Annotated in this window: 48 protein-coding genes and 2 pseudogenes; 20 read left to right on the plus strand and 30 right to left on the minus strand. The window is 58.4% G+C overall.

The features are described 5' to 3' along the window. Positions 1–64 precede the first annotated feature (64 nt). The 3 genes from ACI2JR_RS13060 (at position 65) to ACI2JR_RS13070 (ending at position 1,565) form a co-directional block, all read left to right on the plus strand. Positions 65–346 carry a YcgL domain-containing protein gene (locus ACI2JR_RS13060; protein WP_132726210.1) on the plus strand — a complete coding sequence of 94 codons (282 nt, stop codon included), beginning with the start codon at positions 65–67 and terminating at the stop codon, positions 344–346. Between the two features lie 17 nt (positions 347–363). Continuing rightward, entirely contained in the window at positions 364–1,023 is a 660-nt protein-coding gene (locus tag ACI2JR_RS13065) for a fumarylacetoacetate hydrolase family protein (protein WP_132724637.1), read from the plus strand. Between the two features lie 95 nt (positions 1,024–1,118). Further along, positions 1,119–1,565, plus strand: a complete 447-nt coding sequence (locus ACI2JR_RS13070) for a YcgN family cysteine cluster protein (protein ID WP_100682353.1) — start codon at positions 1,119–1,121, stop codon at positions 1,563–1,565. A 129-nt stretch (positions 1,566–1,694) separates the two neighbouring features. Here ACI2JR_RS13070 and ACI2JR_RS13075 read toward each other — a convergent pair whose 3' ends face one another. The 3 genes from ACI2JR_RS13075 to nhaB all read right to left on the minus strand — a co-directional run bounded on the left by ACI2JR_RS13075 (position 1,695) and on the right by nhaB (position 4,369). Further along, the gene (locus ACI2JR_RS13075; RefSeq protein WP_132724635.1) at positions 1,695–2,039 is read right to left on the minus strand and encodes a TehB-like domain-containing protein; all 345 of its coding nucleotides are present in this window, start codon (positions 2,037–2,039) and stop codon (positions 1,695–1,697) included. Positions 2,040–2,153: 114 nt separating this feature from the next. Further along, positions 2,154–2,684, minus strand: coding sequence for a disulfide bond formation protein DsbB (gene dsbB / locus ACI2JR_RS13080; protein ID WP_132724633.1), 531 nt, complete (start codon positions 2,682–2,684; stop codon positions 2,154–2,156). Between the two features lie 134 nt (positions 2,685–2,818). Then, positions 2,819–4,369, minus strand: a complete 1,551-nt coding sequence (gene nhaB / locus ACI2JR_RS13085) for a sodium/proton antiporter NhaB (RefSeq protein ID WP_132724631.1) — start codon at positions 4,367–4,369, stop codon at positions 2,819–2,821. A 241-nt stretch (positions 4,370–4,610) separates the two neighbouring features. Between nhaB and fadR the strand changes: the two genes are divergently transcribed. Beyond that, the gene (gene fadR / locus ACI2JR_RS13090; protein WP_132724629.1) at positions 4,611–5,330 is read left to right on the plus strand and encodes a fatty acid metabolism transcriptional regulator FadR; all 720 of its coding nucleotides are present in this window, start codon (positions 4,611–4,613) and stop codon (positions 5,328–5,330) included. A 58-nt stretch (positions 5,331–5,388) separates the two neighbouring features. Here fadR and ACI2JR_RS13095 read toward each other — a convergent pair whose 3' ends face one another. After that, positions 5,389–6,921, minus strand: coding sequence for a SpoVR family protein (locus ACI2JR_RS13095; RefSeq protein WP_132724627.1), 1,533 nt, complete (start codon positions 6,919–6,921; stop codon positions 5,389–5,391). Between the two features lie 321 nt (positions 6,922–7,242). On the opposite strand from ACI2JR_RS13095, the gene ACI2JR_RS13100 reads away from it, so the two are divergent. From ACI2JR_RS13100 to pagP, 4 genes and pseudogenes are all read left to right on the plus strand, one after another. Continuing rightward, positions 7,243–8,541, plus strand: coding sequence for a D-amino acid dehydrogenase (locus ACI2JR_RS13100; protein WP_132724625.1), 1,299 nt, complete (start codon positions 7,243–7,245; stop codon positions 8,539–8,541). A 9-nt stretch (positions 8,542–8,550) separates the two neighbouring features. Next, entirely contained in the window at positions 8,551–9,621 is a 1,071-nt protein-coding gene (gene dadX, locus ACI2JR_RS13105) for a catabolic alanine racemase DadX (RefSeq protein WP_462478722.1), read from the plus strand. A gap of 28 nt (positions 9,622–9,649) precedes the next feature. Next, positions 9,650–10,667: pseudogene (locus ACI2JR_RS13110) on the plus strand (alpha/beta hydrolase); the annotation flags it as partial. Positions 10,668–10,860: 193 nt separating this feature from the next. Then, positions 10,861–11,436, plus strand: a complete 576-nt coding sequence (gene pagP, locus ACI2JR_RS13115; RefSeq protein ID WP_462478723.1) for a lipid IV(A) palmitoyltransferase PagP — start codon at positions 10,861–10,863, stop codon at positions 11,434–11,436. 28 nt (positions 11,437–11,464) lie between these two features. Here pagP and ACI2JR_RS13120 read toward each other — a convergent pair whose 3' ends face one another. From ACI2JR_RS13120 to ACI2JR_RS13130, 3 genes and pseudogenes are all read right to left on the minus strand, one after another. Continuing rightward, positions 11,465–12,388 (minus strand): acyltransferase, encoded by a 924-nt coding sequence (locus ACI2JR_RS13120; protein WP_462478775.1) that lies wholly within the window; start codon positions 12,386–12,388, stop codon positions 11,465–11,467. A 38-nt stretch (positions 12,389–12,426) separates the two neighbouring features. Continuing rightward, positions 12,427–15,489: pseudogene (locus ACI2JR_RS13125) on the minus strand (efflux RND transporter permease subunit). After that, complete coding sequence (locus ACI2JR_RS13130) at positions 15,489–16,574, minus strand: efflux RND transporter periplasmic adaptor subunit (RefSeq protein ID WP_462478724.1); 1,086 nt, start codon at positions 16,572–16,574, stop codon at positions 15,489–15,491. The pseudogene ACI2JR_RS13125 and the gene ACI2JR_RS13130 overlap by 1 nt, the downstream one beginning before the upstream one ends. Positions 16,575–17,106: 532 nt before the next feature. On the opposite strand from ACI2JR_RS13130, the gene ACI2JR_RS13135 reads away from it, so the two are divergent. Then, positions 17,107–17,538, plus strand: a complete 432-nt coding sequence (locus ACI2JR_RS13135; protein WP_462478725.1) for a universal stress protein — start codon at positions 17,107–17,109, stop codon at positions 17,536–17,538. 50 nt (positions 17,539–17,588) lie between these two features. Beyond that, positions 17,589–20,276 carry a cation-transporting P-type ATPase gene (locus ACI2JR_RS13140; protein WP_462478726.1) on the plus strand — a complete coding sequence of 896 codons (2,688 nt, stop codon included), beginning with the start codon at positions 17,589–17,591 and terminating at the stop codon, positions 20,274–20,276. 201 nt (positions 20,277–20,477) lie between these two features. Here the strand turns inward: ACI2JR_RS13140 and ACI2JR_RS13145 are convergent, their stop codons facing one another. Then, positions 20,478–22,211, minus strand: coding sequence for a potassium/proton antiporter (locus tag ACI2JR_RS13145; RefSeq protein ID WP_462478727.1), 1,734 nt, complete (start codon positions 22,209–22,211; stop codon positions 20,478–20,480). A gap of 93 nt (positions 22,212–22,304) precedes the next feature. Continuing rightward, positions 22,305–23,219 carry a muramoyltetrapeptide carboxypeptidase gene (gene ldcA / locus ACI2JR_RS13150; protein ID WP_132724619.1) on the minus strand — a complete coding sequence of 305 codons (915 nt, stop codon included), beginning with the start codon at positions 23,217–23,219 and terminating at the stop codon, positions 22,305–22,307. 95 nt (positions 23,220–23,314) lie between these two features. On the opposite strand from ldcA, the gene emtA reads away from it, so the two are divergent. After that, complete coding sequence (emtA, locus tag ACI2JR_RS13155; protein ID WP_132724617.1) at positions 23,315–23,926, plus strand: membrane-bound lytic murein transglycosylase EmtA; 612 nt, start codon at positions 23,315–23,317, stop codon at positions 23,924–23,926. A gap of 92 nt (positions 23,927–24,018) precedes the next feature. Here the strand turns inward: emtA and ACI2JR_RS13160 are convergent, their stop codons facing one another. From ACI2JR_RS13160 to ACI2JR_RS13200, 9 genes are all read right to left on the minus strand, one after another. After that, on the minus strand, positions 24,019–26,139 hold the full coding sequence (locus tag ACI2JR_RS13160) for a TonB-dependent siderophore receptor (protein WP_132724615.1): 2,121 nt from the start codon (positions 26,137–26,139) through the stop codon (positions 24,019–24,021). Positions 26,140–26,404: 265 nt separating this feature from the next. Then, entirely contained in the window at positions 26,405–27,049 is a 645-nt protein-coding gene (locus tag ACI2JR_RS13165) for an MOSC domain-containing protein (protein ID WP_462478728.1), read from the minus strand. Positions 27,050–27,086: 37 nt separating this feature from the next. Beyond that, complete coding sequence (locus ACI2JR_RS13170; RefSeq protein ID WP_132724611.1) at positions 27,087–29,057, minus strand: TonB-dependent receptor plug domain-containing protein; 1,971 nt, start codon at positions 29,055–29,057, stop codon at positions 27,087–27,089. Between the two features lie 26 nt (positions 29,058–29,083). Next, positions 29,084–29,938, minus strand: coding sequence for a ModD protein (gene modD, locus ACI2JR_RS13175; RefSeq protein WP_462478729.1), 855 nt, complete (start codon positions 29,936–29,938; stop codon positions 29,084–29,086). Next, complete coding sequence (locus ACI2JR_RS13180; RefSeq protein WP_462478730.1) at positions 29,935–30,738, minus strand: class I SAM-dependent methyltransferase; 804 nt, start codon at positions 30,736–30,738, stop codon at positions 29,935–29,937. The genes modD and ACI2JR_RS13180 overlap by 4 nt, the downstream gene beginning before the upstream one ends. 2 nt (positions 30,739–30,740) lie before the next feature. After that, positions 30,741–31,505 (minus strand): ABC transporter ATP-binding protein, encoded by a 765-nt coding sequence (locus tag ACI2JR_RS13185; protein ID WP_462478731.1) that lies wholly within the window; start codon positions 31,503–31,505, stop codon positions 30,741–30,743. Beyond that, on the minus strand, positions 31,502–32,494 hold the full coding sequence (locus ACI2JR_RS13190) for a FecCD family ABC transporter permease (protein WP_132724603.1): 993 nt from the start codon (positions 32,492–32,494) through the stop codon (positions 31,502–31,504). Before ACI2JR_RS13190 ends, ACI2JR_RS13185 begins: the two co-directional genes overlap by 4 nt. Continuing rightward, on the minus strand, positions 32,491–33,516 hold the full coding sequence (locus tag ACI2JR_RS13195; RefSeq protein ID WP_462478732.1) for an ABC transporter substrate-binding protein: 1,026 nt from the start codon (positions 33,514–33,516) through the stop codon (positions 32,491–32,493). Before ACI2JR_RS13195 ends, ACI2JR_RS13190 begins: the two co-directional genes overlap by 4 nt. Positions 33,517–33,698: 182 nt before the next feature. Continuing rightward, positions 33,699–35,444 carry an alpha,alpha-trehalase gene (locus tag ACI2JR_RS13200; RefSeq protein ID WP_462478733.1) on the minus strand — a complete coding sequence of 582 codons (1,746 nt, stop codon included), beginning with the start codon at positions 35,442–35,444 and terminating at the stop codon, positions 33,699–33,701. A gap of 230 nt (positions 35,445–35,674) precedes the next feature. Between ACI2JR_RS13200 and ACI2JR_RS13205 the strand changes: the two genes are divergently transcribed. The 5 genes from ACI2JR_RS13205 (at position 35,675) to ACI2JR_RS13225 (ending at position 40,707) form a co-directional block, all read left to right on the plus strand. Beyond that, complete coding sequence (locus ACI2JR_RS13205) at positions 35,675–36,568, plus strand: alpha/beta hydrolase (protein ID WP_462478734.1); 894 nt, start codon at positions 35,675–35,677, stop codon at positions 36,566–36,568. 205 nt (positions 36,569–36,773) lie between these two features. Further along, positions 36,774–38,213, plus strand: coding sequence for a circularly permuted type 2 ATP-grasp protein (locus ACI2JR_RS13210; protein ID WP_462478735.1), 1,440 nt, complete (start codon positions 36,774–36,776; stop codon positions 38,211–38,213). Continuing rightward, complete coding sequence (locus tag ACI2JR_RS13215) at positions 38,207–39,136, plus strand: alpha-E domain-containing protein (RefSeq protein ID WP_132724593.1); 930 nt, start codon at positions 38,207–38,209, stop codon at positions 39,134–39,136. Before ACI2JR_RS13210 ends, ACI2JR_RS13215 begins: the two co-directional genes overlap by 7 nt. Beyond that, positions 39,133–39,948 carry a transglutaminase domain-containing protein gene (locus ACI2JR_RS13220; protein WP_462478736.1) on the plus strand — a complete coding sequence of 272 codons (816 nt, stop codon included), beginning with the start codon at positions 39,133–39,135 and terminating at the stop codon, positions 39,946–39,948. The genes ACI2JR_RS13215 and ACI2JR_RS13220 overlap by 4 nt, the downstream gene beginning before the upstream one ends. Before the next feature lie 18 nt (positions 39,949–39,966). Further along, on the plus strand, positions 39,967–40,707 hold the full coding sequence (locus ACI2JR_RS13225; RefSeq protein WP_132724589.1) for a proteasome-type protease: 741 nt from the start codon (positions 39,967–39,969) through the stop codon (positions 40,705–40,707). Here ACI2JR_RS13225 and ACI2JR_RS13230 read toward each other — a convergent pair. Beyond that, the gene (locus ACI2JR_RS13230) at positions 40,704–41,483 is read right to left on the minus strand and encodes an AraC family transcriptional regulator (protein WP_462478737.1); all 780 of its coding nucleotides are present in this window, start codon (positions 41,481–41,483) and stop codon (positions 40,704–40,706) included. The two genes, ACI2JR_RS13225 and ACI2JR_RS13230, sit on opposite strands and share 4 nt — an antisense overlap. A 94-nt stretch (positions 41,484–41,577) precedes the next feature. Here ACI2JR_RS13230 and ACI2JR_RS13235 point away from each other — a divergent pair, with 94 nt between their 5' ends. Then, on the plus strand, positions 41,578–42,732 hold the full coding sequence (locus tag ACI2JR_RS13235) for an MFS transporter (RefSeq protein WP_462478738.1): 1,155 nt from the start codon (positions 41,578–41,580) through the stop codon (positions 42,730–42,732). A 14-nt stretch (positions 42,733–42,746) separates the two neighbouring features. Here ACI2JR_RS13235 and ACI2JR_RS13240 read toward each other — a convergent pair whose 3' ends face one another. From ACI2JR_RS13240 to ACI2JR_RS13260, 5 genes are read right to left on the minus strand one after another with little or no spacing between them, the layout of a single operon-like run. Then, positions 42,747–43,832 carry an ABC transporter ATP-binding protein gene (locus ACI2JR_RS13240; RefSeq protein ID WP_132724583.1) on the minus strand — a complete coding sequence of 362 codons (1,086 nt, stop codon included), beginning with the start codon at positions 43,830–43,832 and terminating at the stop codon, positions 42,747–42,749. Further along, positions 43,819–44,781: a carbohydrate kinase family protein gene (locus ACI2JR_RS13245; RefSeq protein ID WP_132724581.1), complete on the minus strand. Its 963-nt coding sequence runs from the start codon at positions 44,779–44,781 to the stop codon at positions 43,819–43,821. Before ACI2JR_RS13245 ends, ACI2JR_RS13240 begins: the two co-directional genes overlap by 14 nt. Before the next feature lie 2 nt (positions 44,782–44,783). Continuing rightward, complete coding sequence (locus ACI2JR_RS13250) at positions 44,784–45,623, minus strand: carbohydrate ABC transporter permease (protein ID WP_132724579.1); 840 nt, start codon at positions 45,621–45,623, stop codon at positions 44,784–44,786. Continuing rightward, positions 45,613–46,521, minus strand: coding sequence for a carbohydrate ABC transporter permease (locus ACI2JR_RS13255; protein ID WP_132724577.1), 909 nt, complete (start codon positions 46,519–46,521; stop codon positions 45,613–45,615). Before ACI2JR_RS13255 ends, ACI2JR_RS13250 begins: the two co-directional genes overlap by 11 nt. A 9-nt stretch (positions 46,522–46,530) precedes the next feature. Then, positions 46,531–47,778, minus strand: coding sequence for an extracellular solute-binding protein (locus tag ACI2JR_RS13260; protein WP_132724575.1), 1,248 nt, complete (start codon positions 47,776–47,778; stop codon positions 46,531–46,533). A gap of 211 nt (positions 47,779–47,989) precedes the next feature. Here ACI2JR_RS13260 and ACI2JR_RS13265 point away from each other — a divergent pair, with 211 nt between their 5' ends. Next, on the plus strand, positions 47,990–49,162 hold the full coding sequence (locus ACI2JR_RS13265) for an ROK family protein (protein ID WP_462478739.1): 1,173 nt from the start codon (positions 47,990–47,992) through the stop codon (positions 49,160–49,162). A gap of 134 nt (positions 49,163–49,296) precedes the next feature. Here ACI2JR_RS13265 and ACI2JR_RS13270 read toward each other — a convergent pair whose 3' ends face one another. Next, the gene (locus tag ACI2JR_RS13270; RefSeq protein ID WP_132724571.1) at positions 49,297–49,740 is read right to left on the minus strand and encodes a 6,7-dimethyl-8-ribityllumazine synthase; all 444 of its coding nucleotides are present in this window, start codon (positions 49,738–49,740) and stop codon (positions 49,297–49,299) included. A 297-nt stretch (positions 49,741–50,037) separates the two neighbouring features. On the opposite strand from ACI2JR_RS13270, the gene ACI2JR_RS13275 reads away from it, so the two are divergent. Further along, positions 50,038–51,018, plus strand: coding sequence for a fatty acid desaturase (locus ACI2JR_RS13275; protein WP_462478740.1), 981 nt, complete (start codon positions 50,038–50,040; stop codon positions 51,016–51,018). Beyond that, positions 51,011–51,811, plus strand: coding sequence for a phosphate/phosphite/phosphonate ABC transporter substrate-binding protein (locus ACI2JR_RS13280; RefSeq protein WP_462478741.1), 801 nt, complete (start codon positions 51,011–51,013; stop codon positions 51,809–51,811). Before ACI2JR_RS13275 ends, ACI2JR_RS13280 begins: the two co-directional genes overlap by 8 nt. A gap of 36 nt (positions 51,812–51,847) precedes the next feature. On the opposite strand, the gene ACI2JR_RS13285 is transcribed toward ACI2JR_RS13280, so the two are convergent. From ACI2JR_RS13285 to ACI2JR_RS13305, 5 genes are read right to left on the minus strand one after another with little or no spacing between them, the layout of a single operon-like run. Next, entirely contained in the window at positions 51,848–53,266 is a 1,419-nt protein-coding gene (locus tag ACI2JR_RS13285; protein WP_462478742.1) for an LLM class flavin-dependent oxidoreductase, read from the minus strand. Then, complete coding sequence (locus tag ACI2JR_RS13290; protein WP_462478743.1) at positions 53,244–54,143, minus strand: ABC transporter substrate-binding protein; 900 nt, start codon at positions 54,141–54,143, stop codon at positions 53,244–53,246. The genes ACI2JR_RS13285 and ACI2JR_RS13290 overlap by 23 nt, the downstream gene beginning before the upstream one ends. Positions 54,144–54,188: 45 nt before the next feature. Continuing rightward, on the minus strand, positions 54,189–54,857 hold the full coding sequence (locus ACI2JR_RS13295) for an ABC transporter permease (RefSeq protein WP_132724561.1): 669 nt from the start codon (positions 54,855–54,857) through the stop codon (positions 54,189–54,191). Beyond that, a complete protein-coding gene (locus tag ACI2JR_RS13300) occupies positions 54,857–55,486 on the minus strand; it encodes an ABC transporter permease (protein WP_132724559.1) in 630 nt (209 codons plus the stop codon). The genes ACI2JR_RS13295 and ACI2JR_RS13300 overlap by 1 nt, the downstream gene beginning before the upstream one ends. Continuing rightward, on the minus strand, positions 55,479–56,567 hold the full coding sequence (locus tag ACI2JR_RS13305) for an ABC transporter ATP-binding protein (RefSeq protein ID WP_462478744.1): 1,089 nt from the start codon (positions 56,565–56,567) through the stop codon (positions 55,479–55,481). The genes ACI2JR_RS13300 and ACI2JR_RS13305 overlap by 8 nt, the downstream gene beginning before the upstream one ends. Between the last annotated feature and the right edge of the window lie 314 nt (positions 56,568–56,881).

Raw genomic sequence — 56,881 nt, forward strand, 5'->3', positions numbered from 1 at the left:
AAGGCATGTTATAGTCACTCATATATTGAGGCAAGTGACCACGGGTCTAATTCCGAGTAAAACTATGTTTTGTGTGATTTATCGAAGTACTAAACGTGAGCAAACCTATTTGTATGTCGAAAAAAGGGACGATTTCTCACGCGTTCCCGCCGAATTGATGGACAGCTTCGGCACGCCGCAAATGACGATGCTTTTGCCGCTCGACGGACGTAAAAAGCTCGCGGGTGCCGATCTGGAAAAAGTAAAACAGGCGCTGATCGATCAGGGCTATTACCTGCAACTTCCTCCTCCGACTGAGAATCTACTGAAGAAACACCTGGCGGAACAGGGGAATAAATCTGATTAAACCACCGAGGGGAAATAATGTACCAACATCACAACTGGCAGGGAGCATTACTGGATTACCCGGTAAGTAAAGTCGTTTGCGTAGGCAGCAATTATGCAAATCACATCAAGGAAATGGGCAGTGCGCTACCGGAAGAGCCGGTGCTGTTTATTAAACCTGAGACGGCGCTATGCGATATTCGCCAGCCGTTGGTGTTCCCTGAAGGTCTGGGTTCGGTGCACCACGAGGTGGAGCTGGCGGTGCTGATCGGCAGCACGCTGCGCCAGGCGACGGAAGAGCATGTGCTGAAAGCGATAGCGGGCTACGGCGTGGCGCTCGACCTGACCCTGAGGGATTTGCAGGCGAAGATGAAAAAGGCCGGTCAGCCGTGGGAAAAAGCCAAGGGCTTCGATAATTCCTGTCCGGTCTCCGGTTTTATTCCTGCCGCAGAATTCCACGGCGATCCGCAAAATACGCCGTTGAGTCTGCAGGTGAATGGCGAGGTTCGTCAGCAGGGGACGACCGCCGATATGATCCATAAAATCGTGCCGCTGATTGCCTACATGTCGCGCTTCTTTACCCTTAAAGCTGGCGACGTGGTGCTCACCGGGACGCCGGAAGGCGTCGGGCCGCTGCACAGCGGTGACGATCTGGAAGTGGGTTTTAACGGTTTTTCGTTGACCACCCGGGTGCTGTAACGTCCGCTTGCCGCCTCTCGCAGGCGGCAAAACTTGCATCGGTGTGCCAGACTGGTTATAAGGTGCACCCTGAATTGCAATCACGGATATCCCCTATGAGCGAACAACCTTTCTGGCAACACAAAACACTGGATGAAATGACCGATGCAGAGTGGGAATCACTGTGCGACGGCTGTGGACAGTGCTGCCTGCATAAGCTGATGGATGAGGATACCGATGAAATCTATTTCACCAACGTCGCCTGCCGTCAGTTAAATATCAAAACCTGTCAGTGCCGCAACTATGAGCGACGTTTCGAATACGAACCGGACTGCATTAAACTAACGCGTGACAACCTGCCGACGTTTGAGTGGCTACCGCCAACCTGCGCCTATCGCCTGCTGGCGGAAGGCCAGCCTTTACCGCACTGGCACCCGCTGTTGAGCGGCTCGAAAGCGGCGATGCACGGCGAACGCATCTCCGTGCGCCATATTGCGGTGAAGGAGGAGACGGTACGCGACTGGCAGGACCATATTTTGAATAAGCCTGACTGGGCGCAGTAAGGCGTTCACGTCAGCTGCTAGCTATTGCGCAAACCCGCCGTCCGGCGGGTTTTGTGTTTTGTTGCTCAGATTTACCATTGATGAAGTCTGGCTTTCTTGACCGATGTCATCCGTCAAACGACAAATGACTCAGGCTTTCTTCGCGTGGAACAGCCCGTTTTCACCGTGCGCGTCGTCTTCCACCCAGAAGTGGATATTGAACTGCGCATCCTCGCTGAGCTCAACGCGATGCCAGTACTGCGGCGGACTGGTGGCAAACTGGCCGGCGTTAATCACCACCTTCACTTCCGGTTCAGTGGCCCGCTCATCAGCGAAGCCATAATAGGTCACCGTGCCTTCCATCACGCACAGCTGGCCGAAAACCCCGGCGGCGGTATTGTGGTGGCTGAGCAGAGCGGCGGGGACATTCTCTTTGGTGAAGAACGGGGTGGAACGTTTAACTTTCCAGTTAGCTGGAATACGCAAGTGAGACATCGTCAGCTCCTTAGCAGGACTCTATAAGATGTATTTAATATGCATCTTTATGGGTGGCGGCGTCAACGTACAGATAAAAAAAACGCTCCCGAAGGAGCGTTTTCTCTACTGGGCCTAGCGCCCGAACAGATCGCGTTTTTTGGGTTTGAAGGGCTGAGCAATCAGCACCAGTAATCCAACGATCAGATAGGCGGCGAAGATCCCGACCAGCCACTGCGGCATCTCCAGCGTCAGAAACTCCCACTGGCGCACGGAGCAGTCGCCGCTGGCAACAAACATCTGCGGCAGCCATTTGTCCAGCGGTAGCCACGTCGGGAAGCGGGCGGCGAAATCGCAGGTCTGAAACGGGGAAGGATGCAGCTGAATCATCGTGTGTTCCCACGCCAGCTGCAGGCCCCGCAGGGCGCTATACAGCCAGATCACCAGCGCCACGTAGCGTAACGGCGTTTTCGGCGCGATGGCGCCGACGATACCGGCAGCCATAATGCCTAATAACGCACAACGTTCATAAATACACATCACGCAGGGTTGTAGCAGCATCACGTGCTGAAACCACAGCGCGACTAACTCAAGGATAAAAGCGGTTAACGCCATCAGGAGCCAGGCTCCGCGTCCCCGCGAGCACTGGTTTAAATATCGCAACATAGTCATTTCCCTGAAACATGCTAAATCATGGCAGTGTAAACGAAAACCGTACCGACGCCAGCAGCTTGTCGGAAAATATTACATAAAAGAAGTGCGCTTATCCGCCTGAAGAAGGCGGATAAGCGCAGCTTGATTTAAGGAAGTGACGGCGTAACGAGCCAGTGGTTATCGAGCATCCATTGGGTGGCGGGCATTAAGGTGAACTCAACGCACAGTAAACCGACCAGGGTCATCACAAGGGTATAAGGCAGCGCCATCCACACCATGCGCCCGTAGGAAAGGCGAATCAGCGGCGCCAGCGTGGAGGTCAGCAGGAACAAAAAGGCCGCCTGGCCGTTCGGCGTGGCGACGGAAGGCAGGTTGGTACCGGTGTTAATGGCCACGGCCAACAGCTCAAACTGCGGCAGGCTGATAACGCCGTGCTGTAGCGCGGTTTTCGCTTCGTTGATGTACACCGTGCCGACAAAGACGTTATCGGAGATCGACGACAGCAAACCGTTAAACAGATAGAACAATGACAGTTGAGCGTGCGGTGAGGCCTGCAGGACAAACTGAATCACCGGCGTAAACAGGTGCTGGTCGATGATCACGGCAACGACGGCGAAAAAGACGGTCAGCAGGGCGGTGAACGGTAGCGCCTCGGTAAAGGCTTTGCCGATGGCATGCTCATCGGTGACACCGGAGAAAGTCGTCGCCAGAATAATCACCGATAAACCGATCAGGCCCACCTCCGCGAGATGCATCGCCAGCGCAATCACCAGCCAGATGCCGATAATCCCCTGGGCAATGAGCCGCAGGCGGTCCTGGCGGCTACGCTGCTGGCGGCTGCGATCGTCATAGTCCTGTAAAACCTTACGCACCGCTGGCGGTAACGGCTCACCGTAGCCGAATAGCTTGAATTTCTCCAGCAGCAGGCAGGTCAGCAGGCCGCAGACGACGACCGGCAAGGTCACCGGCGCCATGCGTAAAAAGAACTCGCCGAAGTGCCAGCCGGCCGCTTTTGAGATAATCAGGTTTTGCGGCTCGCCGACCATGGTCATCACGCCGCCCAACGCTGTCCCGACGCCCGCATGCATCATCAGGCTACGCAGAAAACCGCGGAACTGTTCCAGCACGCCGCGATCATGTGGGTCGAGATGGCTATCGTCCAGGATGTCGTTATCGTCCGGGCGCGAAGAGGCTACGCGATGATAAATACCGTAAAAGCCGACGGCGACGCTAATCACCACCGCCACCACGGTTAACGCATCGAGAAAGGCGGAGAGGAAGGCCGCAGCCAGACAAAAAGCGAGCGACAACATCATTTTGCTACGAATACCCAGCAGCAGACGGGTAAAGATAAACAGCAGCAGCTGCTTCATAAAGTAAATCCCCGCCACCATAAACATCAGCAGCAGGAGAACTTCCAGATTGTTGGCGATTTCTTCACGAATATGCTCGGGGCTGGTCATGCCGATAAACACGGCTTCTATCGCCAGCAGGCCGCCTGGCAGCAGCGGATAGCATTTGAGCGCCATGGCGAGGGTACAAATAAACTCAACCACCAACAGCCAGCCGGCGATAAAAGGGTTAAGATAAAACACCAGCGGGTTAATGAGTAAGACGATGATGAGAGTGAGCTTGTACCAGTCCGGCGACTGGCCAAGAAAATTGCGCCACAGGGCGCGGCCATAAGACATTTCCACGACAGACATCCTTCCCGCCAAATTAATGACATGATTTTACACGTAACTATTTACAAGACTAGCAGTTGAGCAAAATGGGAAGCAACTGACTTCGCCTCGCATTCCGGCCATGGCCCGCGTGAAATGAAAAGCTGAAAATGAAACGGCGATCCCCTTTTAATTACTTTATGATGCTATCTGCACTATAGCGGCTCTGGTATGATGAGTAGAATTTGCAACGCTGTGTAATGGAAATCTTACTATGGTCATTAAGGCGCAAAGCCCTGCGGGTTTCGCGGAAGAGTACATCATCGAAAGTATCTGGAATAACCGTTTTCCACCAGGCACGATTCTCCCTGCTGAACGTGAACTTTCTGAACTGATTGGCGTGACCCGCACTACCTTACGCGAAGTGTTGCAACGTCTGGCCCGTGACGGCTGGTTAACCATTCAGCACGGCAAACCGACGAAGGTGAACAATTTCTGGGAAACGTCCGGGTTGAATATCCTCGAAACTCTGGCGCGTCTCGATCACGACAGCGTTCCGCAGCTGATCGATAATCTGCTGTCGGTACGTACCAATATTTCGACTATTTTTATCCGCACCGCCTTCCGTCAGCACCCTGAAAACGCCCTGCAGGTTCTGGCCAGCGCGCGCGAGGTGGAAGACCACGCCGATGCCTTTGCCGATCTGGACTACAACATTTTCCGCGGCCTGGCGTTTGCCTCCGGCAACCCGATCTACGGTCTGATCCTAAACGGAATGAAAGGGCTGTATACCCGTATCGGCCGCCACTATTTCGCCAACCCGGAAGCACGCAGCCTGGCGTTGGGCTTTTATCACCAGCTGGCGAAGGTGTGTGAAGAGGGGCTGCACGAGAAGGTGTATGACATTGTCCGCCGCTACGGCCACGACAGCGGTGAAATCTGGCACCGGATGCAGAAAACTATGTCGGGCGATTTAGTCATCGGCATGCGCTAACGCGCACTGCAGCAGAAAAAACGCCCGGCGGAAACCGGGCGTTATGCTTTTCGCTCAGCTACAGCGCATTCGGGCGCGGCGGGCTGCGATCCAGCAGTTCGATACTGCCATCGGCGTTTTGCTGTTCCAGCAGGATATCAAACCCCCACAGGCGGTGGACGTGCTTGAGCACTTCCCGGCGGCCTTTATCCAGCGGCACGCGGTTGTGCGGCACATAGCGCAGCGTCAGCGATCGGTCGCCGCGCAAATCGACGCTCCATACCTGAATATTCGGTTCGAGGTTGCTGAGATTGTACTGAGCGGACAGCTTCGAGCGAATCTCCCGATACCCCTCTTCGTTATGGATAGCGGAAATCTCCAGATAGTTATTATGATCGTCATCGAGCACCGTAAAGAAGCGGAAATCGCGCATAATTTTCGGCGACAGGAACTGGCTGATAAAACTCTCATCTTTAAAATCGCGCATCGCGAAATGCAGCGTTTCCAGCCAGTCGGAACCGGCGATATCCGGGAACCAGTAGCGGTCCTCTTCGGTGGGTGACTGGCAAATGCGTTTAATGTCCTGGAACATGGCAAAGCCCAGCGCATAGGGGTTAATCCCGTTGTACCACTGGCTGTTATAGGGCGGCTGAAAGACCACGTTGGTGTGGCTGTGCAGGAACTCCAGCATAAAGCGCTCCGTCACTTTCCCCTCATCGTACAGGTGGTTGAGGATGGTGTAATGCCAGAAGGTCGCCCAGCCTTCGTTCATCACCTGCGTCTGCTTCTGCGGATAAAAATACTGGCTGACCTTGCGCACAATCCGCAGGATTTCACGCTGCCACGGCTCCAGCAGCGGCGCATTCTTCTCCATAAAGTACAGCAGGTTCTCCTGCGGCTCTGAAGGATAGCGGCGTGCGGATTCGATGGTTTTCTCTTCTTCCCGCTTCGGCAGGGTGCGCCACAGCATATTGACCTGACTTTGCAGATACTCTTCGCGGCTTTTTTGTCGCGCCTTCTCCTCCTGCAGTGAGATTTTCTGCGGACGTTTATAGCGGTCGACGCCGTAGTTCATCAGGGCATGGCAGGAGTCGAGTAGTTTTTCTACCTCATCGACGCCATAGCGCTCTTCGCAGTCGGTGATGTATTTACGGGCGAAGATCAGGTAATCAATGATCGAGCTGGCGTCGGTCCAGCTGCGAAACAGGTAGTTGTTTTTGAAAAAGGAGTTGTGCCCGTAGCAGGCATGGGCCATCACCAGCGCCTGCATGGTAATGGTGTTCTCCTCCATCAGATAGGCGATGCAGGGATTGGAGTTGATCACAATCTCGTAGGCCAGGCCCTGTTGACCGTGCTTATACGCCTGTTCAGTTTCGATAAACTTCTTGCCGAACGACCAGTGCGGATAGTTGATCGGCATACCGACGCTGGAGTAGGCATCCATCATCTGCTCGGAGGTAATGACTTCGATTTGATGGGGATAGGTGTCGAGCCGATACAGCTTGGCTACCCGGTCAACTTCGGCAAGGTAGGTCTCCAGTAGTTCAAAAGTCCAATCGGGTCCATCGCTTAAACGAGTGGTGTCCCTGTTCATGGAATCAATCGTAGCCATTAGCGCGCCCTCATTGTCGGTGGCTCTCTCTGTACGGAGAACCTCTAAACAAGCATAGAACACGGCATGACAAACTGCGTCTGCCGACAATTTCTTTTCTTCGCGATTTCGCAATCTTAAAGGCGTTTTTTGGCGCTCGTTGCGGGATTTTATTCTGAGTAAAAATGAAGCGCAGCATGAGATAGTAAATCTATGGGGTCAATGCTGGTGCGGCATGCTGTGAGTTAAGTCACCATAAATAAAGCGTATGTTGAATAATATTTTCAACTGAGTTATCAATTTGTAATTAGATGATTGTTCTTTAACTATTACGGAGTCGCTATGCGAGTCGTCATACTGGGAAGTGGGGTAGTTGGGGTCGCGAGTGCCTGGTATTTAAGCCAGGCGGGGCATGAGGTGACGGTTATCGATCGCCAGCCCGGCGCCGCCGAAGAGACCAGCGCCGCCAACGCCGGGCAGATATCCCCGGGCTATGCCGCGCCATGGGCGGCGCCAGGCGTGCCGCTGAAGGCCATCAAATGGATGTTCCAGCGGCATGCGCCGCTGGCGATCGGCCTCGACGGCACGCAGTTCCAGTTGAAATGGATGTGGCAGATGCTGCGCAACTGCGATACCCGCCATTATATGGAGAACAAAGGGCGGATGGTGCGCCTGGCCGAGTACAGCCGCGACTGCCTGAAGGCGCTGCGCGAAAGTACCGGTATCCAGTATGAAGGGCGCCAGGGCGGTACCTTGCAACTCTTCCGTACCGAAAAGCAGTACGAGAACGCCACCCGCGACATCGCCGTGCTGGAGGATGCCGGCGTGCCTTATCAACTGCTGGAGGCGAAACGTCTGCTGGAGGTCGAACCCGCCTTAGCCGAGGTAAGCCACAAGTTGACCGGCGGCCTGCGTCTGCCGAATGACGAAACCGGCGATTGTCAGCTGTTTACCACGCGCCTCGCGGCGATGGCCGAGCAGGCGGGCGTTACGTTTCGCTTTAATACCTCGGTCGATGCGCTGCTGTATGAAGGCGAACAGATCTACGGCGTGAAATGCGGCGCTGAAATTATTAAAGGCGATGCGTACGTGATGGCTTTCGGTTCCTATTCTACGGCGATGCTGAAAGGGCTGGTGGATATCCCGGTCTATCCGCTAAAAGGCTATTCGCTGACGATTCCGATTGCCCGGGAGGACGGCGCGCCGGTTTCGACTATTCTTGATGAGACTTACAAAATCGCGATTACCCGTTTCGACCAGCGTATTCGTGTGGGCGGAATGGCGGAAATTGTCGGCTTTAATAAAGAGCTGTTACAGCCGCGTCGCGAAACGCTGGAAATGGTGGTGCGCGATCTGTTCCCGCGCGGTGGTCACGTTGAGCAGGCCACCTTCTGGACCGGACTGCGTCCGATGACCCCGGACGGCACGCCGGTGGTCGGTCGCACGCCCTATAAGAATTTGTGGCTCAACACCGGGCATGGCACCCTGGGCTGGACGATGGCCTGCGGATCCGGGCAGCTGCTCAGCGATTTGATCTCGGGCCGCACGCCGGCAATTCCGTATGATGACCTCGCCGTTGCGCGCTACAGCCCCGGTTTTACCCCGGCGCGCGCCCAGCACCTGCACGGTGTTCATAACTAAGGAGTCTTCATGTCTCGTCCTGTACTGGCCAGCATTGATTTGTCGGCCTTGCGGCAGAATTTACAGATTGTCCGGCGCGCGGCCCCCGCGTCGCGCCTGTGGGCGGTGGTGAAAGCCAACGCCTATGGTCACGGTTTATCGCGCGTCTGGAACTCGCTGAGCGGCGCGGATGGCTTTGCGATGCTCAATCTTGAAGAGGCGATCCTGCTGCGGGAACACGGCTGGAAAGGGCCGATTCTGCTGCTGGAGGGCTTTTTCCACGCCGATGAGCTGGCGCTATTTGATAAGTATCGCCTGACCACCAGCGTACACAGTAACTGGCAAATTAAGGCGCTCCAGCAGGCGAAGCTGCACGCGCCGCTGGATATCTACGTTAAGGTCAACAGCGGGATGAATCGTCTGGGCTTTATGCCGGAGCGTATTCATACCGTCTGGCAGCAGCTGCGGGCGTTGACCAATGTCAGTGAAATGACGCTGATGTCGCATTTTGCCGACGCGGAAAATCCGCAGGGTATTGTTGAGCCGATGCGCCGCATCGAACAGGCAGCGGAGGGGCTCAACTGCGCGCGGTCGTTGGCGAATTCGGCGGCGGCGCTGTGGCATCCGGAAGCGCATTTTGACTGGGTCAGGCCGGGGATCGTGCTGTATGGCGCCTCGCCTTCCGGTCAGTGGCAGGATATTGCCAACAGTGGACTCAAGCCGGTGATGAGCCTCAGCAGCGAAATTATTGCCGTGCAAAACCTGAAGGCCGGGGATGCGGTGGGCTACGGCGGCCTGTATCGGGCGGCAGAAGAGCAGCGCATCGGCATCGTGGCCTGCGGTTACGCTGACGGCTATCCGCGGGTGGCGCCGGACGGCACGCCGGTGCTGGTTGACGGGGTGCGCACCACCACGGTGGGACGGGTCTCGATGGATATGCTGGCGGTCGATTTAACGCCGTGCCCACAGGCGGGGATCGGCGCGCCGGTCGAACTGTGGGGGAAAGAGATTAAAATTGACGATGTCGCCGGAGCCTGCGGCACCGTCGGCTACGAGTTAATGTGCGCGCTGGCGCCGCGCGTTCCGGTGGTGACCGGGTAACTTGCCTGAACGGCGCCATTCGCCGGTCTTGACGGACTCGCCGTACAGCGTGCGCTAGCTGGCAAAAGCCTACCAGCAACAGGGGGCGTTGCCGTTGTGCCGAGGCACGGTGCTGCGCCGGGTTCGCTGACCGCCATTGACTGGCAGCAGTGGATGGCGGCAACGCGACTGGTGGTACGCGAAGCAACCCGACTAGCCGGGGCGAACGTCCCGCTGCATGTTATCGGCTATTCCAACGGCGGCAAATATGCGCTCGACGCGCTGGATGATAAGGCCTTATCTTCACCGCAGCAGATAGTCCTGCTGTCGCCGATGATTGGGGGGACCGCTTTTGCCCGCTTTGCCGGACTGGCGGGATTACCGGCGGTGTTTCCTGCTTTTGCGCGGACGGCATGGCTGAACGTGGTGCCCGAGTTTAATCCTTATAAATACAACTCCTTTCCGGTGAAGACGGCCCGACAGTCGTGGCTGCAACCCAGGCGCTGCAGGAGAACATTGTCCTGGATTCCCGCAGCCAGCGGCTCACTGCGCATGCTCGAGTGCTGACGTTTCAGTCGGTGATAGACTCCTCTGTCAGCACCAGGCCGTGGTGGATCCGCTGTATTGCTATTTGCCGGAAAACGGCAGTGCACTGGTGATTTTTGATATCAACCAAGCGGCGAATTTGCGCGCGCTGTTTCGACCTGCGGTTTACTCTGCACTCAGCACGCGATTGCGCCAGCGCCGCTATCGCACAACGGTGATTACCAATGCCTCGCCCACCACGTACGATACCGTATCACGCCAGCATGCGCGCAAGAGGAGCTGGTGACGCGGCTGAACATTGCATGGCCGCAGGATATGTATTCGCTCTCGCACGTCGCGGTGCCATTTCCGATGTTAGCGTCGGGCTGGATACGCTGATGCGCGTAACCTCCAACCCGTTCTTCCCGTTTATGATGGACCGTATTCAGCAACATATTCACGGCGCTTTCCCGCCTTCCCCTGAATTGGGGATTATAATGCAGAGGACATCCTTTTATTTCCCGGCCAGCATATACGCCTGATTCAATGAGCGTCGTGAGAATGTCCTGATTCAGACATGGTGGCTTTATCGTTCCGGGAGATCGCCTTGCCGGCTACTATATACCTGTCATAAGGGACGCCTGTTAGCAGCAAAATGGCGGCAGTGATATTTGCAAAGGAGGTTTATTATTCCCAGACTGAATCGTTACCGGTGATTTTTTTAAGGAAAAATCTATGCAACATTGTCGGCTGATAGTATGGGCAACTCTGGTTATTTTCGCCACTGCGGTACAGGCTGAAGACCATGTTTACGGCGAACAGCGCATCAGCGGCTGGTGGAACTGGCTCAAAAACGATGTTTCGCAAACCTGGAATCAGCCGCAAAATTATGATCTGTATCTGCCGTTTCTTAGCTGGCACAACCGTTTAACCTACGATAAAGAGAAAACGGATAATTACAATGAGATGCCCTGGGGCGGCGGCTTCGGCCTCTCTCGTTATCACGATGAGGGCGACTGGAGTTCGCTGTATGCCATGATGTTTAAGGATTCGCATAACAAGTGGCAGCCGATCGTTGGCTACGGCTGGGAGAAGGGCTGGTATCTGGATAGCCGCCAGGATTTCCGCCTTGGCCTTGGCGTGACCGCCGGGATCACCGCCCGCGATGATTTTGCTAATTACGTGCCCTTACCGATTATTCTTCCCTTGTTTTCCGCTAGCTATCAGCAAGTTAGCGTACAATTCACCTATATTCCTGGCACCTACAATAACGGTAACGTCCTGTTTGCCTGGCTCCGCTATGGTTTTTAAACCCGGATCCAGGCAGGGCACCGGTGATTTAAAGGGTGATCACTTTTTTAGCGATGGAGTTGGATAACGCCAGCATTGAAATCAATACCGAGACGATAAACGTCAGGGCAATCAGCATTAATTTTGTGGTCAGCGAACCGATTGGGATAAGGGTGCTCAGGAGATGAAAAACTGAGTAATGGAGGATATAAACCCCGGTCATCGTTTTGCTGATTGCCGCCAGAATACTCTCTTTAAACTCGCTGTTTTTCCGGAAACGGACGCCGTTGGCCGCAATAACCAGCGCGACCACCAGAATATAAATTTGCGAACCGGTGAGAATGAACGCATTTCTGTCGGCCTTGAACAGGGCAAAAAAGAAATGGCGCTCGTAAAACCAGGTGAAAAGATAAATAAAGGGTATAGCAAACATCGCGGCTTTGACCACGTTATCTCGATTAAGCCAGCGCACCACCAGCGGGTCGCTAAACAGCTGACCGGTTAAATAGAACAAGAGCCAGGTCCACAGGCGATACTGCGGCGCCAGCGTCAGCGCATGCACGTTGGGATAGAGGGCCGCCAGCAGGTCGTATCCATAGGAGAAAAGCAGTAACACAAACACCAAGCCAAAGAAGAGCCTTCTGCGCTGGCTTAGCCACTCGATCAGCGGGTGGAAGGTATAAATCACAATAAAGGCGAAGACAAACCACGGCTGGATAAGATAGCCGCGCTGATAGGGCTCACAGAGGTAGTAAATCGTCATCCAGAAAAGAAAGACGATCACCACGCTTTTAATTTTCTCCATCTGCCAGCTCGTGTTATGCCGGGACTGAGCATCGAGATAGCCGGCCACCACAAAAAACAGCGGCGTGGCGATGGTCGAGATAAACGTCAGAAAGCCGAGGATCCAGTGATAATCGTAATCATACCGATCCCAGGTGTTATAGATGGTAAAGAAGGTGACCGCCGTCATGCATCCCAGCGTTTTAATAATATTTAAGCCAGTGGTGTTCATTGTGGTTGTTGCATATCCTTAGGGTGGAAACAGGCGTAAATCACCGGAAGAACCAGTAGCGTCAGAATGGTCGCAAAACCCAGCCCAAACATGATAACCACCGCCATACTCTGAAAGAAGACGTCCAGCAGCAGCGGCGCCAGCCCGAGCACAGTGGTGAAGGCCGTGAGCAGTATAGGGCGTAAGCGCGAGGTTGCCGCATAGATAATCGCCTCGTGCTGCGGTTTTTCCTGTTTTTGTTGTTCAATCTCTTCGACCAGCACGATGCCGTTACGGATAAGCATTCCGCTCAGGCTGAGTAAACCGATAAGCGCCATAAAACCAAAAGGGATGCCGGTAATTAAAAATCCCGGCGTCACACCGATCAGCGCCAGCGGCACGGTCAGCCAGATGGCAACGGCATTTTTCAGCGAGCTGAACATCAGGACGGTGATGATGAACATCACCAGATAACCCAATGGCAGGGTGGTGAACAGTCCCTGCTGTGCTTCGCTGGAGTTCTCCGCGTCGCCTCCTTACTCAATACTGTAGCCTTGCGGCAGGCTGAGCGCGTTAATCTGCGGCTGGACCCTCGCCAGAATATCGCCCGGGGTTTGATTGCTCAGCGGGTCGGGGTCGGTCATCACTGTGAGCACGCGGCTGCGGTCGCGGCGCAGAATTAACGGGTCTTCCCATTCGAGGTTAAAGCCGCTGACCACGTTGCTCAGCGGAATGTACTGCTGACGGCTTTGGCTCCACACCAGCACGTTTTTCAGATGGTTAGCATCCTGACGTTCGGCGGCCGGCGGGCGCACCACCACCGGCAGCAGATCGGCGCCTTCGCGGTACAGCCCGACGCGGCTACCGCTGAAATTCATCTGCAGCGCACTGTCGATATCTTGCTTATCCACCCCCAGCTCGCGCCCCACGGTAGGAGAATACTGCGGGCGGAGCGTTTTACTGCGGTTTTGCCAGTCGTTGCGCACGCTGCCGACGACCGGATCTGCCGTGAGGATGGTACTTACCTGGCTGGCTATTAGCCGCAATCTGTCGGGATCGGGGCCTTTAATACGCACCTCGATTGCGCTGTCGCCGGATGGACCAAACATCACCCGTTTGCTGCTGGCATTAACCTGCGGATAGTGACGGGCAATATAGGCATCCACGTGGCGAGTGAGGGCGTCAATACTGCGCTGGTCGTCCATACGCACCATGATCTGCGCATAGTTGCTGTACTGCCGCTGGCCGCTATAGGTGAGGATAAAGCGCATACTGCCCTGACCGACGGTCGCCACGGTGGTGACGACGCCGGGCTGGCCGTTAATCGCGGTTTCGATATCGCTGGCCATTTTTTCCGTGGAGGCAATGTCGGTGCCGTAGGGCAGCCACAGATCCACAAAGAAGATCGGCGTATTGGATGACGGGAAAAAGTTCTGCCGCACCGAGCCAAATCCCCAGACTGCGCCAGCCAGCAGCGCTGCCATCACCACGAGGGTGACGGTTTTTTGCCGCAACAGGGCGTTGAGGATCCGCTGGTAGCTGCGGTAGAAGCGCCCGCGGTAAGGATCGGTCTCAGCGGCCGGCGCCGGGGATGCCGCGCCTTTAAACAGCCACCATTTGATCAGCACCGGGGTAATGGTGAGCGCCGAGAACCAGCTGAGCATCAGGGAGATTAACAGTACCTGGAACAGCGATTTACAATATTCCCCCGTCGAGTCCTGCGACAGACCGATAGGCGCGAAGGCGAGGATCGCAATCACCGTTGCTCCCAGCAGGGGCAGGGCGGAACGGCGGATAACGTAGTTGATGGCGGTCAGCAGCGTTGACCCCTGCTGGCGGGCAATCAGCACCCCTTCGACAATCACGATAGCATTATCGACCAGCATACTGAGGGCGATAATGAGCGCCCCCAGCGAAATCCGCTGTAGCTCAATACCCCACAGGTACATAATCAGCAGCGTGCCCAGCACGTTGAGGGCCAGCGAGAACGCAATAATAATACCGCTGCGCACGCCCATAAAGATCAGCAGCACGCCGACAACAATGGCCAGCGCCATTAAGAAATTAGTGATAAAGCCGTTAACCGAGTGGCCAACTTCAGTCGCCTGATCGTAGAACAGATCGAGGTGAATCCCGGCGGGTTTTTCCGCCGACATTTGCGCCAGTTTAGCCTCCAGCGCGTGGCCAACATCGATGACGTTGACGCCGGGAATAAACGAGACGCCCATCGTCACCGCCTGGCGGCCGTTGGCGTGGTAGATGCTGGACGGGGATTCGCTCAACCCGCGCGAGATCGTCGCAATATCCCGCAGCCGGGTCGCCGCTCCCGTGCCATGCGGGTTGATCGGCAGGTCGCCCAGTTCGTCGATATTGTCAAATTCCCCGGTGGGATGCAGGCGAATGGACTCGCTGCCGGATTTTATCTCCCCGGCGCTGGAAACGACGTTCAGGCGGCTGAGAAGAGCGGAAAGTTGATTAAGGGTAATGCCGCGGGCCGCCATTTTAGGCAGCGAGATATCAATGTTAATTTGCTGGGGGATCGCGCCGCCGATGGCGACCTTGCCAACGCCGGGCACCAGCACCAGCTCCCGGCGCAGCTGCTCGGCATAGCGAACCAGCTCCGGATTGGTAAAACTGTCGCCGGAAATGGCAAAGAAGAAGCCAAATACGTCGCCGAAATCATCGTTCACGAAGGGGGAAACCACGCCCGGCGGAAAGAGGCTAGCCGCATCGCCCACCCGGCGCCGCAGCTCGTCCCAGATTTGCGGCAGCTCGTTGGAGTGGTAATTCGAGGCGATATTCACCGTAATCTGCGACAGCCCGTTGGACGAAATAGAGCTGACGTTATCCAGGTAGGGCAACTGTTGCAGGGCGTTTTCCAGAGGCAGGGTGACTTCTTCCTCGACCTGTTGCGCCGATGCGCCAGGATAGTGGGTAATGACCACCGCCGTTTTAATGGTAAAGGCCGGATCTTCCAGACGGCCGATATTGAGCAGGGCGAAAATACCGCCAATACCCAGCAGCAGAATGGTTAACCAGACGCGAACGGGATTATTAATAAACTGGCGAGAGATATCCATTACAGGCCTCGTTCACGCGTCCAGATTCGAACCGGCTGCTGCGCATGCAGTTCGCTTACGCCAGCCGCCACTACGCGCTCGCCGGCACTGAGTCCATCGGTAATAACCACCCCCTGGGTTGTCACCTGCCCGACGCTCACTTTGCGATCTTCAAGATGCAGCTGCTCGCCATCGCCTTTAATCACCCACACATGCGGCTCGTTGCGCGGATGATTATCGGGATTGAACACTGCCTCAACCGGCACCACCAGCGCTTCATGACCCGCGTTAGCGGGCAGATTTGCCAGATTCACCGTCACGGTGCCGCTGACGCCGCCCACCACAGGGAAATCAGCCGGGCGCGGCATGGTCAAAATTACCTGCCAGGTGAGGGTGCTATTGTCGCTGCTGCCGGAATGCTCTTTGTACTGGGCGGTGAACTGGCGGTCCGGCAGAGCGTTGATTTTCACTATCGGGCGGTACTGCGCATTGCGAATATCAAAGGCGCTAAACAGGTTTTCCGGAATACTGAAGACCACATCGAGGAGATCGGTACGCGTCAGGGTCACAATGGTCTGGCTGGCCGCGACCACCTGGTGATTGCGAACCGGCACGCTGGCTGCTACCCCGCTAAACGGCGCGTTTAGCGTCATCTGGTCGAGTTCTTCGTGGGCAATTTTCAGCGCGGCATTTGCCGAATCGCGGCTGGCGCGCTGGATGTCCATTTCGGCTTTCGAAATAGCCTGGCGGCCAGCCAGGGTCTGGAAGCGATCGAACTGCCGCTGCGCGAGCGTGGCGGCAGTTTGTCGTTCATTGACGCGCTGTTGGGCTTCCCGGGCGTTAAGGCTGGCGAGGACCTGTCCTTGCGTAATGTTCGCACCCTGACGAACGTCGAGCGATTCAATCTGGCCACCGCGTTTAAAAGACAGATCCGTAGAGTCCCCGGATTCGATGCGTGCAGGAAAAATACGTTGCTGTGAATCACCGACGGCGGTCACCTCCACCGCTTTAACCATCTGCGGTAGTGGCGTGACCTGAGGTGCTTTCTGATCGCAAGCTGTTGTTATTAAAATAACAACAGGAATGAGAGAAAAATAACGCTTCACTGTATTCCCCTCAGAGTGAATAGATTTATTTTACATGTTTGTTACAATCGCCATGATTATTCAGCCAACGCGGAGACAACGACATAAGTGAATAAACCTGTCGCCGTACAGGCAATGATTGCCAGGGCGATAAACAGGCTCAGACGAACCAGACTATAACCAAACATCGCTCCTCCTTTAGTACTGGATATATAGTAAGTAAATTCTCATATGCCTAATTATGGAGTGGTTTTTGGAAGTGCTATAGCTCCTGATTATGAGCATAGTCGTAGAAAAGCGGAAATGTTAAAAAGAGTAAAAATTGTCCTTATGTCGACGTTTTAACGTTGTTTCCAGCCGATTTGTCTGAGGGGAGCGGGTTCTGTGATATTTTTCAATATAATAATTGGTGGTTGAATAATGTTAACCGTCCTGTGCTACGTTTAATTATACCGACTTCTGTGCCAGCTTTTGTTTCTGAGATTCTTTCCTCAATACGACACGTCAGGCGTTAATCGCCAACTATTCTATTGGTAATAAAAGGATTGTCTCTATGTATAAAAATATCCTGGTCCCGGTTGATGTCTTTGAAATCGGCCTCGCCGACAAAGCGTTATCCCATGCTCAGTTTCTCGCGCAAAGCGCTTCCGCGCAAATTCATTTAGTGCACGTAAACCCGCTGTTTTCCCCGCAGCTAACGCGCGGATTTATTTCTGATGCACGAAAAATGGAAGACTATCTGGTTAAAAACTCAGAGGAAAAACTGGCTGAGCTGGCCAAAAAGTCCGCCTTGCCGGAAAGTGACATCCATATTCATGTCCGCAGCGGCAATATTCGTGATGAGGTGATCAAACTGGCCGACGAACTGCAGGCGGATGTGGTGATTATTGGCTCGCGTAACCCCAATATTCAGACCCACTTGCTGGGTTCCGAGGCGGCAAGCATCGTGCGTTATGCCCACGTTCCGGTTTTCGTTGTGCGTTAGGGGCGGCCTGATGCTGTTCTGATTTCCGTTACAGGAGTGAGGAGATAACTATGAGTACAGACAAACCGGCTGGCCCGTTTTACAAGCTCTCCGTCGATGAAACCCTGATCAGCACCAACAGTTCCTCCGAAGGTATTAGCAGCGCAGAAGCGGCCTCGCGACTCCAGCAATACGGTGAGAATGCGCTACCCCAAAAGCCGGGCAAACCCGCCTGGCTCCGCTTCCTCGCCCATTTCAACGATGTCCTGATCTACGTCCTGCTGGCAGCCGCGCTGCTGACTGCGGTCATGGGGCACTGGGTCGATACCCTGGTGATCCTCGGCGTCGCGGTGATCAATGCCCTGATTGGCCATATCCAGGAAAGTAATGCGGAAAAATCGCTGCAGAGCATTCGCAATATGCTTTCCAGCGAAGCGGTGGTGATTCGTCAGGGGAACCATGAAACGGTGGCGACCACCGCGCTGGTGCCGGGTGACATTGTGGTGATCCGGGCAGGTGACCGAATCCCTGCCGACCTGCGGGTTATTGAAGCCCACAATCTGCGTGTGGAAGAGGCGATTCTCACCGGTGAGTCGACGGTCGTGGAAAAAAACACCGAGGCGCTGAGCGGCGAGCTTCCCCTCGGCGATCGCACGAACCTGCTGTTTTCGGGGACCACGGTCAGTTCCGGCGGCGGGAAAGGTCTGGTGGTGGCGACCGGCGGGGATACCGAACTGGGCCATATCAACCAGATGATGGCGGATATTGAAAAGCACCGTACGCCGCTGCTGGTACAGATGGATAAGCTCGGCAAAGCCATCTTTATTATCATCCTGGTGATGATGGCCGCGCTGTTCGTCTTCAGCCTGCTGTTTCGCGATATGCCGGTTTCAGAGCTGATGCTCTCGCTGATTAGCCTTGCGGTGGCGTCGGTGCCGGAAGGTTTGCCGGCGATCATCTCGATCATTCTCTCTTTGGGCGTGCAGACCATGGCGCGGCAGAAGGCGATTATCCGCAAGCTGCCGACCGTTGAGACCCTCGGGGCGATGACGGTGATCTGCTCGGATAAAACCGGAACGCTGACCATGAACGAGATGACGGTAAAAGCCGTCATTACGGCGGATACCGTCTATCGGGTAGAAGGTGATAGCTATGAACCGATCGGGAATATTCACCCGGTAGATGGCGCTGGGCCGGTTGTGGTGGCGCCCGGTACGCTGCTTGAGCGCTATTTGAGGACCATTGATTTATGTAATGACAGCCAGCTTATCAAGGATGAAAGCGGGTTATGGAAAATTACCGGCGGTCCAACGGAAGGGGCGCTGAAAGTGCTGGCGGCGAAAGTCGCGCTGCCGACTGTGGCCACCGAATTGCGCAGCAAAATCCCTTTCGATTCGCAATATAAATATATGTCGACGCTCTATCGGATCGGTAATGAAGAGATGATCTTAATCACCGGCGCCCCGGATGTGCTGTTCCGGCTTTGTCAGCAGCAGCAGACGGAGGATGGCCTGCAGCCGCTGAATCAGCCCTACTGGGAAGCGAAAATCGAAGAGTACGCGCGGGAAGGGTTGCGAATGGTCGCGGCGGCGTGGAAACCGGCGGCCAGCGGGCAAAGCGAGCTGACCCATCAGGATCTGCAGCAGGGGGTTATCCTCCTCGGCATTGCCGGGATGATGGACCCGCCGCGTCCGGAAGCGATTACGGCGATTGGCGACTGCCTGCAGGCGGGCATTCGGGTGAAAATGATCACTGGCGATCACCCGCAAACCGCAATGAGTATCGGCAAAATGCTTGGCATTGGCAATGCCGGCAATGCCATCACCGGGCGTGAACTGGAGGTGATGGACGACCAGCAGCTCAGCGAAGCGGCGCAGAAATTTGACATTTTCGCCCGTACCAGCCCGGAAGATAAATTCCGTCTGGTGCAGGCGTTGCAGAGTAAAAAAGAGGTGGTGGGGATGACCGGCGACGGGGTGAACGATGCTCCGGCGCTGAAGCAGGCTGACGTCGGGATCGCCATGGGCATCAAGGGAACCGAGGTGACCAAAGAGGCGGCCGATATGGTGCTGACGGATGATAACTTCGCCACCATCGCCAGCGCGGTCAGAGAAGGGCGGCGGGTGTACGATAACCTGAAGAAAACCATCCTTTTCATTATGCCGACCAACCTGGCGCAGGGGTTATTAATCATTATTGCGCTGCTGGCGGGGAACTTAATTCCTTTGACCCCGGTGCTGATCTTATGGATGAACATGGCGACCTCCGCCACGCTGTCGTTCGGCCTGGCGTTTGAGGCCGGCGAGAAGAACATTATGAAGCGCCCGCCGCGCGATCCTAAGCTGCATGTTATGGATGGTTTCGCTATCTGGCGGGTGATTTTTGTTGGTTCGATGATAGCCGTGAGCGCCTTTGTTCTGGAAGCCTGGCTCCAGCCACGTGGTTATGCGCCAGAGTTTATTCGTACCGTCCTGCTGCAAACGCTGGTGACCGCTCAGTGGTTTTATATGCTCAACTGCCGCGTTACCGACGGTTTTTCTCTGAGTAAAGGGCTACTGGCAAACAGAGGCATCTGGATCGTCAGCGCCGTCCTGCTGGCGCTGCAGCTGCTGATCATCTACGCGCCGTTTATGCAAATGCTGTTTGGTACCACCGCGCTGCCGTTCCGCTATTGGGTGATCACTTTTGTCATCGGATTTGTGATGTTCCTGATTGTGGAAATCGAAAAACCGTTAACCCGGAAATGGCGTACCGCCTGATGTAAGTCGACATGAGGATTCCTACTGTGAAAACGTTCAGGTAAAAGGTATGCGGGCATCGGGGATTGGTCTTTCCCGCGGTTACCGTGGCCTTGAAGGCCACGGTAACGCGTTTGCGGAGGTGATGCCGGGGGCTTTATGCAGCGCTGTAATTAACAAAAGCATGCAATATTAATATCTTAACCAGGATGATGAGGCGGCTCACTCCGCCTCATCATCCGCCACGCGAACCCCGACCTTCAGCACGTGATCCTCTTCTTTTTCCGCGACCGTCCACAGCATGCCGGCAAACTCCACCTGGTCACCGACGACCGGCGCGGCGCCGAGCAGCTGCTGCACGACATCGCCCAGCGACTGCTGATTTTCACGAAACTCTTCGCCGCCGTCGAGACCGTAAATCTGCGCCACATCGGCGAATTTGGCATCGGCATCAAGGATAAAGTCACCGAAGAAGCGCTGGTCAAGCGCCACCGGCGGCGACTGGCTAAACATTTTGCCCAGCGCCGGCAGGTCGTGCTCGCGACCAATGACGCAGAGAATATCGCCTTCCAGCAGGCGGGTGCTGCCGGTAGGATGCAGCAGGGCATTATCGCGAAACAGCGCGGCAATGCGCGTTTCCGGCGGCATATGCAGATCGCGCAGCGCCGCGCCGACGCACCATTTATCCGCACTCAGCTGGTAAACAAACTGCTCCCACGGATTTTCCGGGTGAATATCCAGCCCGACGCGGGAAATCGGCCAGCCCACCGGCGGCACCACCACTTTGGCTTTTTTGGCCGCCCATGACAGGGATGTGCCCTGCAGCAGCAGCGAGACCAGCACCACGAAGAAGGCGACGTTAAAGAACAGACGCGCGTTTTCAAGGCCGGCCATCATCGGGAAAACGGCGAGAATAATCGGCACCGCCCCGCGCAGGCCCACCCAGCTGATAAACACCCGCTCACGCAGGTTGAAGCCGCGAAACGGCAGCAGACCGGCAAACACCGACAGCGGACGGGCGATAAAGATCATCCACATCGACAGCAGCAGCGCCGGAATGGCGATCGGCCACAGATCGGACGGGGTGACCAGCAGGCCGAGCACCAGGAACATGGCGATTTGCGCCAGCCACGCCAGCCCATCGAAGTTTTGCAGGATCCCGTGGCGGTTGCGAATCGGCCGGTTGCCGAGCAGGAAACCGCACAGATACACCGCCAGAATGCCGCTGCCATCCAGCGAGGTGGTGACGGCAAAAATCATAATCCCGCCGCTCAGCGCCAGCAGAGGATAGAGACCGGTCGGTAACACAATCCGGTTAATCATCTGCAAGAGCAGATAGCCGCCGCCGAGACCAATGGCGATGCCCAGACCGAACTGCTGGACGATATGGACGGCAAACATCCAGCTCAGGCCGCTTTCATGCTGCTGAATCATCTCGATAAGGGTGATGGTCAGAAATACCGCCATCGGGTCGTTGCTGCCGGATTCGATCTCCAGGGTCGAGCCGACACGCTCGTTCAGCCCCTTGCCGCCAAGCAGCGAGAACACCGCCGCCGCGTCGGTTGAACCGACAATCGCGCCGATCAGCATCCCTTCAATAAGATTGAGATGGAACAGCCACGCGGCCATCACCCCGGTCAGACAGGAGGTGATCAGCACCCCGACGGTGGCGAGAGAGAGGGCCGGCCACAGCGCGACGCGAAAAGAGCTGGCCTGGGTGCGCATCCCGCCGTCAAGCAGGATCACCGCCAGCGCCAGGTTACTCACCATGTAGGCGAAAGGGTAGTTGTCAAAAGGGATGCCGCCGATACCATCGACGCCTGCCAGCATACCGATGGCGAGGAAGATGACCAGAATCGGGATGCCAAGGCGCGAGGAAAAGGAACTCAATAAAATGCTACAGGTTACTAATACCGAACCCAGAATAAACAAACTAATGACCGCAGCGGCGTCCAAAGTTGACGTACTCCTTACTGACGAGAAGTGATTTGTGAAATTGACATCATTTTAACAACCTGCGGAGGATCCGGAAATGTGTCACAGAAGTTTTTATTCTGTCAGTACCGGATGACCGCTAAGCGTTAAGGTCGTGGTGGCCGCGTTGTTCACCAGCAATGCTTTCGCGCCGAGGGGCAGGGTCACGGTGCGCTGTTCGTGACCGAAATCTAACCCGCTGATGAGCGGAACAGCGAGCTGTGCGCGGAGATAGTCATAGACCATCGGTAAATCATAACCGGCATCATAGTCGTTAGGATTGGCCCCGGTGAAGCTGCCGAGGATAATTGCCCGCTGATGGCCGAGAATACCACTATTAAGCAGCTGCAACAGCATCCGTTCGACGCGGAACGGATGTTCGTTGATATCTTCCAGCACCAGGATGCCGTCGGTTATCTGTGGCATCCAGGGCGTGCCGATCAGTGAGGTTAACATCGCCAGATTCCCGCCCCATAGGGTGCCCTGAGCGCGGCATTCTGGCCCGTCGCCCTGCCACTCAAGGGTAAACTCCGGGCAACGCAGCGCCTGCCAGAAGTGATGTTCAGTAAACGTGTCCAGCGTTTCGGCGCCGAAGTTACCTGCCAGCATCGGCCCGCTGAAGGTGATTATGCTACCCTTTGCCAGCAGACCCATCTGGATCGCGGTGAAATCGCTGTGGCCGCAAATTAACAGCGGGTTGTGCTGCTGACGGGCAATTAAGGCCTGCCAGTCGATGTGCGGCAGCAGGCGGGTGGCGCCGTAGCCGCCGCGTACCGCCATCACGATGCGGTTACGGCCTTCAAGGGCGGCCAGCTGGTTGATATCGCTCAGGCGTTCATGTTCAGTCCCGGCGAAACGCTGCTGCCGGCGGGTGATGACCTGCTGGTGCATCACCTGATGTCCGGCGTCCTGCAGACGCTGTACGCCGCGGTTCGCCGCTTGCTGGTTGATGCAGTAACCTGAGGGGGCGACCAGATAAAACTGAGACATGACAATTCCTTGCTAAGAATGAAAGGGTTATCATGCCGCCTGGAGCGATTATTGTCATCTCCAGGCGGCAAACTTCAGCCAATAAGGATAGATGTGTGAAATTGAGATGGTTTGTTTTTTTGTTTGTATTGTTGGCCGGTTGTAGCTCAAAACAGGATTATCGTAACCCGCCGTGGAACGCCGAAGTGCCGGTGAAGCGGGCGATGCAGTGGATGCCGATCAGTGAAAAAGCCGGCGCGGCGTGGGGCGTCGACCCGCAGCTGGTGACGGCGATTATCGCTATTGAATCCGGCGGTAATCCGACGGTGATCAGTAAATCCGGCGCGGTAGGCCTGATGCAGCTGAAACCCTCCACCTCCGGACGCGATGTTTACCGGCGCATGGGCTGGCGCGGCGAACCGTCGGTCAGCGAGTTGAAAAACCCGGAACGGAATATTTCTATGGGGGCGGCTTACCTGAGCATCCTCGAGAATGGCCCGCTTGCCGGAATTAAAGATCCGCAGGTGATGCGCTATGCGGTGGTGGTCTCTTACGCCAATGGCGCCGGGGCGCTGCTGCGCACCTTCTCGTCGAATCGCCAGGACGCGATTGATGAGATCAACGACATGGACGCCGATGAGTTCTTTGAACACGTGGTGAAAAAGCATCCGGCGCCGCAGGCTCCGCGCTATATCTGGAAGCTGCAGCAGGCGCTGGACGCCATGTAGCGGCGGGCCTTTTCCCCCGCGCGCGGCGCTTAACGGAGCTACAGATGGTGCGATGTTGTAGCCGGCAAGCGCCGCGTCGCCGGGGGCGTTACTCAGAAATCGTAACCGACGGTGGCGATAACGCTACGTTCGGCGCCCCGGTAGCAGTTGCCGGTTCCGTAGCAGCCGGAGACATATTCCCGGTCGCTGAGGTTGTTGGCATTCACCTGCACATAAGCCCCTTTCAGCGACGGCGACCAGACGCCAAGCTCGGCGCGGACCATCGCATCCAGCAGCGTGACTGACGGCAGACGTTCGGTATTCGCATCATCAGCCCACTGCTTACCAATATAGCGAACCCCGGCTCCGGCGCTGATCCCGGCCGGGAACTGATAGCGCGCCCACAACGAGGCCATCTGATCCGGCGTCAGCTGCGGCGTATTGTCGTTGGTGCCATCGGTGGTGTCCTGGAAGCGCAGGCGGTTCCAGGTGTAGGAGGCAAGGGTGCTCAGCTCCGGCGTAATTTGGTTATGCATCTCCAGCTCCACGCCCTGAGAGTGGACTTTCCCGGCCGGAATAAAGGTGGCGGTCGCGATATTGGGATCGCGCGTCGCCACGTCCTTCTGCGTTAAGTCGTAGATCGCGATGCTGTACAGGTCGCTGCTGCCCGGCGGCTGGAACTTCAGCCCCGCTTCCAGCTGTTCCGCGGTGGTTGGCTTCAGCAGCGTACCATTGGCTCCCGGCAGCATCGCCGGGGTAATTGCCTGGCTGTAGCTCAGGTACGGCGACAGACCGTTTTCCAGAGCATACAGCAGTGAAGCGCGGCCGCTAATATGATCATCGGAGCGACGGCTGGCGGTCCCTGAAGTGTCGCTGACCTGGCGGGAAACAATGCGGTCGTAGCGCCCGGACACGTCCAGATGCCAGCGGTTCCATACCATCTCGTCCTGGAGATAGAGTCCGGTCTGATAGTAGCGGCGGTTATTATCATCGCTGTAGGTCACCGTATGCCCGCTCTGGGCGGTATAACCGCTGAACGGATTGAGCGCGGAAGCGTCGCCGGCGCCGGTCCACAGATCATTGCGGAAGCGGTGGTATTCCGCGCCGACGATCAGGGTATGGGCCAGGTCGCCGGTGTTGAAGTCCGCGCGCAGACGGTTATCGGTGGACCAGGCGTCCAGTGAACCGCGAGAGCCGCTGTAGCCGCGCGTAAGCATATCGCTGTCGTCCACCCAGCCGACCTGGTACGCCTGATCCAGCGAGACGTTGGTGTGGGTGTAGCTCCCCGCGGAATAGGCTGACCAGACATCGTTAAACTGATGATTAAATTCGTAGCTGTAAATCTGCTCCCGGCGCTGATATCCGTCGGACGGATCGCCTTCATTGGTGCTGGTAGACAGCTTGCGCCCGTTGTGCGCGTAGCGGGTGCCGTCCAGCGGCAGCGAGCCGTGGTAGCCGCCAGAGGGATCTTTTTGCAGGTAGGCGCGCAGCAGCAGCGAGGTGTCGCTGTCGGGCTGCCAGAGCAGTGAGGGCGAAATAGCGTAACGCTCTTCGCGGCTGTTGTCGTACTGGGTGTCGCTGGTGCGCGTCATCCCGATAATGCGGTAGGCCCATTGATCGTTGATGGCATCGGTATAATCGAAGGCCGCCCCTTTGGTGTTCTGCGTGCCGCCGCTGAGCTGAAAATGGCCTTCGGAGGTGAACTGCGGGCGTTTAGACGTCAGGTTAACTAAACCGCCCGGTACGCTTTGGCCATACAGTGCCGAAGAGGGGCCGCGGATGACGTCAACGCGTTCAAGAAACCACGGATCAATTTGCAGCACGTTATGGCTGCCGCCGTCGCTCATCAGGCGCATTCCGTCGAGGAACAGGTTATCGACATCGCCGCCGTGGTAGCCGCGCAGGGAGACCGTATCAAAGCGCGTGGCGCCGCCGCCAAAACTGGAGTACACGCCCGGGGTGTATTGCAGCGCCTGGCTAATCGTATTCGCGCCCTGGTCCTCCATTTGCTGGCGGGTGATGACCGAAACCGACTGGGCGGTGGTGATCAGCGGCCGATCGGTTTTGGTCGCCCCGGCGGAGGTTTTGGCGCGATATCCCCGGGTGGGCGAGGTCGCGGAATCGACCGGTTGCGCGGTGACGACGATGGTGTCTTCCGCCAGGCTGGCGCACGGGAAGGCGGCGGCCAGGGCGCACAGCAGCACGGAGCGTTTGCAGGTGAGGCGAGCGATCATTGCATAATCCTGAATTTACGCGGTCTGGTACTCCTGTACGCCGCCGCGAGAACAAAGCGAAAGTGTCATCTCTCGTAAAAAAGTAATGCGAATTATTATTGTTTGGTTTTGTGTTATCAAGGGGTGATTAGTTAATCAGGAAATAAAAACCCATGAAAAATATCATGTTTATCCTGTACAAAGGGGATGAACAGGAGAACAGGCAGAAGGGAATACCTTAACTGGCTACCAGATTTGGTAGCCAGTGGTCATCAGCGGAAGAAAATCAACTGCGGCTGTCGAGGCGTCTCCGGGTTATCTCTCTCCAGGGGGCGGCAAGAAATGGCATGGCGGAGAGGGTCTGTAGTTCGTCTTCCGTGCCGCCGTCGCTAAAGATGATGGCCTGTACCCGGCTCAGCGGCCAGCTGGCGGCGGGGCGATCGATTAGGATCAGCGTATCGCCGCAGCGGGTCATGCCGGGCTCGATCACCCGATAAAACCAGCCGTTACGCGATTGCCGATGCATCAGCTCCGGCGCATCCGGATCCTGTAACCGCGCGGCCATCGTCTGGCAGGCGACGCGCCCCCAGGATAGCTGGATTTCAGCAGTCCCAATACGGAAGACGTCGCCCGGGCAGACGTTAGCTTCCGTCATCCCGTAGGTAGAAAAGTTTTCACCAAACATTCCGGTCGTGAGGCTCTGCCCGGCCAACGCCGGATAACGTTCGCGCCAGAAATCGTAATGTTCGCGCGCATAATGCATTAGCGCGCAATCGGGATCCGCAAAATGTTCCTGAATGCCGTGTTCCGCTTCCAGTCCATGGGCTTTGAGATACACACTGCCGCTTAACGCGACCTTACGCTGCGAGCCATCCGCCTGGCGCTGATTGCCGAGGATAGAGTGCAGTATCACCTTAAAATCGGGTACCATAGGGTTCTCCTTATTTCTCCGCGAGGCGGAGAATGAATCAGAATCGGTATTCCACGCCGGCCCAGAAGTTCCGTCCTTCCTCAATAAATCCTTCGCTGTAGTAGTAGTGGCTATCGAAGAGATTATTCACCGAGGCGTTGACGCTGAAACCACGGCCTATTGCATAATCGGCGCGTAGGTGGGTGATAGCGAATCCCGGCGCTTTTTGCTTGCCGTCGCTGCTGCTGTAGCTTGAGGAACGAGCCTCTTCAGAAAGGGTGATCTGCAGTGGCTCTGTCGGTTTTAGCGTCAGCCAGGCGGTCAGGGTCTGATTTGGCAGATCGGTCACCTTACCGGTCTCCTGCCGTTTCGTTTCCGCGTGAATCAAGCCATAGCTTAGCCCGACGTCAAGCACGGCAAACGGCGAGCCTTTGATGCCCAGATCCAGGCCGCGATAATCGACCCGCCCGCTATTTTGGTTCTGCACGGTATCATCATCTATCGCGATTGACATAATGGCATCGCTGACGCGGTTATAGTAGGCGCTGACTTCATAGGCCCAGCTACCGATAAGATGGCCGTTCCAGGTCAGGTCAACGCTACGGGCGCGCTCAGGTTTCAGCTGAGGGTTAACCAGCGCAATTTGGTCTTTGGCCGGCTTCGACGTGGTGTAGCGCTCTTTGAGCGTGGGGAATCGGGTGCGATCGGAAAATGAAAGCGCCAGCGTGTCGTCGTTGGCAAAGTGATAGCGAGCCATGCTCTGCCAGTTAAACGCATCCTGCTTGTTACCGTCGTAGCGGGTCACGCTGTCGTTTTTCTCGTGCTTCATCCCCTCAATACTGTTGCGCCAGTCATAGCTTACCCCGGCAACGATATCGACATTCTCCGCGGCCTGCCATTGATATTCACTGGCGAGGGACCAGGTACGATCCTGGTAACGGTCATAAGGGCCATTAATGGCGCTCTTTTCTCTATGGATATCATCTTTCCAGTTGACGGCGAAAGAGAGCTGGTCGCTTTCATGAATATCGGTAGAGAGCTGTAAACCCGCCCCGGTACTGTAGTCGCTATAGTGACTGTAGCTGCCGGTTTTATGCTGCAGGTCGGCCAGCGAGTTATACATCATCAGGGTATTTTTAAAGGTATCGTGGTACAGGCGGCTTTTCAGCGTGAATCGGTCGCCGAGGTGCGTGGTCCCTTGATAGTAATAGCTTTCTTTATCGTATTCCGGCCACTGCCAGTAGCGTGATTTCTGCGTGCTGGTCCCGGCGTAAGGAGGGTTCTGCTTCTCGCCGTCCTGCTTGATCCACGTGAAGGCGTATTCATCGTTACCCCGTGGCGTAAAACCGAGCTTAAAGATCCCGCGCTTATCATCACTTGCCGAATTAGCCATTTTGCCGTCCTCACCGGCAACGGGGCTATTGCTGCCGTGAGGCAGGGCAAGGAAGTCGCGCTTCAGGCGACTACCGCTAAGCTGTATATAGCCCAGCTCATTGCTTACCCCGAGAGAGGCATGGGTGTCATAGGCGCTATCTTCGCTGCGGCTCCAGCCCTGGCGATAACCGACACTGGCCTCCAGTGGCTTATTTGGCCGTGGGGTGGTGATATTGACCGCGCCGCCCATTTGATTAGGGCCCTGCAGCAGGGAGGAGTAACTTTTCGCGACTTCCACTGACGCTACGTCCGACGTCAGAAAACGGCCAAGGTCGAGGTTGCCATCATAGGGAACATATATCGGTACGCCATCGAAAAAAACCGGGACCTGACGGCCGTCGAAGCCGCGAATTTTCACCTGTAATTCATTACGGCCGCCTGATTTTTGCAATACCACGCCGGGTACCGCTGACAACGCGTGGGCTACATCTTGTCTGTCCAGGCTTCTGATGGTCTCTTGCCCGAGGATACTGGTGGTCGCCGCCGGAACGGAGCTGGACCAGACGGTCAGCGACTCCTCCGGGCGATCCGCCCACGCGGCCTGACTCAGGCTCAGGCTAATGAATGTGCAAAGATAGGATTTCCTGACTCTCATTTTTATTATCCCTGTTTACGGTTATTTTATTTTGCATCGTCTGGCTGCAGTCGGACCTCAATATCCGCCGGTGGCGCATACCACGGCGCCGAAGTAACAAACAATTCAATTCCACAATCGAGGTACTGATTTAAGCGGGTTAACGTTATGCCCCCCGTCAGCGCCAGCGTGCAGTCTGGCGCGATTTGGCGCGCCTGTTCGGCGACCCGACGGGCCTGTTGCGGGGTAAATTTATCCAGTTGCACAATGTCGGGCTGCGCCTGCAACGCGGCCAATGCCTCTTCGGGCGTCTCGGCTTCGACGGCCACTTTCTTTTCCGGCGACTGTTGTCGCAGCAGTTGAATCGCGTGGACCCAGTCGCCGCTGTTATGCAGGAAGCGCCGATGGTTAGCGAACACCAGCAGGGTTTCAGCACAGCCGGCGCGGTGGATTAAGCCACCCGCGGCGAGGATCGCCTGGGTACCTAACAGCCGGGTACCGGGAATCGCTTTGCGGGTGCAGGCGATGTGGGCGGTAGGATGACGGGCATGCAGCAGGGCCAGCATGGCATGAACATAAGCTGAAACACCGCAGCTCCATTCAAGGACGTTTTGCACCGCTTTCCAGCCCTGATGCAGAGCGCTCGCATTACCGGTTGCGCGTAGCAGCATCTCACCGGGCGCCGATTGCGCGCCGTCTTCCAGCTGCGCCGTCACCGATAACCCGAGACTCTGTAGCATCCGGGCCGCCGGGGAAATACCGCTCACGCAGCCGCCCTGACGATGGCGAAACTCAATGACCCCTGGACGGGTTCCGATCGCCAGCGCGCGGGTCGTCAGGTCGCCGCCCTGAATATCTTCCATCAACCACGCATCGGTGAGCGCCTGAGGCAGGTAGATCATGCGGTTTCTCCACAATCCCAGAAGATCAGCGCCCAATCGCGGGTGGCCGGCGCGATGGCCTGCGGATCCTGCTGCTGATACCAGTGGCGAAGCCGCGCGCGCTCCTCATCGTTAAGCGTGCCGAGCGTCCATCTGACGTTTTCCTCGAAACGCGCAAAGGTACTGTTATCCCGCTGGCAGTTGCGACCGCGGATAAACTCGACCCGCGCCTGAATACCCATTTGATACAGAACGTTCAACGCGTAGATATAGTTCGGCAGCTCGATTACGGCGCGCCCTATCGCGCGCTGGATGGCCGGCGACATAAACGTTGGGCTGACGAGATGCGTGGTATAGACGCGCAGCCGCGCCTGACGATTGAGTTTTTCCATCGCCTCGCGCAAATCGGCGACCAGCGTCGAGCGGGAGGCAACGGCAATATCGCAGCGCGGGATATCGTGCCACGACGCTTCCCACGCCCGGCAGTGCCAGCGCGCGTGGGTGATATTCATTTGCGCGGCGCGCTTTTGCGCGACCTCCAGCATCCGCGGGCTGTAATCGACGCCGTGCACGGCGCGGAGTTTGTCCGCCAGGGCGAGGGCGACGGTTCCCGGCCCGCAGCCCATATCAAACAAACTTTCCGCGCCGGTGAGATCGATTTTGTCCAGCAGCTGCAACAGGTAGTCATCCAGCGGCTGCGTACCGCTGATGGCCATTTTTTCCGCCCTGGCGTCCCAGTGGGCCGGGGATTTTTCCGTCCGTCCGGCGAGCCTGAGCTGCTGCTGGTAAAGCTCTGCAAAGTTAATTTCGTCAATAAGCATAATCATTCCTGAAGGTTGAAGTTGCCGAGGTGACGTCGGATCTGCGCGGGCGACACGCCATACAGCTTGGCGAGGCGCTCTGGCTCAAGTTGGCTGCGCGGTGAGCCCTGGCTGACCAGACCGTCAGGCTCGATCCTGAGAACCGTGTCGGCAAGGGCGAGGGCGTGCAGCGGATGGTGCGTTGCCATTAGCAGGGTCATACCGCTTTGTCGCAGCTGGCCCAGCGTATCGAGCAGGCGGATCTGGTGACCAAAATCGAGACTCGAGGCGGGTTCATCCAGTAATAACAGCCGGGGCCGCTGCGCCAGGGCGCGGGCGATGAGGGTTAACTGCCGTTCACCGCCGCTCAGCGTTGACCAGCTTCTGTCGGCAAGATGAGCGATACCGAGGGCCGCAAGCTGGGCAAATGCGCTATCGCGTTCGCGTCTGGCGGGCTGGGTAAACGTGCCGATATGCGGACTGACCCCCATTAGCACCATGTCCAGTACGCTAAAGGCGAAAGCCCCGTCGTGCGCCTGCGGGACCCAGGCTATCGTCCGGGCGCGCTCGCGGGCGCTCATCTGGCTGACGAGCTGGTCGTCGATTAATACCTGTCCCGAAATCAGGGGCAACAGGCCGAGAATGCTGCGCATCAGCGTAGTCTTACCGCTGCCGTTGGCACCCAGCAGGCAGCATACTGCGCCAGAGGTCAGTGTAAATGTGACCTCGCGCAGGAGCGGGCGTTTGGGATAGCCGACCTCGGCCTGACGAACGGTGAGTTGGGTCATCGGCGACTCCCGCGAATCAGCAGCGCCAGAAAGAACGGCGCGCCAATAAATGAGGTCAGGACCCCTAGCGGGATTTCAGTCGCGCTCAGGCCACGGGCCAAGGTGTCGGTAAGGAGTAATAAGATCGCGCCAAGTCCCATCGCCACCGGCAGCAGGCGCTGGTGGTTGCTTCCGGTCAACAGGCGTCCCATATGCGGGACAATGAGACCAATCCAGCCAATAATTCCCGCGATCGCCACCGCGCTGGCGGTACTCAGCGTTGCGCAGACCACCACGATAAGCCGTAAACGCGCGACATCAATGCCCAACGAACGGGCCTCATCATCGGACAGTGTCAGGAGGTTGAGACGCCAGCGCAGCAGCCAGAGTGGTAAGCATCCGGCCACCATCAGCGGGGCGGCAAAAATCAGATCGGCAGGGGTAATATCCGCTAAACCTCCTAGCAGCCAGAAGGTAATGGAGGGCAGTTGGGTGTAGGGATCGGCAAGGATTTTAATCAGCGAAATCCCGGCGCCGCACAGCGTGCCGAGCGCAATGCCGACCAGCACCAGGGTGAGTGCCGGATCGCGATGAGCGATAATTCGGGACAGCGTGCCCACGCCTGCGACGACCAGCAGACCGCCGCAGAAGGCAAGCAGTTGGATAAAAAGCGCCGACATCCCGCACCAGATGGCGAAGCAGGCGCCCAGACCTGCCCCGGCGGCCACGCCGAGAATATCCGGTGACACCAGCGGGTTGCGGAACATCCCTTGATAGGCCGCCCCGGCAGCGGAGAGCGAAGCGCCAATAGCGAGCGCGGCAACGATCCGCGGCAGACGTATCTGCCAGAAGACGATGCTCGCCTGCGGGGAGAGCGAGGCGCTATAGGGATCGAACAGCAGCGTAAACAGCCGCCCGACGGTGAGATCCCACGGGCCGGTCAGCAGCGCGCCGGAAAGCGTCAGCAGCGCGGCAAGCAGTAGCATGATGCTCAGCGTTGATGTTTTCATTGGCGATTCATCAGCTTTGCATAGCGCGCGGGCGTTAAGGCCGCGTGCCAGAATAGCGTGCTATAGCGGATTAAATCATCCTGCAGCGTGGCCTCTATCCGCGGATCGAGCCAGGCGTGCAGCCGACGCACTCCGGCGAGGCGGTTGATGCCCGGCGGCGCGTCCAGCCAGCCGAACGGCAGGCCGTCAAGCAGCAGAACCTGGCGTTTAGCCACGGCGGTAACCCCTTGCCATGCCGGGGCCTGCAGAATGTAATCCCGGGTGGCGACCTCCTGGGTCAGGACAATATCCGGCTGCCATGCCAGCAAATTTTCCAACGAGACCTCGGTGAGCCCGCTGCGTCCGGCGACGCGGGCCACGTTCTCCAGCCCCAGAAGCTCTGCCGCCTCGGTATGTAACGATCCGGCCAGTCCCGTCTGCAGCCCTTTCGCACCACGTGCCGCATAAAAGCGCGTCCGCGCTCCGGCCGTGGCCGAAAAGGCTAACGCTTCGGTAATAAATTTCTGCGCCAGCGCCGCCTGCTGCCTGGTGCGGGTCTCGGTAGCGACGATTTCGCCAATGGTTAACAATTGCTGCGCTGATGAGGCCAGCGTCCCACCGATCAGCACCCACGGAATGTTGCTGCGGGTACTGACCCGGCGCGCCTGGGAAATCCAGGTGTCGTCAGTCGTTCCGCAGTCCACCACCAGATCCGGATCAAGTGCGAGCAGCTTTTCCAGCGACAGGGTGCTGGCGCGCCCGGCGAGCCGACCCAGCTGAGGAAGCCGGGCGATAGCATTCGGAACGGGAGCATCCGGGAGGCGCGAGAAATCAAAGGAGGAAAAGCCCAGCAGTTTTTCCGGCGCGGCGGCAAGCAGTAGCATATCGGCGGGGGCACCCGCGCTGACGATTCGCTGAATGCGGGCGGGCGAGGGGCTTTCGCCAATGCTAAAAGCCAGCGAGCTGGCCCCATGACCTCTCAGGCTGGGGAAGTACAGCAGGAGGCTTAGTGCCTGAAGAAACGAGCGGCGAGAAACGGGCATATGTTTCCGTCCTGAAACAAATGGATTAAAAAATCGCTATATATTTACATATATAACGAGGATGAAGTTGCCTGAGATCAAGGATATCCGGATTAACATTCGAGCTACCCCTTAAGGGGGAGGAGAGCTGACGCTGGAGGCGGGAGGAAAAAAGCGCGGCGGTTGGCCCGCCGCGCCCGGGATTACGGTGCGGCTTTTTGGTCAGGGGCGGCAACCGCATCGTTAGCGGCAGGCTGTGAACTGACGGCAACGGTGGGTTTATCCGCGGTGGCAACCGGGCGTGTTGCCGGCAGCGAATCGCATGGTTTCTCTTTCGGGCACACCAAATCGAGCATTTTCAACGTCACGCCGTTGGTCCAGCCAAATCCGTCCTGCAGCGGATACTCGCCGCCGCCGCCGCCGGTTCCCGTCGAGCTGACGTCATACTTCTCAACCAGCTTTTGTTTACTGTCGTAGGTATGCTGAACGTTGGTGAGGAAGCGCCAGCTCACTTCCATGGCGACTTTTTCCTGGCCGTAGTTTTGCAACCCTTCGGCGGCGACCCACTGCAGCGGCGCCCAGCCGTTTGGCGCATCCCACTGCTGGCCGCTATTGACGGTGGTGGTGGTTAATCCGCCAGGCTTCAGCAATCGTGATTCCGCGGCCGCCGACACCTTCGCCGCCCGTTCGCGGGAGGCGGCGTTAACGTACAGCGGGAACAGGGCGGCGGCGGTCAGTTGATTACGCACTTTATGGGTCTTCAGATCGTAATCCGCATACCAGCCCTCTTTATCGTTCCACAGATATTTTTCCAGCGCTTTCTGCCGGGCGTTCGCCAGCCCGTCATACTGCGTCGCTTTGGCATTATCACCGGCGGCTTTACTGGCGCGGGCGATGGCTTTCTCCATATGGAACATCAGTGCGTTGAGATCGACCGGCACAATACTGGTGGTGCGGATGGTGCCCAGCTGCTGCGGGTTATCCATCCAGCGCGAGCTAAAATCCCAGCCCGAAGCGGCGGCGGAACGCAGGTCGCGATAGATCTCGGTCGCCGGGCGGTTGGGGTTGTTTTTGGCGGTAGTGACATCATCAAGCCAGGATTCCGGGCGCGGGGTGTCATTATCATCCCAGTAGCGGTTCAGCAGCGCGCCGTCTTCCATCCGCACTACGCGCTGGTTGGCCTGTCCCGGCGCCAGCGAATCGGCGCCTTGCATCCAGTACTGGTACTCTTTTTCCAACTGCGGCAAATAGGTTTTCAGCGCCTGGTCGCCATCGTGGCTGGCGAGCAGCTCCACCATAAACGAGAAGAACGGCGGCTGGGAGCGGCTCAGATAATAGCTGCGGTTGCCGTTGGGAATATGGCCCCAGGTGTCGATTTCCGTGGCGAAGTTCGCCACCATGTCGGCAATTTTGTCCCAATGCCCGCTCTCCGCCAGACCCAGCATGGTGAAGTAGCTGTCCCAGTAATAGACTTCGCGAAAGCGGCCGCCGGGAACCACATAGGGTTTCGGCAGCGGCAGCAGCGAATCCCATTTTTCGACGTCTACGGTGCTACGGGTCAGCACCGGCCACAGCCCGTCAATATGCTGACGCAGCGTCTGGCCCTTCGGCGGGACATACTGGTCGTTATCTTTTGGCAGCGTAAAATTAAGTTCGACAAAGTGGCGCAGATCGAAACTGGCCTGGTTTTTTTGCATGCGATAATCGGCGAGGATCATCAGCGGATCGCTATTGGGCACCGCGTCGGCGAACGTTTTCTGGTCGGGGAACAGTTTGGCGCTTTGCACATCATTGAACAGCGGGCCTAACAGAATATCCGGGGATTGCGGCGCGGGTTGATTGTCTGCAGCCTGGGCCGCGAGCGCCGATAAAGCGAAGAGTACGCCCCCCAGCGCCAGACGTACGGCGTAAGGCAGCGTTGCGGGGCGACGTGAAACCGATCTCGTCATGGGGAGTTCTCCTTATCATTTCAGACGGTCATGCCACTGCGAGCGACCATCACAAAACCTTAGACGAATATCCGCCGCCCGGCGTGTTGCAGATAACATTTTGTGTGAAAACAGACAATTTACCTGCCTGACCCGCCACAGTCGTGACCATAAATAAAAGCTCCGTCCCCCCTACGCCGGTAAAAAAGATATGTTGTAATGGCCGGCTCGCACACTGACGGGAGTCGCCGATGAATCGACGTCATTTTCTGCTGTTTAGCGCTGCGGCGCTGTTGCTGACCCAGCGTACGCGAGCCAGCGACCGCGTCGAGGAAACGCTGCCTTTATGGCCGGGAGAGCCTCCCGGCGGCGGCGGGCCATCCGGCGCCCCCCGGCTCTCCGCGCGCGGCGCGCTGAGTCATATCGCCCGGCCGTCGCTGTCGGTCTGGCGTCCGGCGGTACCCAACGGCCACGGCGTGCTGGTTGCGGCGGGCGGCGGATACCGGCGTATTGAAATGGCGAAGGAGGCCTGGCCCGCCGCGGACTGGCTCACCGCGCGCGGCTACACCGCCTATGTCCTGAGCTACCGTCTGCCCGGCGAAGGGTGGGGCGCCGGCGCGCTGGCGCCGCTGCAGGACGCCCAGCGGGCGCTGCGCCTGATTGCCCGGCGGGAGAAAAAGGTCAGCCTGCTGGGGTTCTCCGCCGGTGGGCATCTGCTGGGAATGGCGGCCTGTCGGGCCGACTTCGTCTCTTATCCGCCCACGGATGCGCTTGACGCCCGGCCCGCGCGCGCCGCAGGGGCGGCGCTGATTTATCCGGTTATTTCGCTGATGCCGCCTTACAGCCATACCGCCACCCACCGGATTCTGGCCGGCCCCCATGCCTCAGCAGCCGTTGACCGGGCCTGGTCGGTACAAACCTACGTCGATGTCCACACGCCGCCCTGCTTTCTGGTTCAGGCGGAGGATGACCCGGTCTCCGATCCGCATAACACCGTGATAATGGCTGGCGCCTGTCGGCAGCATCAGGTGCCGGTCAGCCTGTATCGATATGCCCGCGGAGGCCACGGTTTCGCCATGGGGCGGCCCGGTACGCCCACCGTGGCATGGCCGGAGCACTATGCCGGCTGGCTGCGCGAGCGCTAGCCGTCATGGCGCAGGCGCGGTTTTTTTGCCTCATGATGGTGCACGACGGGCGTATTATCAGGCCTGTGGCGGGTGATTTTTTGCACAGTTAAACGGCGCGGGAAGGGGAGATTGCACTCGCGCTTCGCTTCCCGCTACCTGGCATAATAAATGCTTATCTCTTTTCGGGGTTACCCCACAGTGAGTATAACCGGAGGAGACGGCCATGATAAAAATAACGCTTCCTGACGGGCATTATTATGATGAGATGCTTACCGCGCAGGGACAGCAGCGTCACCACTATAACGCCTGGTGGCAATGGTTTCACAGCACCGACCAATTCTCTATCCGGCAAAAGAAAGCGCAGGCAGAGCTGCTTTTTCACCGTATTGGCATCACCTTTAACGTGTATGGGGAAGATGAGGGCACCGAACGGCTGATTCCGTTTGATAGCGTGCCGCGCATTATTCCCGCCGGAGAGTGGAAAAAAATCGATCGCGGGATTCGTCAGCGGGTGAAAGCGCTGAACGCCTTTCTCTACGATATCTACCATGAGCAGAACATCCTGCGGGCGGGGATTATTCCGGCCGAGCAGGTCCTGGCGAATGAGCAATATCAGCCCTGCATGCAGGGTATCAATCTGCCCAATAATACCTACGCCCATATCACCGGCGTCGATATGGTGCGCAATAGCGACGGGCAGTATTACGTGCTGGAGGATAATCTGCGTACCCCGTCGGGGGTCTCTTATATGCTCGAAAACCGCAAGATGATGATGCGTCTCTATCCGGAGATGTTCGAAAATCACCATATTGCCCCGGTGGAGCGCTACCCTGGCTATCTGCTGCAGACCCTGCGCGAAAGCTCCCCCGTTGACGATCCCTGCGTGGTGGTCATGACGCCGGGCCGTTTTAACAGCGCCTATTTCGAGCACAGTTTCCTTGCCCAGCAGATGGGCGTGGAGCTGGTGGAAAGCGCCGATCTGTTTATCAAATCCGGCGCGGTCTATATGCGCACCACCGAAGGGCCGCGGCGGGTCGATGTGATCTATCGCCGCATCGATGATGCCTATCTCGATCCGCTGGCCTTCCGCGCCGACTCCATGCTCGGCGTACCCGGCCTGCTGTCGGTGTATCGCTCCGGCGGGGTCGTGCTGGCTAACGCCATCGGTACCGGCGTGGCGGACGATAAATCAATCTACCCCTTCGTGCCGGAGATGATCCGTTTCTATCTCGGCGAACAGCCGATCCTGAACAATATTCCGACCTGGCAGTGCCGCAAGCCGGAGGATCTGCAGTATGTGCTCAATAACCTTGAGCTGATGGTGGTGAAGGAGGTTCACGGTGCCGGGGGCTACGGCATGCTGGTGGGGCCGCGCTCGACGAAAGAGGAGCGCGAGGCGTTTCGCCAGCGTCTGCTGGCGAATCCGGCCAACTACATCGGTCAGGAGACCCTGGCGCTGTCAACCTGCCCGACGTTCGTTGAAGACGGCCTGTCGCCGCGGCACATCGATTTACGCCCCTTTGTGCTCTCCGGTCAGGAGATCCGCCTGGTGCCCGGCGGCCTGACGCGGGTGGCGCTCACCGAAGGCTCGCTGGTGGTGAACTCATCGCAGGGCGGCGGTACCAAAGATACCTGGGTGATGGAGGATGGCGAATCATGTTAAGCCGGACGGCAAGTGAACTTTTCTGGATGGCGCGCTATCTGGAGCGCGCGGAAAGCTACGCCCGGGTGCTGGATGTGACCTGGAAATTATCGATGATCCCGCGTCATAGTCAGCAGTCCCGCGACCTGGCGTTGCCGCTGAATTTATCGGTAACCCATGAGCTGTTTCAGGCGCGACACGCGCGTTTCACCATGAGCAATTTGCTCAATTTCTTCGCCCTCGACGGCAATAACCCCTGCAGTATTTATAGCTGCGTGGAGATGGCCTGGAACAACGCTCACGCGGTACGCGGCAGCCTGTCCGCGGAGGTGTGGGAGTGCATCAACGCCACCCGGATTGAGCTGCGCAACCTGCGTCAGCGGGGGATTAGCGAGCTCGGCACCGACGGTTTTTTCGAATGGGTGAAAGAGCGGGTGCATCTGTTTCGCGGCGCGGTGCTCGGTACGCTGCTGCGTAACGACGCCCTGAGCTTTATCGGTATCGGCACCCTGATTGAGCGCGCTTACGCCACCACGCAGCTGCTGCTGATCAAAGACCAGCAGTTGAACAGCGACCCGGACCCGGTACGCGAATACTACCGCCTGGATACCCTGCTGAACGCGGTCGGCGCGCGCGAAGCCTACAACAGTATTTTTCGTCAGCCGGTCACCCGGGAGACGGTCATGGAGCTGCTGATTCTGCGCAACGACGTGCCGCGCTCGCTGCGGGCCTGTATTTCCGACCTCATTGGTCAACTGGAGCATATTGCCAACGATCGCTCGCATCTGCCGCTGCGTCTGGCCCATCAGCTGAACGTCGATCTGCGTTTTAGCACCCGCGACGATCTGGCGGGCGCGGATTTACAAACTTATCTCAACGGGCTGCTGGCGCGGATTAACGCGCTGTCTGACAGCATCCGACAAACCTATCTGGAGGCGCTATGAAACTGGTCATCGATCACCTGACCCGCTACGGCTACGATGAAGAAGTAAAATTTTCGACCCAGTATCTGCGTCTGACGCCGCGCAGCACCGCGCGGCAAACCATCTCCTCATGGACGCTGACGCTGCCGGAAGGGGCGGCGGTCACCACCACCGACGCGTGGGGCAACGTCCTGCATGTCTTAACCCTCGATAACCCGCACAAAGAGATCGCCATCCGCGCCAGCGGGATCGTCGATATCGCCCAGGATTGTGAGGAGAGCGACGTGGCGGAAGAGGAGCTGCTTTCGCCGCTGGTTTTTTTACGCTGCACGCCGCTGACCCGGGCCGACGAACCGATCCGCGAATTTGCCCAGCGCCTGTACCACGGCGATCGTCCGGAAGAGAGTCTGGATCAACTGATGGCGGAGTTGTGCCTGAGAATGCCATACTCACCGGGGGCCACTCAGGTGCAGGACTCCGCTGCCGATGCCTTTGCGCGTGCGAAAGGGGTCTGCCAGGATCATACCCATGTGTTCCTCGCCTGCTGCCGTGCGCTGGATATCCCGGCGCGCTATGTCAGCGGCTACGTCTACAGCGATAATGCGCAGCATGTCGCGATGCACGCCTGGGCGGAGGTGTGGCTGAACGGGCGCTGGAAATCATTTGATATCACGAACAACACCCGCCATTTGAATCAGCATCTGCGTCTGGCGACCGGGCTGGACTATCTGGATGCCTGTCCGGTGCGCGGCACCCGGCTGGGCGGCGGCGGGGAAATTATGTTAACCAACGCTGAAGTGCGCGAGCATTCGCAACAGGCGCAGCAGCAATAAGGGCAGGAACAAAAAACGATGACCTACTGTGTGGCCATGTGTTTAGCGGATGGACTGGTGTTTGCCTCCGACTCCCGCACCAATGCGGGTGTGGATCATATCGCGACCTTTAAAAAGCTCCATGTCTTTGCCGAGGACGGCGAACGGGTCCTGGTGCTGCAGTCCGCAGGCAACCTGGCCACCACCCAGAGCGTGATAAGCCTGCTGAGTACGCGGATAGCGACTCAGCAGGAGCCTAATCTGATGCAGGTCAACTCGCTGTATGACGCGGCGATGCTGATTGGCAAAACGCTGCAGGAGGTGATTCAGCGCGATAGCAGCAATCAGCAGCACTGCGGCAATACTAACTTCAACTGCAATCTGCTGCTGGGCGGGCAGATTGCCGGCGAAACGCATCGGCTGTTTCATATTTATCCGGAAGGGAACTTTATCGAAGCCTCGCGCGATACCCCGTACTTCCAGATTGGCGAGAGCAAATATGGCAAACCGATCATCGATCGGGTGTTAAGCCAGGAGACGCCGCTGGAACAGGCGATGTGCTGTGCGCTGATCTCGATTGATTCCACGCTGCGCAGCAATCTCTCCGTTGGCCTGCCGCTGGATACGCTGCTGTACCGCAGCGGGAGCCTGAGCAGCGCGGGGCAGCATCGCATCACCGAAAGCGATCCGTACTTCAACACCATCCGCAAGGCGTGGTCCGAAGGGCTGCAAAGTACCTTCCTGAAGCTGCCGCCCTTTGCGCCAGAGTGCGAGCGTTAAACCCGCGCCGATGACGAAAAATAGCGCCCCGGCGTCATGCCGGTCATGGTGCGGAAAAAGTAGATAAAGGCGCTGTCGCTGGCGAAGTCCAGCGCCTGCGCGGCGTCGGTGATGCGTTTTCCCGTCGCCAGCAGCTCCACCGCCTTCATCAATCGCCACTGCTGCCGCCACTGCTGATAAGACATCCCGGTGTCGCGGCGAAAAAGGCGGCTGATGGTCTTTTCGCTGGCTCCGCAGTCCGCGGCAAGGGCCTGTAAGGTCGGCGGCAGGGCGTGGCCGTCCAGCGCGGCAAGGCGTCTATCCTGCGGCAGAGCGAGCATCATCGGCTCATGCGCCGCCGCGCCAATCTCCGCCTCGCACAACGCGGCCAGGTGCCAGCCGGTACCGCTCTCCCAATCGCTTTCCCACGGGCTTGCCGCCATGCGTTCCAGCAGCTCGCGCAGCAGCGGACCGACGTTCAGGATCGCCGGGCGCTGAGGGAGAGCAGGGAAGCGCGCCGGCTGAAACCAGACCGAACGATAGTCGACGATATTTTTCATTTCCGCGCGATGGCGCATCCCCGCCGGGATCCACGCCGCCCGGGTGGGGGGCAGCAGGCACAGCAGGGCGCCGTCGTTAAGCGTCAGACGCACGCAGCCCTGACGGGTAAACAGTATCTGCGCCATGCTATGCCGGTGGCTGCCCGAGTCATGGCTGCCCAGCGCCGACTGGACACCGACCACCGCGTTGTTCAGCGCCTCGGGGTTGAAAGCCGCATGGGCATCGAGCCACGCCATAATGTCCGATTTCCGATAGATAAAGTCATTATGTTTATAATGTCCGGTTGACGGCCTGCTTACAATAGCGCCTCTTATTTATCAGGAGGTGGATATGTTCGGGCGTTCGGCCATGGTGCTGGTCACCGCATTACTGATGTTTCCGCAGATTGTGGAAACGATATACAGCCCGGCGCTGACCGATATCAGCCGCTATTTTTCCGTCAGCGCGCCGCAGGCGGCGCAAACTCTGGCGGTGTACTTTGTCGGTTTTGCCCTCGGAGTGCTGATCTGGGGACGAGTAAGCGATCTTTATGGCCGGCGGCCGGCGCTGCTGGCGGGGCTCGCGGTATATGCCCTGGGCTGCCTGATGGCGTTGATGGTGGCGGATTTTACGCTGCTACTACTGGCGCGGGTGGTGGCGGCGTTTGGCGCGGCGACCGGGTCGGTGGTGAGTCAGACGGTGCTGCGGGATTGCTGTCACGGCCGCCAGCTTGCCAGCCTGTTTTCGATTATCGGCCTGGCGCTGGCGGTGAGTCCGGCGGCTGGCGTCTATATCGGCGCTTTACTCACCGCCGGATGGGGCATGCACGGCGTGTTTTCCGCCCTGGCGCTGCTGGCCGCTGCCTTACTCCTGCTTTGCGGCTGGTTAATGCCGGAGACGCGCCCGGCGCAGAGCGTCAGTACCGCATGGCTGCCGGTGTTGCGCCGGATGGCGATGGACGGGCAGATTGGCCTGGCGGTGGTGCTGGTGGCGGTATTCAACATCAGTCTGTTCAGCTACTACAGCCTGGCGCCGTTTATCTTCGCCCGGCTGCGTCAGCCGGGCGATCTTTTTGGCGTCAGCGGCGTTGCGCTGGCCGTGGGGTCCGTGGCGGGGGCGCTGTTGAATCGGTGGCTGTTACGTCAGGGCGTCGCTCAGGGACGCATGCTGTTGCTCGCCTGTTGCCTGCATTTTGTCAGCGGCGTGGCGGTTTACCTCTGGCGTGACTCCGTGCTGTTTCTGCTGCCGATGGCCGGGGTTACGCTCGCCTATGCCATGGCGATTCCGCTGGTGCTCGGTTCGGCATTGAGCGCGTATAGCGATTGCCGCGGCACCGCCGGGGCCCTTTTCGGGCTGGCCTACTATGTGCCGATCGGCCTTGGGCTGGCGGCGGCCGGATGGGGGCAATCGCTGGGGGGAACGCTGATCGCTTGTGCCATCCTCGGCGGTTTCGCCGGGATGCGCTACCTGGCGTACTTTGGCGAAAGCCGGGCGGGCGTCGCGTAACCCGCCCGCAGCGGTTATGAGGTCTGCGCCAGTCGTTCGCCGCTGGCGGCATCGAAGAGATGGATTTTTTCGCGCCGGGCGGCGAGGGATAATGGCTGCCGCACCCGGGCCCCGGAACGCCCGGCGACCTGTACGTGAATCGGGAAGCCCTGCCAGTCCAGGTGCAGCAAGGTGGACTCGCCGGTGACCTCCATAATATTGACCGTGCCCGGTAGCCCATCGGCGGCAGGCTGGATATCCTGCGGCCGCAGGCCGACAATCACCGGCGCCGCCCCCTGCCGCGCGGCGGCCTGATGCCAGCGTTCGGGCAGCGCCAGCCAGAGCTCGCCGCACTGCACCCCCGGCTGACCGTCGCGAGCGGCAATCTGACCTTCCAGCAGGTTCATCGGCGGCGAACCGATAAAGCGGGCGACAAAGGTGTTGCAGGGGCTGTCGTAGATGGCCAGCGGCGCGCCTTGCTGGATGATAACCCCATCGCGCATCACCACGATTTGGTCGGCGAGGGTCATCGCCTCGACCTGATCGTGGGTCACGTAAATCATGGTGGTGTTAAAACGCTGATGCAGCGATTTTATTTCGGCCCGTAGCTCCATGCGCAGCTGGGCGTCAAGGTTGGAAAGCGGCTCATCAAACAGGAAGACCTGCGGGTTGCGCACCATCGCCCGGCCCATCGCCACGCGCTGGCGCTGGCCGCCGGAGAGCGCCCGCGGATAGCGGGCGAGCAGCTTATCGATTCCGAGCATGCTGGCGATCTGCTGTACTTTGCTTTTTTGCGTCGCCTTATCGACCTTTTTGACCTGCATATGAAAGGCGAGGTTTTCCGCCACCGTCAGGTGGGGGTAGAGCGCGTAGCTCTGAAAGACCATGGCGACATCACGGTCAGCGGGGTCGAGATCGTCGATCGGCTGACGGTTCATCAAAATGGTGCCGGATGACAAGGCCTCCAGCCCGGCCAGCAGCCGTAGCAGGGTCGATTTTCCGCAGCCGGAGGGGCCCACCAGCACCGTGAAACTGCCGTCAGGAATGGTCAGATCCAGCGGATGCAGCACCGTCTGTTTACCGTAGTGTTTAGCGACTTTTACCAGTTCAACGCTGGCCATCGGCGACCTCCTCAAGATGCTGTTGCAGGGTGCGCCAGTCGGGATACTGACGCGGGGACGAGCTGATGGCGTGCGCGGCAACGGCATTGCCCCAGCGTAACGCCTGCGACGCCGGCTGGCCGTTTAACAGCCCGGCGAGAAAACCGGCATTAAAACTGTCGCCGGCGCCGATGGTGTCGATCACCTCAATCGTCGTGGCTGGCGCATGATGGCCCGCCGCCGCCGTCCACCACCAGGCACCGTCGGCGCCGCACTTGACGATGCAGCCCCCCCGGCCGCTCAGCCTGGCCGCCAGCGTACGGGCCGCCTCTGCCAGCTCGCGGCTATCGGCCAGGCCCAGCGTCTCTACCTCATTGAGCAGCAGCCAGTCGCAGTCCCCGAGCCACCGATTCGCCGTCTCGCGCAGGGCAGGGGTCCAGCCGTGTGGCGGCCAGCCGGTATCCACCGCCACCTGAAAACCGCGCGTCTGCAGCGCCCTGAGCAGTTGAGGATACTGCGGCAGCAGCGTGGTGCATAAAAAGGTGCCGCATAGCAACAGGATATCGCCAGGCGTCGCCTGAGCCGGGAGCTGGGCGACAATATCGTCGGCGGATAATCGGGTGATATGCCCGTAGTTGCTGAGAAACGATCGCTCTTTATCCGGATGCGTCACCGCCACCGTCAGCGAGGTCTCGCACGGATACTGCGGCCAGCGTTCGGCGCTGCCGGGAAACCGCGACGCCAGCCAGGCGGTAAAGGCGTCGTCCCCCTGGCAACCGACGGTGCAGTGCGGGATCTGCATTGCCGCCGCCGCCAGGGCGCAGTTGCCCGCCGAGCCGCCGGGGCGCAGCGCGCTATGCTCCAGCATCACTTCGGTGCCGGGGGCGGGCCAGTGCGCCAGGGTACCCATAATTAAATCAATATTGTAATTGCCTGCGATATACAGCGCGGGCGCGGTGAGCGTGTGCATAGTTATCCTTTACTTCCACCGTTAGTGAGGCCGCTGACCAGCGTTTTTTGTAACCAGATAGCGATAAACAAGGGCGGGACCGAGGCGAGAATACCGACCGCGGCCACCAGACCGTCGTCGGTGGCGCGCCCGGCGGTAAAACCGGCGATGGTAACCGGTAGCGTCTGGGCGGCGATATTGCTGGTAAACAACAGCGCGTAGAAAAACTCATCCCACGCCAGCAGCCAGCCAAACAGCGCCGACGCCCCCAGCATCGGTTTTGCCAACGGAATGGTGATCCGCAGCAGGACCTGCCAGACCCGCAGCCCATCCAGCCGCGCGGCCTGTTCAATGTCCTGCGGCAGGGCGTCGAACTGGTTTTTCACCATCCAGGTGAGGAACGGCATGATCAGCGAGCAGTAGACCAGCACCAGCCCGCTGCGGGTATTCAGCAGCCCGAAGTGTTCGAGAATAAAATAGAGCGGCAGCACGAAGGCCACCGGCGGCACCATATAGATACCCAACCCGGCGTACAGCCAGCCGTCGCGTCCAGGATAGCGCGAGAAGCTGAAAGCGGCGGGGACCGCCAGCAGCAGCGAAACCAGCGTCGCGCCGGCGGCCACCAGCAGGCTGTTGCGCAGGGCCGGGAGAAACAGCGCCCCCGGTTCGCCGGGCTGCAGCGACAGCAGGCGGCCGTAGCGGCTAAAGTCCCACTGGCGGGGTAGCCATTCCAGCGGCACCCGGGTCAGATCGGCGGTGGCGCTGACGCTCATTAAAAATAGCCACGCCATCGGGGCGAGAATCGACAGGGCGACCAGCAGCGCCGCCAGATAGCGCAGCAGAGTGCGGATTTTACGCTTCATATTCTCGGCTCCGACGACGCTGGCGCAGCAGCATAAACAGATACAGGGCGATCAGCAGGGCGCACATCAGGGTCATCAGAATGGCATACGCCGCGCCGCTGCCGGCGCGGAGATAGCTAAAGGACTCCTGATAAACGAAAAAGCTCAGCGTGCGGGTGCTATCCAGCGGGCCGCCGCGGGTCATCACGTAGATGATATCGAATACCTTGAAGGCGTCGATGGTGCGCAGAACCAGGGCTACGCCCAGCGGCGCGGCAATCGCCGGGAAGGTAATGGCGCGGAACCGCCGCCACGCCGAGGCGCCGTCAAGGCGGGCCGCCTCGTACAAATCTTCAGGAATGGACTGCAGCGCCGCCAGCACCAGTAAGGTGACCAGCGGATAGTTCTTCCAGATATCCGCCAGCATCACCGCATTGAGGGCTGAGTCCGGCGATCCCAGCCAGCTGCGATAGCCGTCGATGAGGCCCAGCTGGCTGAGCAGGGCGTTGACGCTGCCGTAGTCCGGGTTGAAGTTGAGCCGCCACATCATCGCGTTAACGATAGTGGGCAGCGCCCAGGGCAAAATGACCAGCACCCGCAAAAGGGTGCGCCCGACAAAGCGCTGATTGAGCAACAGCGCCACCAGCACGCCGATGACCCCTTCGATGGCGACGGAGACCACGGTGAAATAGAGCGTGCGGGCGAAGGCGGCGCGAAAGTCCGGGTCGGTTAACGCATACAGATAGTTATCCAGCCAGACGTAGTTCGTCGCATCGCCATTCCCCACCAGCGCGGTATCGGTAAAACTCAGCCACAGGGTGCGTGCCAGCGGCCAGGCCGTCAGCAGGAACATCACGATCAGCATGGGCGCCAGCAGCACCCATGCCTGACGATGCTCGCGTTGTTGCAAACTCAGCATCAAAAGTCCTTAACGCAGGCGCGCCGCGCTTTTATCGACGGCCTGCATGGCGGCTTCCGGGGCGGCTTTACCTTGTAAAACGGCCTGAAGCTGCTGTTGCAAGGTGTTGGAGAGTCGCGAATAGTCCGCGGTTTCCGGCCGTGAGAGCATGACGTTCAACGACTTATCCGCCGCGGCGATCAGGCTCTCCTGACCGTTGGCGACCGCCGGGTCGCGATAGGAGGATTTCCACACCGGCAGGCTCAACTTCGCGTATTTATCCTGGACCGGTTGCGAGGTCAGATAGTGAATATACTGCCACGCCTGCTCCGGATGCTGGCTGGCTTTGGCAATCCCTAACCCCATTGACCCGTTCACGGCTCCGGGTTTGTCCGGCGTATCGCCGGGCGCAGGAATAATGCCGACATCGCCGGCCACTTTACTCTGTTTCGGGTCGTTGGCCATGTTGTACATGTAGGTCCAGTTCAGGGCGAAGGCCGCATCGCCGTTGGAGAAGGCCTTGCGGACGTCCTCTTCCAGGTATTCGCGGGACGCCGGGTTGCTCAGCCCCTCATCCAGCGAGGTTTTCATCAGCGTCACGGCTTTCAGCGAGGCCGGGGTCGAGAAATCCAGTTTGCCGTTCTGATAAAACTGACCGCCAAAGCCGGAGACGAGGGTCGTGTAGTCGCACACCAGCGCCTCCGCCTGCGACCAGCTCCATACCAGCGGGTATTTCACGATGCCTTTATCCTTGATGATTTTGGCGTCGTCCAGCACCTGTTGCCAGCTGGTCGGCACCTGCTTGATCCCGGCTTTGTCGAGCATCGCCTTGTTGTAGTAAAGATACTTGGTGTCGAGGATCCACGGCATGCCCAGCGTTTTGCCCTTATAGACCACGGTATTCATCGCCCCGGGGAAGACTTTCTCCCGTTCATCGGCGGGGATGCGGGCGGAGACATCCTGCAGGAGATCGAAATGGCTAAATTCGGCAGGCCATATGGCATCGAAGAGCACCACGTCGTAGCCGTTGCCGCCGGCGCCGCGCGCGGCGACGATTTTGTCATGCAGCGCTTCGTAAGGGACGAACTCGAGGTTGATTTTAATATCCGGGTTCTGCTTTTCGAAGTCGGCGGTCATGGCGCGAATATCGTTTTCACTGTACGCCGCCTGGGTCATAAACAGGGCGTTAACCTGGGTAGCGGCGGCTGCCGCACTGCCGCTGATGACCAGCATCGCCAGCAGACCGACTTTCATCCGAAGTGCACTGTGGTATTTCATGTTGCTCTCCACTGTACTGAAAAGAGGGATATGATTAATTAAATCAATTTGATTGATTTAATTGGGGCGACAATACGGCCGGGACTTCATTCGTGGCCCTTGGCATAAGCGTAGCAAAGCTTATGCCAGCCGAAAGGCCGTCTGAGAATGTCATTGCGCGAATTGTGACGCTGGCTAAAATTGCAGCATGATGCGACCAGGACGGGACACAATGAAAACATCGGGAACCAACCTTGAACATGCGCGTGTGCACAACCGGCGGGTGGTGATTGAAGCCGTGCGCCTGCACGGAAAATTGACCCGGGCGGAGCTGGCGCGATTAACCGCTCTGACCCCGCAGACGGTCTCCAATATTGTCGCCGAGCTGCAGCAGATGGCGATCCTCACCAGCCACGAACCGCGGCGGGCGGCGGGGCGCGGCCAGCCTGCGGTGCCGGTGAGCCTGAACCCGGCCAGCGCCTGGTCGATCGGCATCCACCTCGATCACCAGACGCTGATTATCGTGCTGGGTGATCTCACCGGGGAGATCCATTTCCGCCGGCTCATTCTGGTGCAAAAGCCCCAACCTGGTGCCACCTTTGCCCGCATTGCCGAGGTCGTGCAGGAGATGAAAACCCTCCCCGGGCTCGACTGGAGCCGGGTGCTGGGCATGGGCGTGGTGATGCCCGGGCCGTTCGGCGTGGAGGGGATCTCATCAACCGGACCGACCACCCTCAACGGCTGGGAGGGGGTGGATGTGGCAGCCGAGCTGGCGCGGATAAGCGGACTGCCGGTGACCCTGGAAAACGATGCCACGGTGGCGGCCATCGGCGAACGTTTCCACGGCGTCGCCCGGCGGCTTAACTCGTTTGTTTATCTGTACATCGGTACCGGGCTGGGAGCCGGGATCTTTACCGACGGCCATATTTATACCGGCCATGCGCATAACGCCGGCGAGATCGGGCATATCGTGGTGCAGCCGGGCGGACGGGCCTGTTATTGCGGCAATCAGGGCTGCCTGGAGCGCTACGTCTCCCTGCAGGCGGCCTATGAATTTTGCGGGCTCGATCCCTACCGGGCGCTGCCCGAGGATCTGCTGGCGGTAGAGGAGGCGCTTTTCGACCGCTGGATTGAGACGGCGCTACCGCCGCTGCGCCAGGCGATCAACCTGCTGGAGTGCGTCTTCGATGCGGAAACGGTGGTGGTCGGGGGGATGATGCCGGCGCCGCTGCTGGAGAAAGTGCTGGCCCGCTTGCCGCCGCTGTATCAATCGGTGCGCGGACGCTACCTGCCGGCAATGCGGGTCAAGATGGGGATGACCGGCACCGACACCGCCGCCCTCGGGGCAGCCGCCCTGCCAATTTTTGATGAGTTTAACCCGCAGTTTCAGGCGCTGATGAAGTAGGGCCGCTGCGCGGGTTACGGCGTCGGCTCCGCTCAGCAAGGTCCCAGCCCGCAGTTCATCGGCGACAGGTCCCCGCAGAGGACCACCGCCGCCGGAGACCCATCGCTAGCGGGAAAGCGGTTCATTTCATCGCATTATGCTTTCGGCAGCGGCAAATTATGGATCTGGAGTACCGCCTTCGCCGCTTCCTGGCCCTTTTTGATGAAGTGCTGGCTGTAAAAATCGATGAACTCGGCGGCGGGCTGGAAGTTGTGTGGCGTCAGGGAGACGGAGAACACGGGGACTTCGGTCGCCAGCTGAGCCTGCATCAGGCCGCTGACCACGGCCTGGGCCACGAAGTCATGGCGATAGATGCCGCCATCGACCACCAGCGCGGCGCACACGATGGCATCATAGTTTCCGCTTTTTGCCAGCCGCTGGGCGAGAAGCGGCATTTCAAATGCGCCGGGAACATCCCAGCTGTCGAGCGCATAGTCGACCTGCTGACGATCCAGCTCCTGCTGAAAACCGCTCTGGGCCTGGCTGACGATGTCGCTGTGCCAGTTGGCTTTGATAAAGGCGACGTTTAACGATGGCATGACACACTCCTGTAAAATGAGCGCCTCAGGCGAGGCGCGTCTAATGATATCTCTTATATTCCGCTTTCAGCGCGAAGCAGCGGTACGGATTGGAACAGACTGTTAACATTATACTGTAATGTCAAGGGACGAAGCCCGCCTTTCTCCTATGCGCGGTACTTAATATGAATCCTGATACTGTTTTGCCCGCCTTCGTCGCTTTCTGGCAAAGCTAAGTGATTTAAATACTTTGTTATTTTTCGCGTTATCTCACATCTTCGGAGGTAAAAAAACAACGCGGAAAGAGTACCGGCAGTCATGGCAAAAAAACCGTCGATCTATTTGCATCAGCAGCAGCGCGACCTGATTCGTCAGCTTTCCCGAAGCTGGCTGTGGCGCAGTGAACTCCCCACCTGGCTATTAATTATAACGGTTTATGGCGGCTGGTTCGCGACGCTGGCCTGCTGGCAGACGCTGGGCCTTTTCCCGGCCACCGTGCTGCTGATCTGGTTTAGCGCCTGGTATATGTCTTTGCAGCATGAGCTGATCCACGGCCACCCGACGTCGCGTCCCTGGCTGAACCAGCTCCTGGGTACCCTGCCGCTGGCGGTATGGTATCCCTACGGTCTCTATCGCGATTCGCACCTCGCGCACCATCACAACGTCAGCCTGACGCTGCCGGTGGACGATCCCGAATCCTACTATTTTACCGCGGAACGCTGGCGGCGTTTCGCCCCCTGGCAACGGCAGGTGATTCATCTGCGCAATACCTTTCCCGGCAGGCTGCTGCTGGCACCGCTGCTGGACATTATCCAGACGCTCGCCGGCGCAGTCAGCGCCTTTCGCCATCGTCAGGGCAAAGCAATGGCGATGTGGGGGATTCATGGCGTCCTGCTGGCGGGGGTCTTTGCGTGGATCGCCCGCTGTGATTTTTCGCTACTCTATTTCGTGCTGGCGGTCAGCTATCCGGCGCTGGCGCTAACCAAAGTCCGTTCCTTCCTGGAACACCGGGCCGCTGACGACCCGCTGGCCCGGTCGGTGATCAATGAGGCGGGGCTGCTGTGGCGGGTGCTATTTCTTAACCTCAACTACCACGCCGTGCATCACGACCTGCCCGGCGTGCCCTGGTATGGTCTGCGCAAGATTTATCTGCGGGAGCGGGCGCATTACCAGCAGCGTAACCACGGTTTTCTGGTGCGCGGCTACGGCGAGTGGTGGCGCGCTTTTTGGTTTAAGGCGGTGAATGTCAACGCCCATCCCGGCGTCAGGGAAGCGCCCCCAGGAGAGAATCATGAGTGATGCGATCGATTTTCCGATGTATGCCATCGGTCTCGAGGAGACCCGCGCGCTCTGGACGGCGGTGCGGGAGCTGCTGCTGGCGCAGGGGATAGCGGTGGATGAGGGGCCTGCGTCAGCAGCATCGCCGGATCTGCTCTCCCGCTGGCGTCAGCCGGATCTCCTTCTCAGCCAGACCTGTGGTTATCCGCTGGTCACCCAACTACCGCAGGTACAGACGGTGGGGTGCTTTCACTATTCGGCGCCCGGCTGTGAAGGGATCTATTATCGTAGCCTGCTGGTGGCGCGTGAGGCGGATAAAGGGCGGCAGCTGGCCGATTTTCGCGGCCGGCGGGTGATATGCAATTCGCCCGATTCGCAGTCCGGCTATAACGTACTGCTGAAAATGGTCGCCCCGCTCGCCCACGAAGGGCGCTTTTTCGCCGGGGTGATTTTTAGCGGCAGCCACCGACAATCGCTTATCGGCCTGCAGCAGGGGGCGGCGGATATCGCCGCCATCGACTGCGTCACCTGGGCGTTGCTGCGACGCCACGAGCCCGCGTTGCTCGATGGCCTGGCGGTGGTGGGGCAAAGTCCGCTGGCGCCGGGGCTGCCGCTGATCAGCGGGCCGCAAACGTCGGCGGCAACCCTCGCCGGCTTAAGAGCGGCGTTGCGCCAGCTGGTGAGCGCGCCGCGCTATCGCGATCTGTGCGAAGCGTTGCTGATCCGCGGTTTTAGCTCGCAGACCCGGGAAGCCTATTCTATGCTGCTGGCGTGGCGCGAAACGGCAAGAAACAGCGGCCTGACGCGGCTATAAAAGCCGGAGAAGGCCGGACCTTCTCCGCAACGTCCGTTAACCCGCGCCCTGTGATTGCCGTAGGCGGGCAAAGCGGTTTTCCGCGGCCGGGAGGCCCAGCTTTTCCCGCAGCGTTCCTGGCCGATAGCCGTTACGCATCGCGCCGTTGCGTTGCAGAATGGGCACCACCTGCTCGACAAAGCGGTCAAAATCGCCCGGTAGGAGCGGGAACATCAGGTTAAAACCGTCGGCGGCGCCGGCCTGCCAGGTTTCGCTCAGCGCGCTGGCGACCTCTTCGGCGCTGCCCATCAACAGCCAGCTGTCGGAGCTTTGCAGCAGCAGACGACCCAGTTCGAGAATCGTCAACGCCGGGTCGTAATGGCGGATCAGCCGCAGCGCGGTGCGAATACCGTCAAAGGTCTCTTCATCCGGCAGCGGCGGCAACGGCTGGTCGACAGGATAGGGGTTGAGATCCATCCGCAGGTAGGAGGAGAGCAGATCGATCGCCATCTGGTCGCTCATCAGGCGGTCGTTGAGCTGCTGGCGCGCCGCTTTTTCCGCATTTGAGTTGACCACCACCGGCAGGACGCCGGCAATGATTTTGAAATGCGCCGGGTCGCGTCCCTTCGCCTGCAGCCGCTGATTCATCTCCTGACGATAGGCCAACCCCTCCTCGATAGACTTAATAAACACGAAATGCATATCGGCCCAGCTCGCCGCCAGGTTTTTCCCCGCCTCCGATGACCCCGCCTGTACCAGCACCGGATGGCCCTGCGGCGGGCGCGGTACGTTCAGCGGCCCGCGCACGTTAAAGAACTCCCCCTGATGGTTGAGAGAGTGCACCTTCTGCCGATCGGCAAATAGACCGCTCGCTTTGTCATACAGCACGGCGTCGTCTTCCCAGGAGTCCCACAGTCGGGTGACAACGTCGATAAACTCACCGGCGCGCTGGTAGCGGTTGCCATGCTGCGGTAGCTGGTCGAGGCCGAAATTCGCCGCTTCCTCCTCCAGCCATGAGGTGACCACGTTCCAGCTGGCCCGGCCGTTGCTCAGCAGGTCGAGCGAGGCAAAATAGCGCGCCAGGTTATACGGTTCGTTATATGACGTGGAGGCGGTCCCCATCAGGCCAATGTGCTCGGTGACGGCCGCCAGCGCAGAAAGCAGGGTGATAGGCTCCAGTCGCGCGTTGGCGTAGTGCGTCAGACCGCTGGGCACCGTATCCCAGATGGCGATATGATCGGCGACAAAGATGGCGTCGAGACTGGCCGCCTCGGCTTTTTTCGCCAGGCTGGCATAATAGTTCAGGGTAAAGATTTCTTTGCCGGGCGCCTGCGGGTGGCGCCATGAGAAGCGGTAATCTCCCTGGGGATTAAAGAAAAACAGGTTCAGAATCATCGGGTTTTTAGACATGGATGCGGCTCGTTTTGGTGATGGCCATCCCTGGCCGGGGAGATTACCGGCGCGTGAGGTTGGCATTAACCCACTGTTCGGCGACGGCGGCCGGATCTTTGTGCTGCAGATCGACCTGCTGATTCAGTTCGATCAGCGCCGCGTTGTCGAGCTTGCCGGAGATGTCATTGAGGACGTTGCCGATCTCCGCAGTCAGGCTGGCCTTGCGCACCAGCGGCACCACGTTCTGACTGGGTTGCTCGTGCTTATCGTCGACCAGAACCACCCAGTCCTCTTTCGCCAGGTTACCCTGCGTAGAGACTACGGTGGCGACATCGATTTTGCCGGAGTTCAGCGCCAGGCGGGTCAACGGTCCGCCCATATCCAGCGACTTCACCGCCTTAAACTCAAGGCCGTAGACGCGCTTGAGGCCCGGGAGTCCAAGCGCGCGAACCGCCAGCTCCGGCGGCCCGCCGATGGTCAGCTCATGGGCGATCGGCTGAAGATCGGAAAGCGTTTTTAAATGGTATTTTTTCGCCGTCTCCGCGCGTACCGCCCACGCGGTAATTGAGGTGGCCGGCGAGGGGGCGAGCAGGGTGAAGTCGGCAGGCAGCACCTTCGCCAGCTCCGCGCTGACGTCGCGTTGCCGGGTGGCCAGCGTTTTGCCGTCATAATAGTTGAGCAGGGCGCCAAGATACTCCGGCACGATATCGATCTCACCGCTCGCCAATGCCGGCAGAATAATCTCGCGGTTGCCGAGATTGAGTCGGGTTTTCACCTCGATATTATTTTTCTTTAACGCGCTGGCATAAATATTGGCGAGAATCGAGCTCTCGGTAAAATTAGCGCCGCCGACGGTCACGCTTTCCGCCAGGGCGCTAAAACTCAGGCTCACTAATCCGGCGGCCAATAATGACATGCGCAAACGGCGATGATGAACAGAAAACCCCGGTATATGTTTCATAGTGCCTCTTTCAGTGCAGGTGATTTATGGTTATTGGATGTTGACTCAATACTCTGGCGCGAGGGGGGTATGGGTCACGCTTCGGTTAAGAGAGGAAAAGAGCAGTTCGCAGCCGATGGCCAGCAGCGAGACCACCAGCGAGCCGGCGATAACCTGCGGGATATCCCGTTGCCCCAGACCGTCAATCAGGAAGCGGCCCAGGCCGCCAAGACCGGCATAGGCGGCGACCACCGCGGTGGCGATCAGCTGAACCAGCGCCGTGCGCATCCCGGCGAAAATCAGCGGCGAGGCCAGCGGGATACGGAGCTGCCAGAGGCTTTGCCATGGCGTCATTCCCAGCGCGGTGGCCGCATCGCACAGCGAGCGATCGGCGTGATAAATTCCCACCCAGGCGTTGGTGAGAATGGGCGGAATCGACATCGCCACCAGCGCAGTGAATAGCGGAATATCATTAAAGCCAAATAAAATAATGCACAGCAAAATCAGCCCTAATGAGGGGATGGCGCGGCCAATATTAAACAGGTTGATAATTAAAAAGGCGCCTTTACGCCAGTAGCCGAGCGCAATACCCAGCGGCAGGGCGATGGCCGAGGCGATCAGCATGCTGATGAGCACATAATAAATATGCTCGCCCAGACGGATCAAAATACCCGCCTCGCCGAGCCAGTGTTCGGGCTGTGTCAGCCAGCGGAACGTTGCCAGTAAGATATCCATTAGCGTGCCCAGGGGGTTATCCAATAGCCGACGCGCGCTATCAGTGAGTCCAGTACCAATGACAGCATGAGGCTGAGAGCCAGGCTGACAACAATGGGGGTGAGAAAATCCTGGTTAAAGCCCGCCAGCAGCAGCTGCCCCAGTCCGCCCTGGCCAATCAGGGCGGTGACGGTCACCAGCCCGACCAATGTCACGGCGGCAATGCGCAGGCCGGCAAACAGAGCAGGCGCCAGCAGATGCAGCTCAATATCAATAAAACGATACCCGCGGGTGTAGCCGAGCGCGCGCGCGGATTCCAGCACGGCAGCCGGCAGTTTCTCAATCCCGGCGACGACGTTGCGTACCAGGATCAGCAACGAATAGAGCGTTAACCCGATGACCGACGTGGTAAGCGACAGGCCGGTAAAAGGCAGCAGGAGAATAAAGAGCGCCAGCGACGGGATGGTAAACAAAATCCCGCACAGATAAATTAACGGCTGGGCGGCCGCGGGCCAGCGCAGCGTCAGGCCGATCAAGGCCCCCGTCAGGAGGGTAGCGAACAACAGCGAGACGCAGACCAGCTGCGTATGTTGCCACAGCAGTTCGCCGATCATGACGTCGTTATCGACGATCCAGCGCCAGTCAATCATAGCGGCGTATTTCCACATGGCCGTCCAGGACGTGCCGGAGCAAGGTGTGAGAAATGCTGCCCTGGTATTGCCCGTCGGCATCGACATGAACCAGCACGCCGCCGGGCGCATCGAGTAGCGCGCTGTAGGCAAAGCGCAGGCTGTTCGCCGCCGCTAACGGCGGCGCGAGCGGCAGGGTAAGGCGTTTATCCGGATCAAACCAGTGCAGCGGACGCTGCTGGCTATCCAGCACCAGCCGCAGCGGGCTGTTCACCACAGGATGGGGGCTGGCGATCGGCGCCAGACTTTCATCTATCAGCGCGACATCATGTCGCGGCAGCTGGCCGACCTGGATCATTCCCAGGCGTTGCAGATTCGGTTCCGGGCCGATAAAGCGGCGGACGAACTCGCTGGCCGGATGCGCTAGAAGATGGTCCGGGCTGGCAAATTGCGCCAGCGCGCCTCCTTCTTCGAAGATCGCGATTTTATCGCCCAGCCGAATGGCTTCATTGATGTCGTGCGTGACCAGAACGATGGTTTTATGCAGGCGCTGCTGCAGGAGTAACAGCTCATCCTGCAGACGCTGGCGCACCACCGGGTCAATCGCGGCGAACGGTTCGTCCATCAACAGAATCGGCGGATCGGCCGCCAGCGCCCGGGCAATGGCCACGCGCCCCTGCTGTCCGCCGGAGAGCTGATGCGGGTAGCGCGTCAGCAGATGGCGATCCAGAGACATCAGGTCAACCAGCTCGTCAATGCGCGCGCGGATCTGCGCTTTGCTCCAGCCCAGCAGCCTGGGCACCGTTGCGATATTTTGTGCTACCGTGCGATGGGGAAACAGGGTGGCGCTTTGCATGACAAAGCCAATGCTGCGGCGTACCTGAATAATATCGGCCTGCGCAATATTGACCCCCTGGACATACACGTTGCCGGAGTCCGGTTTATCGAGCTGATTTATCATGCGTAATATCGTGGTCTTGCCGCATCCGCTGGGGCCGACGAAAGTGCAAAACTCACCGCGATTAATCATCAGGTTAAGGCCGCGTATTGCCGCGTGCGCGCTGCCGGGGTAGGTCTTGTTGATGTTTTCTAATCTGATCATGGGGAATAGTAGCGCTCTGAATTTACTGGAAATTTATAATTTTCATCGGCGGAGATGCATAAAAAAACAAATTACAGAGAGGCATCAGGGAGGGCAAATACGTTATTTGCATTTGCATAGTTGGAATGCGCGGGTTTTTGCGGTTCTTGTCCGCTTGATTAGCACGTTGTTTTCATGATTTGTGATGCTCAGCACAAATGGCTATAGGGTTGGTTTTTGTTCGTATGAAAAATTGCATCTGATTTTAATCAAGAAATTACGTGCTGGGAAAATGACAAAATGCAGTGTTAAATTTATGTTTTAAATGATGGTGG

The organism is Klebsiella sp. NPDC088457, assembly GCF_044900465.1.
GTDB lineage: Bacteria > Pseudomonadota > Gammaproteobacteria > Enterobacterales > Enterobacteriaceae > Klebsiella.

What these genes read in the sequence shown, in the direction of transcription:
- ACI2JR_RS13250 (WP_132724579.1), bottom strand. Translation starts at nt 45,623, where the DNA reads ATGAAGCGTAAAATCCGCACTCTGCTGCGCTATCTGGCGGCGCTGCTG.
- modD (WP_462478729.1), bottom strand. Translation starts at nt 29,938, where the DNA reads ATGATCTACCTGCCTCAGGCGCTCACCGATGCGTGGTTGATGGAAGAT.
- ACI2JR_RS13260 (WP_132724575.1), bottom strand. Translation starts at nt 47,778, where the DNA reads ATGAAATACCACAGTGCACTTCGGATGAAAGTCGGTCTGCTGGCGATG.
- ACI2JR_RS13165 (WP_462478728.1), bottom strand. Translation starts at nt 27,049, where the DNA reads ATGGTACCCGATTTTAAGGTGATACTGCACTCTATCCTCGGCAATCAG.
- ACI2JR_RS13135 (WP_462478725.1), top strand. Translation starts at nt 17,107, where the DNA reads ATGTATAAAAATATCCTGGTCCCGGTTGATGTCTTTGAAATCGGCCTC.
- ACI2JR_RS13170 (WP_132724611.1), bottom strand. Translation starts at nt 29,057, where the DNA reads ATGAGAGTCAGGAAATCCTATCTTTGCACATTCATTAGCCTGAGCCTG.
- ACI2JR_RS13070 (WP_100682353.1), top strand. Translation starts at nt 1,119, where the DNA reads ATGAGCGAACAACCTTTCTGGCAACACAAAACACTGGATGAAATGACC.
- ACI2JR_RS13235 (WP_462478738.1), top strand. Translation starts at nt 41,578, where the DNA reads ATGTTCGGGCGTTCGGCCATGGTGCTGGTCACCGCATTACTGATGTTT.
- ACI2JR_RS13265 (WP_462478739.1), top strand. Translation starts at nt 47,990, where the DNA reads ATGAAAACATCGGGAACCAACCTTGAACATGCGCGTGTGCACAACCGG.
- ACI2JR_RS13100 (WP_132724625.1), top strand. Translation starts at nt 7,243, where the DNA reads ATGCGAGTCGTCATACTGGGAAGTGGGGTAGTTGGGGTCGCGAGTGCC.
- ACI2JR_RS13225 (WP_132724589.1), top strand. Translation starts at nt 39,967, where the DNA reads ATGACCTACTGTGTGGCCATGTGTTTAGCGGATGGACTGGTGTTTGCC.
- ACI2JR_RS13280 (WP_462478741.1), top strand. Translation starts at nt 51,011, where the DNA reads ATGAGTGATGCGATCGATTTTCCGATGTATGCCATCGGTCTCGAGGAG.
- ACI2JR_RS13240 (WP_132724583.1), bottom strand. Translation starts at nt 43,832, where the DNA reads ATGGCCAGCGTTGAACTGGTAAAAGTCGCTAAACACTACGGTAAACAG.
- dadX (WP_462478722.1), top strand. Translation starts at nt 8,551, where the DNA reads ATGTCTCGTCCTGTACTGGCCAGCATTGATTTGTCGGCCTTGCGGCAG.
- ACI2JR_RS13075 (WP_132724635.1), bottom strand. Translation starts at nt 2,039, where the DNA reads ATGTCTCACTTGCGTATTCCAGCTAACTGGAAAGTTAAACGTTCCACC.
- ACI2JR_RS13295 (WP_132724561.1), bottom strand. Translation starts at nt 54,857, where the DNA reads ATGGATATCTTACTGGCAACGTTCCGCTGGCTGACACAGCCCGAACAC.
- ACI2JR_RS13095 (WP_132724627.1), bottom strand. Translation starts at nt 6,921, where the DNA reads ATGGCTACGATTGATTCCATGAACAGGGACACCACTCGTTTAAGCGAT.
- ACI2JR_RS13230 (WP_462478737.1), bottom strand. Translation starts at nt 41,483, where the DNA reads ATGGCGTGGCTCGATGCCCATGCGGCTTTCAACCCCGAGGCGCTGAAC.
- ACI2JR_RS13060 (WP_132726210.1), top strand. Translation starts at nt 65, where the DNA reads ATGTTTTGTGTGATTTATCGAAGTACTAAACGTGAGCAAACCTATTTG.
- ACI2JR_RS13160 (WP_132724615.1), bottom strand. Translation starts at nt 26,139, where the DNA reads ATGATCGCTCGCCTCACCTGCAAACGCTCCGTGCTGCTGTGCGCCCTG.
- ACI2JR_RS13300 (WP_132724559.1), bottom strand. Translation starts at nt 55,486, where the DNA reads ATGATTGACTGGCGCTGGATCGTCGATAACGACGTCATGATCGGCGAA.
- dsbB (WP_132724633.1), bottom strand. Translation starts at nt 2,684, where the DNA reads ATGTTGCGATATTTAAACCAGTGCTCGCGGGGACGCGGAGCCTGGCTC.
- ACI2JR_RS13270 (WP_132724571.1), bottom strand. Translation starts at nt 49,740, where the DNA reads ATGCCATCGTTAAACGTCGCCTTTATCAAAGCCAACTGGCACAGCGAC.
- ACI2JR_RS13140 (WP_462478726.1), top strand. Translation starts at nt 17,589, where the DNA reads ATGAGTACAGACAAACCGGCTGGCCCGTTTTACAAGCTCTCCGTCGAT.
- ACI2JR_RS13285 (WP_462478742.1), bottom strand. Translation starts at nt 53,266, where the DNA reads ATGCCAACCTCACGCGCCGGTAATCTCCCCGGCCAGGGATGGCCATCA.
- ACI2JR_RS13200 (WP_462478733.1), bottom strand. Translation starts at nt 35,444, where the DNA reads ATGACGAGATCGGTTTCACGTCGCCCCGCAACGCTGCCTTACGCCGTA.
- ACI2JR_RS13185 (WP_462478731.1), bottom strand. Translation starts at nt 31,505, where the DNA reads ATGACCCAACTCACCGTTCGTCAGGCCGAGGTCGGCTATCCCAAACGC.
- ldcA (WP_132724619.1), bottom strand. Translation starts at nt 23,219, where the DNA reads ATGTCTCAGTTTTATCTGGTCGCCCCCTCAGGTTACTGCATCAACCAG.
- ACI2JR_RS13275 (WP_462478740.1), top strand. Translation starts at nt 50,038, where the DNA reads ATGGCAAAAAAACCGTCGATCTATTTGCATCAGCAGCAGCGCGACCTG.
- fadR (WP_132724629.1), top strand. Translation starts at nt 4,611, where the DNA reads ATGGTCATTAAGGCGCAAAGCCCTGCGGGTTTCGCGGAAGAGTACATC.
- ACI2JR_RS13205 (WP_462478734.1), top strand. Translation starts at nt 35,675, where the DNA reads ATGAATCGACGTCATTTTCTGCTGTTTAGCGCTGCGGCGCTGTTGCTG.
- ACI2JR_RS13180 (WP_462478730.1), bottom strand. Translation starts at nt 30,738, where the DNA reads ATGCTTATTGACGAAATTAACTTTGCAGAGCTTTACCAGCAGCAGCTC.
- ACI2JR_RS13255 (WP_132724577.1), bottom strand. Translation starts at nt 46,521, where the DNA reads ATGCTGAGTTTGCAACAACGCGAGCATCGTCAGGCATGGGTGCTGCTG.
- ACI2JR_RS13245 (WP_132724581.1), bottom strand. Translation starts at nt 44,781, where the DNA reads ATGCACACGCTCACCGCGCCCGCGCTGTATATCGCAGGCAATTACAAT.
- pagP (WP_462478723.1), top strand. Translation starts at nt 10,861, where the DNA reads ATGCAACATTGTCGGCTGATAGTATGGGCAACTCTGGTTATTTTCGCC.
- ACI2JR_RS13120 (WP_462478775.1), bottom strand. Translation starts at nt 12,388, where the DNA reads ATGACGGCGGTCACCTTCTTTACCATCTATAACACCTGGGATCGGTAT.
- ACI2JR_RS13195 (WP_462478732.1), bottom strand. Translation starts at nt 33,516, where the DNA reads ATGCCCGTTTCTCGCCGCTCGTTTCTTCAGGCACTAAGCCTCCTGCTG.
- ACI2JR_RS13305 (WP_462478744.1), bottom strand. Translation starts at nt 56,567, where the DNA reads ATGATCAGATTAGAAAACATCAACAAGACCTACCCCGGCAGCGCGCAC.
- ACI2JR_RS13065 (WP_132724637.1), top strand. Translation starts at nt 364, where the DNA reads ATGTACCAACATCACAACTGGCAGGGAGCATTACTGGATTACCCGGTA.
- ACI2JR_RS13215 (WP_132724593.1), top strand. Translation starts at nt 38,207, where the DNA reads ATGTTAAGCCGGACGGCAAGTGAACTTTTCTGGATGGCGCGCTATCTG.
- ACI2JR_RS13210 (WP_462478735.1), top strand. Translation starts at nt 36,774, where the DNA reads ATGATAAAAATAACGCTTCCTGACGGGCATTATTATGATGAGATGCTT.
- ACI2JR_RS13220 (WP_462478736.1), top strand. Translation starts at nt 39,133, where the DNA reads ATGAAACTGGTCATCGATCACCTGACCCGCTACGGCTACGATGAAGAA.
- ACI2JR_RS13290 (WP_462478743.1), bottom strand. Translation starts at nt 54,143, where the DNA reads ATGAAACATATACCGGGGTTTTCTGTTCATCATCGCCGTTTGCGCATG.
- ACI2JR_RS13190 (WP_132724603.1), bottom strand. Translation starts at nt 32,494, where the DNA reads ATGAAAACATCAACGCTGAGCATCATGCTACTGCTTGCCGCGCTGCTG.